This is a genomic window from Streptomyces sp. NPDC047971, from assembly GCF_040653355.1.
Taxonomy (GTDB): Bacteria; Actinomycetota; Actinomycetes; order Streptomycetales; family Streptomycetaceae; genus Streptomyces.
The window spans coordinates 113,442-170,005 of sequence record NZ_JBEZNW010000010.1; the positions used below are offsets into that span (position 1 = coordinate 113,442).

48 protein-coding genes and 1 riboswitch (2 of these 49 cut by a window edge) are annotated in these 56,564 nt (G+C 73.1%); of the genes, 21 read left to right on the forward strand and 27 right to left on the reverse strand.

Going from position 1 to position 56,564, the window contains the following annotated elements; all coding sequences use genetic code 11:
- A protein-coding gene (locus tag AB0D99_RS12965) for an AI-2E family transporter (RefSeq protein ID WP_362359674.1) crosses the window boundary here: on the forward strand, positions 1-908 show its 3' portion. The gene continues 181 nt to the left of window position 1, outside the view; only the last 908 of its 1,089 coding nucleotides appear in the window; the start codon falls outside the window, past its left edge; the stop codon is at positions 906-908.
- 9 nt (positions 909-917) lie between these two features.
- Here AB0D99_RS12965 and AB0D99_RS12970 read toward each other — a convergent pair whose 3' ends face one another.
- Together AB0D99_RS12970 and AB0D99_RS12975 are read right to left on the reverse strand one after the other, a co-directional pair.
- Positions 918-1,736: an MBL fold metallo-hydrolase gene (locus tag AB0D99_RS12970; RefSeq protein WP_362359676.1), complete on the reverse strand. Its 819-nt coding sequence runs from the start codon at positions 1,734-1,736 to the stop codon at positions 918-920.
- 291 nt (positions 1,737-2,027) lie between these two features.
- The gene (locus tag AB0D99_RS12975; RefSeq protein ID WP_362359678.1) at positions 2,028-4,295 is read right to left on the reverse strand and encodes a SpoIIE family protein phosphatase; all 2,268 of its coding nucleotides are present in this window, start codon (positions 4,293-4,295) and stop codon (positions 2,028-2,030) included.
- A gap of 136 nt (positions 4,296-4,431) precedes the next feature.
- Here AB0D99_RS12975 and aspS point away from each other — a divergent pair, with 136 nt between their 5' ends.
- Positions 4,432-6,249 (forward strand): aspartate--tRNA ligase, encoded by a 1,818-nt coding sequence (gene aspS / locus AB0D99_RS12980; protein ID WP_362359680.1) that lies wholly within the window; start codon positions 4,432-4,434, stop codon positions 6,247-6,249.
- Between the two features lie 62 nt (positions 6,250-6,311).
- Here aspS and AB0D99_RS12985 read toward each other — a convergent pair whose 3' ends face one another.
- The 4 genes from AB0D99_RS12985 to metG form a co-directional block, all read right to left on the reverse strand.
- Complete coding sequence (locus AB0D99_RS12985; protein ID WP_362359683.1) at positions 6,312-7,223, reverse strand: Imm50 family immunity protein; 912 nt, start codon at positions 7,221-7,223, stop codon at positions 6,312-6,314.
- Between the two features lie 93 nt (positions 7,224-7,316).
- Positions 7,317-7,757 carry a hypothetical protein gene (locus tag AB0D99_RS12990; RefSeq protein ID WP_362359685.1) on the reverse strand — a complete coding sequence of 147 codons (441 nt, stop codon included), beginning with the start codon at positions 7,755-7,757 and terminating at the stop codon, positions 7,317-7,319.
- A 78-nt stretch (positions 7,758-7,835) separates the two neighbouring features.
- Positions 7,836-8,315 carry a hypothetical protein gene (locus tag AB0D99_RS12995; RefSeq protein ID WP_362359687.1) on the reverse strand — a complete coding sequence of 160 codons (480 nt, stop codon included), beginning with the start codon at positions 8,313-8,315 and terminating at the stop codon, positions 7,836-7,838.
- Between the two features lie 20 nt (positions 8,316-8,335).
- Positions 8,336-9,943 (reverse strand): methionine--tRNA ligase, encoded by a 1,608-nt coding sequence (metG, locus tag AB0D99_RS13000; RefSeq protein WP_362359689.1) that lies wholly within the window; start codon positions 9,941-9,943, stop codon positions 8,336-8,338.
- 139 nt (positions 9,944-10,082) lie between these two features.
- Here metG and AB0D99_RS13005 point away from each other — a divergent pair, with 139 nt between their 5' ends.
- Together AB0D99_RS13005 and AB0D99_RS13010 are read left to right on the forward strand one after the other, a co-directional pair.
- Complete coding sequence (locus AB0D99_RS13005; RefSeq protein WP_362359789.1) at positions 10,083-10,736, forward strand: response regulator transcription factor; 654 nt, start codon at positions 10,083-10,085, stop codon at positions 10,734-10,736.
- Positions 10,733-11,932, forward strand: a complete 1,200-nt coding sequence (locus AB0D99_RS13010; RefSeq protein WP_362359691.1) for an ATP-binding protein — start codon at positions 10,733-10,735, stop codon at positions 11,930-11,932. The genes AB0D99_RS13005 and AB0D99_RS13010 overlap by 4 nt, the downstream gene beginning before the upstream one ends.
- 15 nt (positions 11,933-11,947) lie before the next feature.
- Here the strand turns inward: AB0D99_RS13010 and AB0D99_RS13015 are convergent, their stop codons facing one another.
- Positions 11,948-13,741 (reverse strand): VWA domain-containing protein, encoded by a 1,794-nt coding sequence (locus AB0D99_RS13015; RefSeq protein WP_362359693.1) that lies wholly within the window; start codon positions 13,739-13,741, stop codon positions 11,948-11,950.
- 564 nt (positions 13,742-14,305) lie between these two features.
- Between AB0D99_RS13015 and AB0D99_RS13020 the strand changes: the two genes are divergently transcribed.
- Positions 14,306-16,372, forward strand: a complete 2,067-nt coding sequence (locus tag AB0D99_RS13020; protein ID WP_362359695.1) for a PhoX family protein — start codon at positions 14,306-14,308, stop codon at positions 16,370-16,372.
- Between the two features lie 67 nt (positions 16,373-16,439).
- On the opposite strand, the gene AB0D99_RS13025 is transcribed toward AB0D99_RS13020, so the two are convergent.
- The 8 genes from AB0D99_RS13025 to AB0D99_RS13060 all read right to left on the reverse strand — a co-directional run bounded on the left by AB0D99_RS13025 (position 16,440) and on the right by AB0D99_RS13060 (position 24,537).
- Positions 16,440-17,438: a hypothetical protein gene (locus AB0D99_RS13025; RefSeq protein ID WP_362359697.1), complete on the reverse strand. Its 999-nt coding sequence runs from the start codon at positions 17,436-17,438 to the stop codon at positions 16,440-16,442.
- 368 nt (positions 17,439-17,806) lie between these two features.
- Complete coding sequence (locus tag AB0D99_RS13030; RefSeq protein ID WP_362359699.1) at positions 17,807-19,279, reverse strand: APC family permease; 1,473 nt, start codon at positions 19,277-19,279, stop codon at positions 17,807-17,809.
- Positions 19,280-19,478: 199 nt separating this feature from the next.
- The gene (locus AB0D99_RS13035; RefSeq protein ID WP_362359701.1) at positions 19,479-21,443 is read right to left on the reverse strand and encodes an FUSC family protein; all 1,965 of its coding nucleotides are present in this window, start codon (positions 21,441-21,443) and stop codon (positions 19,479-19,481) included.
- Positions 21,444-21,535: 92 nt separating this feature from the next.
- Positions 21,536-21,784, reverse strand: a complete 249-nt coding sequence (locus tag AB0D99_RS13040; RefSeq protein WP_362359703.1) for a DUF2630 family protein — start codon at positions 21,782-21,784, stop codon at positions 21,536-21,538.
- 18 nt (positions 21,785-21,802) lie between these two features.
- Positions 21,803-22,810, reverse strand: coding sequence for an endonuclease/exonuclease/phosphatase family protein (locus AB0D99_RS13045; RefSeq protein WP_362359706.1), 1,008 nt, complete (start codon positions 22,808-22,810; stop codon positions 21,803-21,805).
- 4 nt (positions 22,811-22,814) lie between these two features.
- Entirely contained in the window at positions 22,815-23,255 is a 441-nt protein-coding gene (locus tag AB0D99_RS13050; protein ID WP_362359708.1) for a hypothetical protein, read from the reverse strand.
- Positions 23,252-23,686 carry a hypothetical protein gene (locus tag AB0D99_RS13055; protein ID WP_362359710.1) on the reverse strand — a complete coding sequence of 145 codons (435 nt, stop codon included), beginning with the start codon at positions 23,684-23,686 and terminating at the stop codon, positions 23,252-23,254. Before AB0D99_RS13055 ends, AB0D99_RS13050 begins: the two co-directional genes overlap by 4 nt.
- A 71-nt stretch (positions 23,687-23,757) precedes the next feature.
- The gene (locus tag AB0D99_RS13060; protein ID WP_362359712.1) at positions 23,758-24,537 is read right to left on the reverse strand and encodes an alpha/beta fold hydrolase; all 780 of its coding nucleotides are present in this window, start codon (positions 24,535-24,537) and stop codon (positions 23,758-23,760) included.
- A 76-nt stretch (positions 24,538-24,613) separates the two neighbouring features.
- On the opposite strand from AB0D99_RS13060, the gene AB0D99_RS13065 reads away from it, so the two are divergent.
- From AB0D99_RS13065 to AB0D99_RS13085, 5 genes are all read left to right on the forward strand, one after another.
- Positions 24,614-26,017: a PLP-dependent aminotransferase family protein gene (locus AB0D99_RS13065; protein ID WP_362359714.1), complete on the forward strand. Its 1,404-nt coding sequence runs from the start codon at positions 24,614-24,616 to the stop codon at positions 26,015-26,017.
- A gap of 16 nt (positions 26,018-26,033) precedes the next feature.
- Complete coding sequence (locus AB0D99_RS13070; RefSeq protein WP_362359791.1) at positions 26,034-26,507, forward strand: Rrf2 family transcriptional regulator; 474 nt, start codon at positions 26,034-26,036, stop codon at positions 26,505-26,507.
- A 79-nt stretch (positions 26,508-26,586) separates the two neighbouring features.
- On the forward strand, positions 26,587-27,774 hold the full coding sequence (locus AB0D99_RS13075) for an MFS transporter (protein ID WP_362359716.1): 1,188 nt from the start codon (positions 26,587-26,589) through the stop codon (positions 27,772-27,774).
- A complete protein-coding gene (locus AB0D99_RS13080) occupies positions 27,771-28,184 on the forward strand; it encodes a RidA family protein (RefSeq protein ID WP_362359719.1) in 414 nt (137 codons plus the stop codon). The genes AB0D99_RS13075 and AB0D99_RS13080 overlap by 4 nt, the downstream gene beginning before the upstream one ends.
- A gap of 72 nt (positions 28,185-28,256) precedes the next feature.
- On the forward strand, positions 28,257-28,688 hold the full coding sequence (locus AB0D99_RS13085) for a hypothetical protein (protein ID WP_362359721.1): 432 nt from the start codon (positions 28,257-28,259) through the stop codon (positions 28,686-28,688).
- Between the two features lie 92 nt (positions 28,689-28,780).
- Here the strand turns inward: AB0D99_RS13085 and AB0D99_RS13090 are convergent, their stop codons facing one another.
- Positions 28,781-31,888: a BTAD domain-containing putative transcriptional regulator gene (locus AB0D99_RS13090; protein ID WP_362359723.1), complete on the reverse strand. Its 3,108-nt coding sequence runs from the start codon at positions 31,886-31,888 to the stop codon at positions 28,781-28,783.
- 121 nt (positions 31,889-32,009) lie between these two features.
- Here AB0D99_RS13090 and AB0D99_RS13095 point away from each other — a divergent pair, with 121 nt between their 5' ends.
- The 3 genes from AB0D99_RS13095 to AB0D99_RS13105 all read left to right on the forward strand — a co-directional run bounded on the left by AB0D99_RS13095 (position 32,010) and on the right by AB0D99_RS13105 (position 34,957).
- Positions 32,010-32,771, forward strand: coding sequence for an SDR family oxidoreductase (locus AB0D99_RS13095; protein ID WP_362359725.1), 762 nt, complete (start codon positions 32,010-32,012; stop codon positions 32,769-32,771).
- A 252-nt stretch (positions 32,772-33,023) separates the two neighbouring features.
- Positions 33,024-34,094, forward strand: a complete 1,071-nt coding sequence (locus AB0D99_RS13100; protein ID WP_362359727.1) for an ATP-binding cassette domain-containing protein — start codon at positions 33,024-33,026, stop codon at positions 34,092-34,094.
- On the forward strand, positions 34,091-34,957 hold the full coding sequence (locus AB0D99_RS13105; protein WP_362359728.1) for an ABC transporter permease: 867 nt from the start codon (positions 34,091-34,093) through the stop codon (positions 34,955-34,957). Before AB0D99_RS13100 ends, AB0D99_RS13105 begins: the two co-directional genes overlap by 4 nt.
- On the opposite strand, the gene AB0D99_RS13110 is transcribed toward AB0D99_RS13105, so the two are convergent.
- From AB0D99_RS13110 to AB0D99_RS13120, 3 genes are all read right to left on the reverse strand, one after another.
- Positions 34,958-35,329: a VOC family protein gene (locus tag AB0D99_RS13110; RefSeq protein ID WP_362359730.1), complete on the reverse strand. Its 372-nt coding sequence runs from the start codon at positions 35,327-35,329 to the stop codon at positions 34,958-34,960. It lies immediately after the preceding gene.
- A gap of 162 nt (positions 35,330-35,491) precedes the next feature.
- Positions 35,492-36,118, reverse strand: a complete 627-nt coding sequence (locus tag AB0D99_RS13115; protein ID WP_362359732.1) for an FMN reductase — start codon at positions 36,116-36,118, stop codon at positions 35,492-35,494.
- A 3-nt stretch (positions 36,119-36,121) separates the two neighbouring features.
- Complete coding sequence (locus tag AB0D99_RS13120) at positions 36,122-37,207, reverse strand: LLM class flavin-dependent oxidoreductase (RefSeq protein ID WP_362359734.1); 1,086 nt, start codon at positions 37,205-37,207, stop codon at positions 36,122-36,124.
- 220 nt (positions 37,208-37,427) lie between these two features.
- Here AB0D99_RS13120 and cbiE point away from each other — a divergent pair, with 220 nt between their 5' ends.
- On the forward strand, positions 37,428-38,669 hold the full coding sequence (gene cbiE, locus AB0D99_RS13125) for a precorrin-6y C5,15-methyltransferase (decarboxylating) subunit CbiE (protein ID WP_362359736.1): 1,242 nt from the start codon (positions 37,428-37,430) through the stop codon (positions 38,667-38,669).
- Positions 38,666-39,415 carry a precorrin-4 C(11)-methyltransferase gene (cobM, locus tag AB0D99_RS13130; protein WP_362359738.1) on the forward strand — a complete coding sequence of 250 codons (750 nt, stop codon included), beginning with the start codon at positions 38,666-38,668 and terminating at the stop codon, positions 39,413-39,415. Before cbiE ends, cobM begins: the two co-directional genes overlap by 4 nt.
- Before the next feature lie 380 nt (positions 39,416-39,795).
- Here the strand turns inward: cobM and AB0D99_RS13135 are convergent, their stop codons facing one another.
- Complete coding sequence (locus tag AB0D99_RS13135) at positions 39,796-40,926, reverse strand: cobalt-precorrin-5B (C(1))-methyltransferase (RefSeq protein ID WP_362359740.1); 1,131 nt, start codon at positions 40,924-40,926, stop codon at positions 39,796-39,798.
- 12 nt (positions 40,927-40,938) lie between these two features.
- Here AB0D99_RS13135 and AB0D99_RS13140 point away from each other — a divergent pair, with 12 nt between their 5' ends.
- Positions 40,939-41,673, forward strand: a complete 735-nt coding sequence (locus AB0D99_RS13140; RefSeq protein ID WP_362359742.1) for a cobalt-precorrin-6A reductase — start codon at positions 40,939-40,941, stop codon at positions 41,671-41,673.
- Positions 41,674-41,830: 157 nt separating this feature from the next.
- Here AB0D99_RS13140 and AB0D99_RS13145 read toward each other — a convergent pair whose 3' ends face one another.
- The 3 genes from AB0D99_RS13145 to AB0D99_RS13155 are packed head-to-tail and all read right to left on the reverse strand — an operon-like array spanning position 41,831 to position 45,260.
- Entirely contained in the window at positions 41,831-43,381 is a 1,551-nt protein-coding gene (locus AB0D99_RS13145; protein WP_362359744.1) for a precorrin-2 C(20)-methyltransferase, read from the reverse strand.
- Positions 43,378-44,013, reverse strand: coding sequence for a precorrin-8X methylmutase (locus AB0D99_RS13150; protein WP_362359793.1), 636 nt, complete (start codon positions 44,011-44,013; stop codon positions 43,378-43,380). Before AB0D99_RS13150 ends, AB0D99_RS13145 begins: the two co-directional genes overlap by 4 nt.
- Before the next feature lie 14 nt (positions 44,014-44,027).
- On the reverse strand, positions 44,028-45,260 hold the full coding sequence (locus AB0D99_RS13155) for a cobalamin biosynthesis protein CobG (protein WP_362359795.1): 1,233 nt from the start codon (positions 45,258-45,260) through the stop codon (positions 44,028-44,030).
- Positions 45,261-45,524: 264 nt separating this feature from the next.
- A riboswitch (cobalamin riboswitch) is annotated at positions 45,525-45,683 on the forward strand.
- A gap of 35 nt (positions 45,684-45,718) precedes the next feature.
- Here AB0D99_RS13155 and cobN point away from each other — a divergent pair.
- Positions 45,719-49,324 (forward strand): cobaltochelatase subunit CobN, encoded by a 3,606-nt coding sequence (gene cobN, locus AB0D99_RS13160; RefSeq protein ID WP_362359746.1) that lies wholly within the window; start codon positions 45,719-45,721, stop codon positions 49,322-49,324.
- Positions 49,325-49,328: 4 nt separating this feature from the next.
- Here cobN and abc-f read toward each other — a convergent pair whose 3' ends face one another.
- From abc-f to AB0D99_RS13175, 3 genes are all read right to left on the reverse strand, one after another.
- Entirely contained in the window at positions 49,329-50,909 is a 1,581-nt protein-coding gene (gene abc-f / locus AB0D99_RS13165) for a ribosomal protection-like ABC-F family protein (RefSeq protein ID WP_362359748.1), read from the reverse strand.
- 100 nt (positions 50,910-51,009) lie between these two features.
- Positions 51,010-51,963, reverse strand: a complete 954-nt coding sequence (locus tag AB0D99_RS13170) for a nucleoside hydrolase (protein ID WP_362359751.1) — start codon at positions 51,961-51,963, stop codon at positions 51,010-51,012.
- A 119-nt stretch (positions 51,964-52,082) separates the two neighbouring features.
- The gene (locus tag AB0D99_RS13175) at positions 52,083-53,042 is read right to left on the reverse strand and encodes a D-2-hydroxyacid dehydrogenase family protein (RefSeq protein WP_362359797.1); all 960 of its coding nucleotides are present in this window, start codon (positions 53,040-53,042) and stop codon (positions 52,083-52,085) included.
- Positions 53,043-53,227: 185 nt separating this feature from the next.
- On the opposite strand from AB0D99_RS13175, the gene AB0D99_RS13180 reads away from it, so the two are divergent.
- Complete coding sequence (locus AB0D99_RS13180) at positions 53,228-54,538, forward strand: hypothetical protein (RefSeq protein WP_362359753.1); 1,311 nt, start codon at positions 53,228-53,230, stop codon at positions 54,536-54,538.
- 3 nt (positions 54,539-54,541) lie between these two features.
- Here AB0D99_RS13180 and AB0D99_RS13185 read toward each other — a convergent pair whose 3' ends face one another.
- On the reverse strand, positions 54,542-55,285 hold the full coding sequence (locus AB0D99_RS13185; RefSeq protein WP_362359755.1) for a PP2C family serine/threonine-protein phosphatase: 744 nt from the start codon (positions 55,283-55,285) through the stop codon (positions 54,542-54,544).
- Positions 55,286-55,446: 161 nt separating this feature from the next.
- On the opposite strand from AB0D99_RS13185, the gene AB0D99_RS13190 reads away from it, so the two are divergent.
- The 3 genes in view from AB0D99_RS13190 to AB0D99_RS13200 are tightly spaced (at most 60 nt apart) and all read left to right on the forward strand, a layout consistent with a single transcriptional unit that may run on beyond the window.
- Complete coding sequence (locus tag AB0D99_RS13190; RefSeq protein ID WP_362359757.1) at positions 55,447-55,746, forward strand: hypothetical protein; 300 nt, start codon at positions 55,447-55,449, stop codon at positions 55,744-55,746.
- 60 nt (positions 55,747-55,806) lie between these two features.
- Positions 55,807-56,397, forward strand: coding sequence for a helix-turn-helix domain-containing protein (locus tag AB0D99_RS13195; protein ID WP_362359759.1), 591 nt, complete (start codon positions 55,807-55,809; stop codon positions 56,395-56,397).
- A 44-nt stretch (positions 56,398-56,441) separates the two neighbouring features.
- Positions 56,442-56,564: the 5' portion of a GNAT family N-acetyltransferase gene (locus tag AB0D99_RS13200; protein ID WP_362359761.1), read on the forward strand. The gene runs 402 nt beyond the window's last position; 123 of the gene's 525 nt are visible here — the first part of the coding sequence; its start codon is at positions 56,442-56,444; its stop codon lies off the right edge, out of view.

Below are 56,564 nucleotides of genomic sequence, written 5' to 3' on the forward strand. Positions count from 1 at the left end.
TCTACCGGCGCCTGCTGCGGATGAAGGTGCGGAAGGCGCTCGCCGCCGGACTCACGGTCCTCGCCGTCCTCGCCTTCGTCGGCGGCGCCACCTACATCGTCGTCGTCGCGCTCATCGAGACCGGCGACCAGATCATCGCCTCCCTGCGGCAGGCCGCCCTCGACATCGCCGACCACCTGGGCGCGGCCGGCACCTCGATCGACGACCTCGCCAAGAACGCGAAGGCGCTGCTGGAGAAGTTCGGCGGGACCGCCGCCTCCGGCGTGATCTCGGGGCTGAGCGTCGTCGGCCAGGTGGCCGCCATGGCCGTCCTCGCGCTGCTGCTGATCTTCTTCTTCCTCAAGGACTCCGACAAGGCCGCCGGCGCCCTGCGCTCCCTCGCCCCCGGGTCGACCGGCGACACCCTGGAGGCCATGGGGCGCCGCGCCTTCGAGGCCGTCGAGGGCTTCATGCGCGGGACGACCATCGTGGCCCTGGTCGACGCCGTCCTCATCACCGCCGGGCTGCTGATCCTGCGCGTGCCGGGCGCCGTCGGGCTCGGCGCGCTGGTCTTCGTCACGGCCTACATCCCGTACCTCGGCGCGTTCCTGTCCGGTGCGGTCGCCGTCCTCGTCGCCCTCGCCGACCGGGGATTCGTCATCGCGCTGTGGGTCCTCGGAGTCGTGCTGGCCGTCCAGGTCATCGAGGGCAACGTCCTCCAGCCCGCGATCCAGAGCCGGACCGTACAGATGCACCCGGCCGTCGTCATGCTCGCCATCACGGCCGGGGCGTCCGTCGCAGGGATCCTGGGCATGCTGCTGGCCGTGCCGGTGACCGCGGCCGCGTTCGGGGTGATCGGCGAGCTGCGGAACCGGTACGGGACGCAGGACCCGCGGGCTCCGGGCTCCGCGACCCCGGCCGGCGAGTGAGGTTCGCCCTCAGGTGGCCGCCGCGACGCCACCCGGCTCGAAGGACGCCAGCATCTGCTCCAGCGCGGTCTGGTCCGGGCCCACGAAGGGGTCGCTGTCCGGGGCCATCGTGATCGTCTCGACCATCAGGTCGGTCATCCGCACCGCGGGCGGCAGATGGGTCGACAGCACGATCTCCGGGTTCGTCTCCAGCAGGGGCCGCATGGTCGCGCGGTACTTCGCCGGGTCCACGACGTGCACCCACGGGCTGTCCACCGCCGCCCACAGCAGCTGCGCCTGCCGCAGCTCCTCGGGCTTGAGGTCGTTCGCATGCCCGCTCTCGGCGAGTTCCGCGGTCGGCATCGGGCCGCCGAAGCAGTCGGAGCTGAAGCAGATCCGGGTCTTCTCGTCGTAGAAGCCCACGGTGGCGGGGTTGTCGAAGAGCGGCGGCTTGAAGGCATGCAGCGTGCGGTCGCCGACGTCGATGGACTGGCCGGGGTTGAGGAAGTAGACGCGGTCCATCGGCAGCGGACGCTCGGTGGTCATGATCCCGGCGCCGATGAAGGTGGTGATGACCTTGGCCTTCGGCGCTGCCACGAGAAGGTCGAAGATGCCGCCGGTGTGATCGCGGTCGGGGTGGGTGAGCCAGATCCAGCGGATGTCGGCCGGGTCCATGACGGAACCGAGGGTGCTGACGAAGTTCCGGTCGGAGAGGGACAGGCCGGTGTCGACGACGACGGGTTCACCGGCGGTGACGACGTAGGCGTTGACGGGGATGTGGCCGATCCCCGGGATTTCGAGACTGTCGGCCAGGACGGTGGTGTCGCTGCCAACCTTGTGGGTGTCCATGACAAGCTCCGTGGTCCCCCCGGCGGCGGCCGTACGTCACCAGTCTCCCGCGCCGGGCCCCGCCCCGCGCGGCGGTGGGGCGGGTACGTGCGCGACCGCCCGGCGCGGTGGTGCGCGGGTACGTGCGCGACCGCCCGGCGCGGCGGTGCGCGGGTACGTGCGCGACCGCCCGGCGCGGTGGTGCGCCGGTACGTGCGCGGGTACGTGCGCGGGGCGGCTCCCCCTGGCCGCGCCCTCGCGGTCCCCTGCACCGGATCCTCGCGATCCCCCTGGACATCGCCCTCGCGGCGCCTACACCGCGCCCTCGCGGTCCCCCTTCGGCGGCTCGGCCAGTTCGAACCAGATCGACTTCCCCTCGCCCTGCGGATCCACGCCCCACGCGTGGGCGAGCATCTCCATCAGGACCAGGCCGCGCCCCGACGACGCCATCTCGCCCGGGTGGCGCTTGTGCGGCAGCTCGTCGCTCCCGTCCGAGACCTCCACCCGCATCCGGCGGCCGGCCTCGTGGCACGTCACCTCCGCGACGATGAGGGCGTCGCCGTCCGTGTGGATGAGGACGTTGGTGACCATCTCCGAGACCATCAGGACCGCCGAGTCGACCTGGTCCTCGTCCACCCAGTCGTGCAGCAGCTGGCGCATGTGCTGGCGGGCCGCCGCGATCCGTTCCGGCTCCGCCTGGGCGACCGTCATCATCGTGCGGCGCGGTGCCTCGCGGACGGCCGGACCCTGGCGGGACAGGAGCAGGACCGCTATGTCGTCCTCGCGCCGGTCGGCGAGCGGCCCGGTGGTGTGGTGCGAGCCGGGGCCGTGGACCGCCTCGACGAGGTTGTCGGCCAGGTCCTCCAGGGACTCCGACTCCCCGTCGTGGCCCTCCAGCAGCGCGCGGATGCGTTCCCAGCCGCTCTCCAGGTCGTGCCCGCCGGTCTCCAGGAGCCCGTCCGTGCACATCATCAGCGTCTCGCCGGGCTCCAGGGTGAACCGCGTGGTGGGGTAGTCCGTGTCCGGGTCGATGCCGAGCGGGAGCCCGCCGGCGGTGGGGCGCAGGAGGACCGTTCCGTCGGTCATCCGGACCGCCGGGTCGGGGTGCCCGGCCCGGGCGATGTCCACGACGCCGGTGACCGGGTCGACCTCCATGTAGAGGCAGGTCGCGAAGCGCGGCCCGCCGTCGTGCGCGGCCGCGTCCGGGGCCTCCCCGCCCATGCCGGTCGGACCGAGCCCCACGCCCCCGTTCCCGACCCCCAGACCCCCGGTGCCGAGTCCCAGGCTCCCGGTCCCCGTCCCGAGGCCCCCGTTCCCGAACCCCACGGTCCCGTCCACGCCCCGGCCCCCGCCCGCGACGCCCCCGTCCCCGTCGCCGTCCGTGATCCCGTAAAGGAAGCGCGAGGCGCGGGAGAGGACGGCGTCCGGACGGTGGCCCTCGGACGCGTACGCCCGCAGCGCGATCCGGAGCTGCCCCATCAGCCCGGCGGCGCGGACGTCGTGGCCCTGGACGTCGCCGATCACGAGCGCGATACGGCCGCCGGGGAGCTGGATCATGTCGTACCAGTCGCCGCCGACCTGGAGCCCGCCGCCGGTGGGGACGTACCGCGCGGCGACGTGCAGCCCCGGCATCCCCGGGCCGAGCACCGGCATCATCGTGCGCTGCAGCCCGAGCGACAGCTCGCGCTCGGACTCGGCGACGCCGGCCCGGGCGAGGGCCTGGGCGAGCATCCGCGCGACCGTGGTGAGCACGGACCGCTCGTCGGGGGTGAAGGCGACCTGGTGCTCGAAGGCGGCCATCCACGCGCCCATGGTGCGCCCGGCCACGACGAGCGGGAGGTACGCCCACGACTGCCGTCCGAAGCGTTGCGCGAGCGGCCAGGTCACCGGGAACCGCCGCAGGTACTCGTCCGGCGACGGCAGATAGATCGCCCGCCCGGTCCGTACGACCTCGGCCGCCGGATAGTCGGTGTCCACCGACATGGAGGTGAAGGGGCCCTCGTCGCCCGCGTTGTGCCCGTGATGGCCGATGATCGTCAGCCGCTCGCCGGCGACGCCGAAGACCGCGAGTCCGTCGGGCGAGAAGCCCGGCATGGAGAGCGAGGCGGCGACCCGCAGGACCTCGGCGGTCGATCTGGCCTCGGCCAGCGCCCGCCCCGCGTCGAGCAGGAACGCCTCGCGCGAGCGGCGCCAATCGCCGGTGACGGGCGTACGGGCGGCGGTGCCGGGCTGGGGTTCGGCGACCTCCTGGAGGGTGCCGACGAGCCGGTAGTCCCCGGCCACGACGAGCGGCTTGGACCTGCTCCGTACGGTACGGACGACCCGTCCGTGTCCGTCCATGATCCGCAGGCGGGCCTCGGCGAGCGTCCCCTCGGCCACGGCGAGGTTCACGACCCCGTCGATCTCGTTCCAGTCGACGGGATGAAACCGGGAGCGTACGGCGGCTTCCGTGAGCTGGACCGGTTCGGCGGGCAGCCCGAGGAGCCGGGCCGCCTCGGCGTCGAGCGTGACCATCCCGGACGCGTTGTCCCAGCACCACATGCCGGTCGCGATCGCGGCCAGGACGTCCTCGGTGCGCATTGCCCCACTTTATGAATATCGGACTGCTCGTCGCCACTGAGAGTATTCGAAGGTCGATCTTGGCTCGCCCGGTACCCTTGACGGGCCTGGATATGTCCAGGCTTCCCATCGATCCCAGAAGACTGGATGAACGACGATGCATCGGTACAGGTCCCACACCTGCGGCGAGCTCCGCGCCTCTGACGTCGGCACCGACGTCCGGCTGAGCGGCTGGCTGCACAATCGGCGCGACCTGGGCGGCATCCTCTTCATCGATCTGCGCGACCACTACGGCATCACGCAGCTCGTCGCCCGGCCCGGCACCGCCGCGGCCGAGGTCCTCGACAAGCTGACGAAGGAGACCGTCGTCCGCGTCGACGGCAAGGTCGTCTCGCGTGGCGCGGAGAACGTCAACCCGGAGCTCGCCACCGGCGAGATCGAGATCGAGGCCGCCACGGTCGAGGTCCTGGGTGCCGCGAAGCAGATCCCGTTCACCATCAACGCCGACGACGGCGTCAACGAGGAGCGGCGCCTGGAGTACCGCTTCCTCGACCTGCGCCGCGAGCGGATGCACCGCAACATCATGCTGCGCTCCGCCGTCATCGCCTCCATCCGCTCCAAGATGGTGGCGCTCGGCTTCAACGAGATGGCGACCCCGATCCTCGCCGCGACCTCCCCCGAGGGCGCCCGCGACTTCGTCGTCCCGTCCCGTCTGAACCCGGGCAAGTTCTACGCGCTGCCGCAGGCGCCGCAGCAGTTCAAGCAGCTGCTGATGATCTCCGGCTTCGACCGCTACTTCCAGATCGCGCCGTGCTTCCGCGACGAGGACGCCCGCGCGGACCGTTCGCCGGGCGAGTTCTACCAGCTCGACGTCGAGATGAGCTTCGTCGAGCAGGAGGACGTCTTCCAGCCGATCGAGAAGCTCATGACCGAGCTCTTCGAGGAGTTCGGCGGCGGACGCCACGTCACCTCCCCGTTCCCGCGGATCCCGTTCCGCGAGTCGATGCTCAAGTACGGCAACGACAAGCCCGACCTGCGCACGGACCTCGAACTCGTCGACATCTCCGACGTCTTCGAGAACTCGGAGTTCAAGGCCTTCGCCGGCAAGCACGTCCGCGCCCTGGCCGTCCCGGACACGGGCGACCAGCCGCGCAAGTTCTTCGACCAGCTCGGCGACTTCGCGGTCTCCCTCGGCGCGAAGGGCCTGGCCTGGGTCCGCGTCGGCGAGGGCAACGCCCTGACCGGCCCGATCGCCAAGTTCCTCACCGAGGAGAACGTCAAGGTCCTCACCGAGCGCCTCGGTCTGGAGCCCGGTCACGCGATCTTCTTCGGCGCGGGCGAGTTCGACGAGGTCTCCAAGATCATGGGCCCGGTCCGGGTCGAGGCCGCCAAGCGCGCGGGCCGGTTCGAGGAGAACGTCTTCCGCTTCGCGTGGATCGTGGACTTCCCGATGTACGAGCGGGACGAGGAGACCGGAAAGATCGACTTCTCGCACAACCCGTTCTCCATGCCGCAGGGCGGCCTGGAGGCCCTGGAGACCCAGGACCCGCTGGACGTCCTCGGCTGGCAGTACGACATCGTCTGCAACGGCATCGAGCTGTCCTCGGGCGCGATCCGGAACCACGAGCCCGAGATCATGTTCAAGGCCTTCGAGATCGCGGGCTACTCGCGCGAGACGGTCGAGCACGAGTTCGCGGGCATGCTCCGCGCCTTCGAGTACGGCGCCCCGCCGCACGGCGGCATCGCCCCGGGCGTGGACCGCATCGTGATGCTCCTGGCCGACGAGCCGAACATCCGCGAGACGATCGCCTTCCCGCTGAACGGCAACGCCCAGGACCTCCTGATGGGCGCCCCGACGGAACTGGACGAGGCCCGCCTGAAGGAGCTGAACATCCAGCTCCGCAAGCCGGTCGAGACGAAGGTCGTGGCGGACCGCCCGATCACGGACGCGGTCCACCCGGACGCGGCGCGGTAGTCGCCGGAACGCGCGGAAGGGCCCGGAATCCGAGGGGATTCCGGGCCCTTCGCCGTACCCGCTCACGGCGCCGCCGAAGCGAGATAGGGGCGGACCCGGGTCACGCCGGACGTGGACGCCGTGAAGCCGAGGAACGACCCCGGGCCCTCCAGGGTGACCACGAGGCCGGTGGCACCCGCGACACGGCGGAGTCCGACCGTCGCGTGGCGGGCGCCGGCATCCCAGCCCGCTATCCGGAGGCCCTCCACTCCCGTGAACTTCAGGTGGAACTCGACGGTGTTGTACGCCTTCTCGGCCCACGCGGCCGGTGGACGCGAGGGCAGGACGTTCGTGTCGAAGCCCAGCGTCACCGACGTCCCCCGCTCGTCGATCTGTACGTAGAACACCTCGCACGCACCGCCGTCGAGGCTCGGCGGCGTCGCGTAGAGGTCGGTGATCGCCTCGGCGGAGTCGACGAGTGCCGTCCAGTCAGAGTCGTCCATGGAAGGTCTTCTCCTCCGTGGCGGGGATGGTCTGGAAGCGCAGGGCGTCGATCCGTCGCGAGAACACATGACGATCGTCGTCGTCGTCGCCGTCTCCCGGGCCCGGAACGCGCTCACGTGCCCCACCAGGACGGAATCACTGCTGGTGAACCCGAGGCCCACCCCGGCCCCTGTCACCCGCACCCGCATTCTCCGCCGCCCGTCCTGGAGATCCACAGCGAGGGCGGCCCGGTGCACGGGCGGGTTCCACTCCGTCAGCGACAGCTCCTCCACCGCGAGGAACTGCAGGTGGCACTGGACCGTGTCCACCCCGTGCTCCTCCCATTCCGGTGGAACCGAGGCCGGGAACGAGGAGAGGTCCACCCGGAGCGTGATCGTCGGCCCCCGCCAGTCCACGTTCAGCGAGCGCAGCCGAAAGGTGTCCAAGGGCGGGTTCGCTCCGTAGAGGTCCTCAAGGACCTGGGCATTCACCGGAACCGGGATGGCGGACATCGGTGCAGACTCCTCCGTGTGGAACGGACCGCGCAACTCGACGGACGTGCCCGGCGCCCTGACGGTTTCAGGCGTTCGCGTCTTCGCGGACGCTCACGCCGACGCGGTCCGGAATCGCTCCAGCGAGGAGGTGAGGTCACGGGCCGCGCCGCTCTCGGCCGGGAGCCGTGAGAGGAGGTTCCGTTCCAGTTCCACGGCCGGCCGCAGGACCGCCTCGGCCAGCTCGCCGGGCCGGCAGCTCCCCACGGGGATCCCGTTCGCCGACACCGTCACCACTGCGTCGCCGTCACGCCGGAAGTCGAGCCGGAACGAGGAACCGGTGCCCACGAACGAGGCCGTCGTCATCTCCCGGGCGACGAGGGGCCGGACCGAGTCGAGGAGCACCGCCACGGACAGGTAGATCATCATTCCCTGATCGGGAACATGCCCCGCCGACCCCACCGCTCCGCGCTCTCCCTCGCACAGGACGTCACCGAGGTCGAACTCGTCGGCCTCACCCTGCTCGGGGCGCACGCTGAACGTCAGTGTGATCATGGGTCGTAGCTCCTTGAACGACGGGCCGGGCCCATTCTCTTCTCCTAGCGGTCAGGCGGCACGCTCGGTCCAGAGTTTCTACCCGCTGCTCTGAATGCGCTGGGCGAAGTCCGCCATGTAATCACGGTGTTCCACGTGGATCGCGGAGTCAGGAATGCTCTTCAGGGGTGAGAGATCGACACCGTCGAGCTTCCCGCAGCCGTCGAGATCGGTCAGTGCGTGCAGGAGTGCCTCCAAGGCCACCCGGGAGTCCGTGCACGGGGCGAGCATGGCGATCAAGTCGCCCACCACTCTGGCCTGGGATTCGGAGAGAAGATGCACGAAGTCCTGAACGCGGTCGCTCGCCTCCGTGCGCACCGATTCTTCAGGATTCAGAAGATCACGGAGGAATTCGATGTAATGGGCTGTTTCCATGCTTTCCGTCCTCCGGCTCATTCCGGGCACGCGATCATTTCCACGAGCAACGAACAAAGGATCGATACCGGCCAGGTCGGGAATCGCCGGGAGCCCGGCCGGAAACGGCCGTGGCCGCCGCTCCCCTGAGGGAGTGGCGGCCACGTGCGACTGTGCGGAGGAGGTCAGTCCTTCTTCGGCTCCTCCAGGCGCGGGAAGAGCACCGCGCCCTTCGTGACCGTCGTGCCCGCGGGGAGCTGTCCCCACGTGCCCGAGGACTGCACCGGCTGCGCGGCCAGGGCGCCCAGGGACGCCTCGGCGCCCAGCGAGTCCCAGAGCTTCTGCGAGGTCTCCGGCATGATCGGGTTGAGCAGGACGGCGACGGCGCGGAGGGACTCCGCGGCCGTGTACAGGATCGTCGCCAGACGGGCGCGGCCCGTCTCCGACTCGTCCTTCGCGACCTTCCACGGCTCCTGCTCCGTGATGTAGCCGTTGACCTGCTTCACGAAGTCGAAGATCGCCAGGATGCCGCCCTGGAAGTCCAGCTCCTCGCCGATCTTCTGGTCGGCGGTCGCGACGGCCTTCGCCAGGCCCTCGTGGACCGCCTTCTCCGCGTCGCCGTCGGCCGTCGCGGCCGGCAGCGCGCCGTCGAAGTACTTCCCGACCATCGCCGCCACGCGCGAGGCGAGGTTGCCGTAGTCGTTCGCCAGCTCGCTCGTGTAGCGGGCGGTGAAGTCCTCCCAGGAGAACGAGCCGTCCTGGCCGAACGCGATCGCGCGCAGGAAGTACCAGCGGTACGCGTCCACGCCGAAGTGCGACGTCAGGTCCTGCGGCTTGATGCCCGTCAGGTTCGACTTCGACATCTTCTCGCCGCCGACCATCAGCCAGCCGTTCGCGGCCACGCGGCCCGGCACCGGCAGGCCCTGGGCCATCAGCATCGCCGGCCAGATGATCGCGTGGAAGCGCAGGATGTCCTTGCCGATGAGGTGGACGTTGGCCGGGAAGGTCTCGTCGAACTTCTCCGGGTTCTCGTTGTAGCCGACCGCCGTCGCGTAGTTCAGCAGCGCGTCGATCCACACGTAGATCACGTGCTTGTCGTCCCACGGGACCGGCACGCCCCAGTCGAACGTCGAGCGCGAGATCGAGAGGTCCTCAAGGCCCTGCTTGACGAAGTTCAGCACCTCGTTGCGGGCCGACTCCGGCTGGACGAAGCCCGGGTTCGACTCGTAGAACTCGATCAGCTTCGGGCCGTACTCGCTCAGCTTGAAGAAGTAGTTCTCCTCCTTGAGGATCTCCACCGGCTTCTTGTGGACGGCGCACAGCTTCGTGCCGTCCTCCGCCTCGATGAGATCGCCCGGGAGCTTGTACTCCTCGCAGCCCACGCAGTACGGGCCTTCGTACCCGCCCTTGTAGATCTCGCCCTTGTCGTACAGGTCCTGCACGAACTCCTGCACACGGTCCGTGTGCCGCTTCTCCGTCGTGCGGATGAAGTCGTCGTTCGCGATGTTCAGGTGCTCCCAGAGGGGCTTCCACGCCTCCTCGACGAGCTTGTCGCACCATGCCTGGGGCGTGACGTTGTTCGCCTCGGCCGTGCGCATGATCTTCTGACCGTGCTCGTCCGTGCCGGTGAGGTACCACACCTTCTCGCCGCGCTGACGGTGCCAGCGCGTGAGCACGTCGCCTGCGACGGTCGTGTAGGCGTGGCCCAGGTGAGGAGCGTCGTTGACGTAGTAGATGGGGGTCGAGACGTAGTACGCCTTCGCCCCCTGCTTCTCGGATCCAGTGGCCGCCATGGTCGAAATCCTAACGGGCAGTTCAAGATCCACTCACATCGATAACCGAGGGGTGGGACGGGCCCGGGAGCGTGGAGACCTTTCCGAAACGTCGGCCCCCGTAGAAAGAGCCGTGACCGCCAGCATTGAGGAAGAGATCATGCGCGTACTCGTCGCCGAGGACGAGGAGGTCCTCGCCGAGCTCGTCGCCACCGGGCTGCGCCGGGCCGGCTTCGCCGTCGACACCGTCTACAGCGGCGACGCCGCCCTCGCCTACCTGGGCCTGCACGACTACGACGTCGTCGTCCTGGACCGTGACCTGCCCCGCGTCCATGGCGACGACGTCGCCCGCGCGCTCGTCGCCCGCTCGGCGCGGACCCGGATCCTGATGCTGACGGCGTCCGCCACGACGGAGGACCGGGTGGAAGGGCTCGACCTCGGCGCCGACGACTATCTCGGCAAGCCCTTCGAGTTCCCCGAGCTCGTCTCCCGCGTGCGCGCGCTGCGGCGGCGCAGCGCGCGTCCCGTACCGCCGCGGCTGGAGCGGGGCGGCGTGACCATGGACACCGTGCGGCGGGACGTGACGCGGGACGGCCGGGCCCTCGACCTCTCCCCCAAGGAGTTCGCCGTGCTCCAGATCCTGCTGGAGGCGGACGGCGCCACGGTCTCCGCCGAGGAGCTCCTGGAACGCGCCTGGGACGCGCACACCGACCCCTTCACGGGAGCGGTACGGGTCTGCATGAGCAAGCTGCGCGCGAAGCTCGGCGAGCCCGCGCTGATCCGGACGGTGCAGGGCGTGGGGTACGCGCTGTGAGCGCCGGTCTCCTCGGTGCGGGGTCGACCATCCGGACCCGGATCGCGCTCGTGTACGGGGGAGTGTTCGTCGTCCTCGGCGGCTGTCTGCTGGGGGTCGTCAACCTGCTGTCCCGGGCCGGTACGGAGGGTGAGGCGGAGGCGATCGCCGCGCGGGTACGGGTGGCGGCGCCGTTCGAGACGGTCACCGCGTACCGGCTGAGCGACGACGTCAGCCGCGCGGCGGGCGAGCAGTGGCTCATGTGGTCCTGCCTCGCCCTGGTCGTCATGGCCTTCGGCGCGGTCGTCGTCGGCTGGTGGACCGCCGGGCGGGTCCTGCGGCCCGTCCACGAGATGACCGCGCGGGCCAGGCAGCTCTCGGAGCGGAACCTGCACGAGAGGATCGCGGCCGGGGGGCCCGACGACGAGCTGAAGGAGCTCGGCGACACGATCGACGCGCTGCTGGGGCGGCTGGAGGCGGCGTTCGACAGCCAGCGGCGGTTCATCGCGAACGCCTCCCACGAGCTGCGGACCCCGCTCGCCACGCAGCGCACCGCGATCCAGATCGGTCTGGACGACTCCTCCGAGGTCAAGCAGATCCTGCTGGACAGCAACCGTCGCAGCGAACGCCTCATCGACGGGCTGCTCGTCCTGGCCCGGAGCGAGCGCGGGCTCGAGGCGCGGGAGGACGTGCCGCTGGCGGAGGTCGTCGCGGAGGAGTGCGAGGCGTACGGGGTGGACGGGGTGGACGGGGTGGACGCGGGGGCGTCCGGGAGGGGCGACGCGGCCGCCGCCGGGTGGGTCGGGGCTGCCGGCGTGGAGGTTTCCGTGGAGTGTGGGGCGGTGGCCTCCGCCGGCGGGGTCGTGCGGGGGAACCGGGTGCTGCTCGGGCAGCTCGTACGGAATCTCGTCGCGAACGCCGTCGCGTACAACGTGCCCGGCGGGTCGGTGGACGTGTCCGTCCGGGGAGGGGTGCTGACTGTCGGCAATACGGGGCCCGTGGTGGCGGCCGACGAGGTCGCGGCGCTCTTCGAGCCCTTCCGGCGGGGGGAGGGGCGCGACCGGATGGGGCCCGGGGCGGGGCTCGGCCTGTCGATCGTGCGGTCGATCGCGGCGGCGCACGGGGGGACGGTGGAGGCCGCGGCCCGGGGTCCGGAAAAGGGCGGGGGCCTGGTGGTGACGGTGACGTTGCCCGTCACGGTCACCACCAGGCCCTGAGGTGTCGCGCCCCGGCTAGATCCGCCAGTCGGCGAGCAGGCCGCCGTAGAACGCGGAGTGCGCGGTCTCGGACGGGGTCGCGCCGGCCAGGAAGTGGCCGGTGCGGGGGGCGGTGAGCTTACGGAGGTAGTCGAACGCCTTGTTGTCCTCCTCGCCCCAGGCCACGAACTGCCAGTGGATCGGGCGGTCGGCGGCCTGGGCGAGCGCCTGGGTGGCGGCGGTCTTCGACTCGGGGGCGCCGTCGGTCTGGAAGACGACGAACGCGGGTCGGGTCGGGTCGGCCTTCTCGTGGTGGGCGAGGACCTCTTCGACGGCGCGGTGGTAGTTCGTCCGGCCGAGGCGGCCGAGGCCCGCGTTGATCTCGTCGATGCGTCCTTCGAGGCCCTGCGGGCGCAGCTCGGCGGTGCCGTCGATGTCCGTCGAGAAGAAGACGGCGGTGACGGCGGCGTCCTCGTCGAGGTGGGCGGCGAGGGCGACGGTCTGCTCGGCGATGCGCTGCACGGAGCCGTCCTTGAAGTACCCGCGCATCGACCCGGACCGGTCGACGACGAGGTACACCGCCGCCCGCGCCCCGACGAGCCCCTGCTTCTTGAGCGCGGCCCCGGCTGCCTTGTACGCGTCGACCAGGTGGGGGGCGTCCGCCTTGACCCGGGCGAGGGTGGTGGCGGGCGCGTTCGCCTCGGGCGCCTCGGGCGCCTCTGCGGCAGGAGCCTCCACCGCCTCGGGAGCCTCCACCGCCTCGGGCCGGGCGTCCACGACGGCCTCCGGCTCGGGGGCGGTCTCGTCCGCGACGAGGACGAGCTCCGGCTCGGCGGTGGCGTCGTCGGCGCGCTCGGCGTCGGCGTCCGGCGCGGTCTCGGCGGCGGGAGCGGCATCCGAGGCGGCCGCGACGAGCGCGTCCTGAGCCTGCGGCTCGGTCGCCTCGGTCGCCTCGGTCGCCTCGGTGGTCGCGGTGGTCGCGGTGGTCGCGGTGGTCGCGGTGGGCTCGGTCGGCTCTGCCGCGTCCGACGCGGTGTCGTTCTGCGGCTCGGGCTCGGCGACGGCGGCTTCGACCTCGGCCTCGACCTCGGTGTGCGTCTCCGGCTCGCCTTCGGCCGCGTCCGTGGCCTCGGCCTTCTCCTCGGCCGCGTCCGTGGCGGGGGCCTCGGCCTCCGGCTCGGCGGCCGTCGCGGTCGCCTCGGGCTCCGCCTCGGTCGCCGCCTGGGGCTCCGGCGCGACAGTCTCCGGCTCCGCCTCGGCCGCGACAGTCTCCGGCTCCGCCTCGGGTTCCGGCGTCACCGCCTCGGCCTCAGGCGCCGGGGCAGCTGCGACGACCGCCTCAGCGTCAGCCTCCGTCTCGTCCTCGACAACCGTCTCGGCCTCGGCCTCCGGCTCGGGCTCCGCCGCAACCGCCGTCGGCTCGGCCTCAGTCGCCTCCGCCTCAGTCGCCTTCGCCTCGGCCGCAACCGCCTCAGCCGCCGTCGGCTCGGCCGCAACCGTCTCGGTCGCCTTCGCCTCGGCCGCAACCGCCTCCGTAGCCTGCGGCTCCGTAGCCTGCGGCTCCGCCGACCTCGCCCCCGGGACCTTCGGGTTGTCGAACGCCGCCGCCACGAGGTCGTCCGCCGCGCGCTGGGCCGCCGACTCCTTCGGGCGGGTCGCCGCCGGCGCCTCCGTCCGCTCACCGTCCGCCGGGGACGGCAGCGTCACCGACACCGCCTCGTCAGATGTCGCGCGGTCCGCCTGGGGCGGCACGGAGGTTGCCGGAGTTTCGTCGTGCCGGTCGGCACGGTCGCGTCCGAACACCTTGCGCAGCAAGCTCCGAATGCCCATGGGCGAGGCCTTTCGCATGAGTTGGGTGCGATGAATGTCCGTACTGGGAGGAATCATCCCTGGCCAGGGCGGACACGTAAGGTTAGCGGCCCCTGGTGTGTCGCCTTCGGCGCCCCATCGGGCACTCGTCGGACCGCCGAACCGGCCCGTGTGCGGGGCCCCGACCGGCCCCCGCACACGCGCCGGTTCGGCGCCCCGAGGGTCCGCCGGGTGCCCCGATCGGTCCGCCGACCAGCTCCCGAGCACCGCCGGGCCGGTCACCGTGTCGCCCCGGTGACCCTCGCGACCCCGAGCGGCTCCCCCGGGCGCCTCCGGCCGCGTCCACCCCCTCCCGCACCCCTTCACGCCCTTCCGTGCCCGCCCTCCCCGGGCCGTCTCCTTCCTCTTCCGTCCCTCCCGTCACCCCCCTCCCACCTCCAACCGCCCCCGGTTCCCCCGCATTCATCCGGCGTTCACTCCCACGCCGCCCCCGTGCAGATGTGCGCACATAACGTCACCGCGGACGCAATCCCGACACCATGTCGGGACCAAGGGGCGGCGCGGTACGCGCCGGAGGAGGACCAAGTGCGCAAACTGCTGCCGCTGCTGAGCACCAACCCGCACGGAGGCGGCCGTTCCGCCCTCACCTGCCGGTTCCGTTGTGGTGACGCCTGCTTCCACGAGGTGCCCAACACCAGCGACAACGAGTACGTCGGCGACGTCATAGCCAGTGCCTACTCCCGCCGTTCGATGCTGCGCACCGCCGCCGTCGTCACCGTCGCGGCCGCCGCCGGTGGCGCCGTCGTCGGTTCGGGAAGCGCCCCCGCCGTCGCCGCGCCGACCGCCGGGCAGGAGTACGGGCACAAGCCCGGCAAGCCCGCCGACGGCGCCCGCGGTCTGCGCTTCGCGCCCGTCGCGCCCAACACCGCCGACAAGGTCACGGTTCCCTCGGGCTACGAGCAGAACATCGTCATCCGCTGGGGCGAGCCGATCCTCCGCGGTGCCCCGGCCTTCGACGCCGACAAGCAGACCGCCAAGGCGCAGGCCGGCCAGTTCGGTTACAACAACGACTTCCTGAGCCTGCTCCCGCTCCGTGGCGAGCGGGGCCGCCAGGTCCTCGTCGCGAACCACGAGTACACCGACGAGATCCTCATGTTCCGGGGGTACGACGCCGCCAACCCGACCCGCGAGCAGGTCGAGATCGCCTGGGCCGCCCACGGTCTCTCCGTCGTCGTGGTCCAGGAGGAGCACCGCTCCGGCAAGCTCACTCCCGTCACCCGGCACCCGCTCAACCGTCGCCTCCACACCACCAGCGCGTTCGAGCTGACCGGCCCGGCCGCCGGTTCCCCGCTGCTGCGGACCTCCGCCGACCCGTCCGGCCGCAAGGTGCTCGGCACCCTCAACAACTGCGCCGGTGGCACCACCCCGTGGGGCACCACCCTCCACGGCGAGGAGAACTTCAACCAGTACTTCGCCAACGGCTCCAGCGCCACCGACAAGCGCTACGGCGTCGGCACCGGCGCCTCCGAGCGCAAGTGGGAGCGGTTCGACAAGCGCTTCGACCTCCAGCAGGAGCCGAACGAGGTCCACCGCCAGGGCTGGGTCGTCGAGCTCGACCCGTACGACCCCGACTCCACCCCGAAGAAGCGCACCGCGCTCGGCCGCTTCAAGCACGAGGCCGCGCAGCCCCGCCTCACCGAGGACGGCCGCCCGGTCGTCTACATGGGCGACGACGAGCGCTTCGACTACTTCTACAAGTTCGTCTCGTCGAAGCGGATGAAGAAGGGCGACTCCCGTGCCGCCCGCGAGCACAACCTCACCCTGCTCGACGAGGGCACCCTTTACGTCGCCAAGCTGACCGGCGACAGCCCGGCCGCCGAGATTGACGGCACCGGCAAGCTGCCCAACGACGGCGAGTTCGACGGCAGCGGCCAGTGGATCCCGCTCGCCACCGGCGACGTCTCCCACGTGCCCGGCATGACCGCCGACGAGGTGTACGTCTTCACCCGCCTCGCCGGTGACAAGGTCGGCGCCACGAAGATGGACCGCCCCGAGGACGTCGAGCCGTCCCCGCGCTCCGGTCGCGTCTACGTCGCCCTCACCAACAACTCCGACCGCGGCAAGACCGGCAAGGCCGGTGCGGACGAGGCCAACCCGCGCAACCTCAACAAGCACGGCCAGATCCTGGAGCTCGCCGAGCACTGGGACGACCCGTCCTCCGACGGCTTCGCCTGGCGGCTCTTCCTCGTGGCCGGCGACCCGAACGACCCGGCCACGTACTTCGCCGGCTTCCCCAAGGAGAAGGTCTCCCCCATCTCCTGCCCGGACAACGTCGCCTTCGACCCGCACGGCAACCTGTGGATCTCCACCGACGGCAACCAGCTCGGCTCGCACGACGGCCTCTTCGGCGTCGCCACGAAGGGCGAGCGCCGCGGTGAGCTCAAGCAGTTCCTGACCGTTCCGAAGGGCGCCGAGACCTGCGGCCCGATCATCCAGGACCGCCGCGTCGTCGTCGCGGTCCAGCACCCGGGCGAGATCGACGGCGCCTCCGTCGAGAACCCGAAGTCGGAGTGGCCCGACGGACCCGGCAGGATCGTCCGCCCGTCCGTCGTCGCCGTCTGGCGCAAGGACGGCCGCGACATCGGTATCTGAGGCGTCCGAGGCGTCTGAGGGCGTCCGTGCCGGTCGAGACGTGGTGTGAGGGGCGTGGCACCGCCCCTCACACCACCCCCAGGCCCTCCCTGAACCGGACGAACTGCTCCTCCGGGTCCCCGGTGTACGACCACGGCACCCATGACGCGCGTGGCCCGAGCATCCCGAGCACCTCTCGCGCCACCTCCACCTGGCCCGCGTAACAGGCCGCGTGCGCGAGGTAGTTGAGGTCCGGCACCTCCTCCGGGGCCACGGGTCGGCCCGGCTCCCGGCCGCCGATCCAGCGGGCGTGGGTGCGCCGCAGCTCCGTCACCGCGAGTTCGTGCTTCCAGTGCTGGTCGAACCCGCGCACGGGGCCCCGGCCGAGGGCCCCGTCCGCGATGTAGCGGTACTCCTCCACGCGTGCCACCTGGACCAGGATCGGCAGGGGCGAGCCCGGCGGCGCCACACCCGCCGCGTCCCGCGCGAAGTCGTACATCGCGCCGTGGGTGCCGTGCCACCGCGCCGACCAGTAGCGCAGCAGCTGCGCGTGTCCCTCCGTGTTGTGCGGGTCCCTCCGCCGCAACTCGTCGAACCACTGGCGCAGTTCGCGCCGCTGCACCCCGCCGTCGTAGAGCCGCGCCACCGACAGCAGCGACACCCACGGCATCGGGTCCGCGGGCGCCGCCTGCGCCGCGCCGAGGCAGGAGTCCACGGCCGCGTCGAGCCGCCCCCGGTCCACGCTGCTGCCGCGGCCGGCCGCGATGGCCGTGTCGAAGACCCGGACCACCTCGGTCGCGGCCCGCAGGACCGCCGCGTCCGGACTGTCCGGCTCGGCAGCCCGCCAAGCCTCGACCGTCGAGCTGCCCGCGGCGGCATGCGCCAGGAGCCGTAGCCGGTGGGTCCGACGGGGCCAGTCCTCGCCCGTCTCCCGCAGCAGGTCCCGTACGCCCTGCCAGCGGCCGATGACCATGTCGTGGCGTGCCTCGGTGAGTGCTCGGTCCCCGAAGTCCGGATCGAGGTCGGGCGTGAAGCGCGTCGAGCGGGACGAGCGCGCCGTGCGGGACGGTCGGCGGAGAGCGGCCATCGGGTCCTCCCTCGGAAGCCAGTGGTTCAGGAGCGGTCGTTCAGTGACCAGAAGGTGCGAAGCCGGTGGTGCGGTGGCCGTCTTTCGGTGGCCGGTGGTGCGGTGGCCGTCGTTCGGGGCCGGTGGTGCCGGGACTGTGGTGCCGGGACTGTGGTGCGGAGGCCGGTGGTTCGGTCGAGGTGTTCGGCGCCGGTGTCCGGGTCGCGGGTGTGGGGTGCCGGTGGTTCGGGTGCCGGTGGTTCTGGGGCCGGTTGTCGAAGGTCCGTCGTTCAGTAGCAGGTGGTTCGGTGGACGGTGGTTCCGTCACCAGTACGTGGGAGACGCGTGGTTCGGTCACCGGTCGTCGGTTCCGGCCGGGCGGTGCCGGGTCAGAAGTCCGTCGCCAGGCTCTCGTCCGCCCGTCGGGTCCGCGGTCTCGTCGGGCCGAACGGGTCCGCCGCCGCCAGCGCGCGCACCGCGTCGAGTCGGGCCGGGCGGTAGTACGCGCTCCCCTTCCGCCAGTACACGAGCATCGGGACGACCCCGGCGAGCAGTCCGCCGAGGCCGATCGAGAGTGCCGTCGTGGACAGTTCGCCCAGCGACTCCACGAACGCCCACAGCATGAACGCCGCGCCGAGGAGCGGCCAGGCGCCGCCGAGGAGGAAGTTGCGTACGGAGGTCAGCAGCATCCCCTTGTACGCGACGACCGCGGCGATTCCCGCGAGGCCGTAGTAGAAGGCGATCTGGAGGCCGATCGCGGAGACCGCGTCGCGGAGGATCGACCCGACGGAGCCGGCGGCGGCCGCCGCGCCGAACATCAGCAGGGCGGCCCCGCCGACGGCGGCGATCGCCACCCACGGGGTGTTCCAGCGGCGGTGCACGGTGCCGAGCGCGGCCGGCATCGTGCGGTCGCGGCCCATCGCGAACAGGGAGCGGGTCACCTGGATCAGGGTGGTCTCCAGGGTGGCGACCGTGGACAGCAGCACCGCGAGGATGAGGAGTTTGCCGCCGACGCCCGGCCAGATCTCCTCGCCGAGGACGGCCAGCACGTTCGCCCCGGCGGACTCGATCCGGCCCGCGCTGAGCAGCACGTTGACCGCGACGGTGAACGCCTCGAAGAGCAGGAAGACGACGCCGACTCCGACGAGTGCGGCGAGTCCGGCGGTGCGGCGGCTGTCGCGGGTCTCCTCGCTGAGGTTGCTGGTGACGTCCCAGCCCCAGTAGTAGAACGCGGCGATGAGGGCGCCCGAGGCGAAGCCGGCCGGGCCGTCGAAGTGCTCGAAGCCGAACCAGGACCAGTCGAAGGCGGTGGCGTGGCCGCGGTGCAGGACGGCGGCCAGGACGAAGACGACGAGGATCAGCATCTCGACGCCCGACATGAGGAGTTGGGCCCGGACGGTGAGCCGGGCGCCGCCCAGGACCACGAGCAGCATCATCACGAACCAGCCGGCGCCGACGGCGGCGGCCAGCGGGGTGTTGTCGGCGAGGTCCGGGTCGATCAGGGAGAGCGTCATGGCGCCGGCGGGCAGTGATCCGGCGACCATGAAGACGGTCGCGGAGACGACGAGGGCCCAGCCGGAGAGGAAGCCGAGGAAGGGGTGGAGGGTGCGTCCCACCCAGGAGTATCCGGCGCCCGCGTTGACGTCGATGCGGCCGAGGCGGGCGTAGGCGAGGACGATGCCCAGCATCGGTATCGCGCAGTAGAGCAGCGCCGCGGGTCCGGCGAGGCCGACCGCCCCGAAGAGCACGGCGGTGGTGGCGGCCAGCGAGTAGGCCGGGGCGCTGCCCGCGACGGCCATGACGATCGTGTCGAACGTCCCGAGGACATTGGGCTGGAGCCCTCTGCCGGTGGTGGTGCGCATGGCGGATGTCCTTGGGGGCACGTGGGGGTGGCGCAGGACGAGGTGACCGTGTCGCCGGGTCGTTCGTTCGCCGGAACGGGCACGGATCAAGGTGAATCGAGCGCATCGTAGTCGCACCCGTGGGTTCCGGTAACGGCGGTACGGAGGGTTCCGTTCAGTGACCGCCGGTAAGGGCATCCGTACGCCCCGCGGCGGGTGTTTAGTCCGTCTCGCGTCGGGGAGTGGCGATGGCCCGGGCCGCGCTCACCTCTTGGCGCAGCGGGGCGAGCACCCCCTCCTCGTCGCCGGTCAGCTCCGTCCTTACCTCCACCAGGACGGCGCTGCTGCGCAGTCCCTCGGCGAGCTCCCGCAGTTGATGTTCCACTTCCGCGACTTCCGCCGGATCGGGGGCGGGCGCGCCGTGGTTGACGCGGACCCGGGCGGCGGTCGTGGCGTCCACGATCCGTTCCACGGCGACGACCAGCGGCCACCAGGCGGAGGCGACGGTGCCGGTGGGCGGCGGTTCGGTGAGGGCGCGCTGGAATTCGGAGCGTACGGCGGACAGGTCGCGGTAGAGCCTGCGCCGGGCCCGGATCCTGGCGGCCTGGTCCGCCTGTTCGGGCGCGCAGAACGCGCGGTTCACATAGGCGGCGGAGTCGGCGACGGCGTCCGCGAGCCGGTCGCCGATCCGGCTGTGCCAGGACTCCGGCCAGAGCAGGTAGCCGGCGACCAGCGCGATCGCGCAGCCGACGAGGGAGTCCCACAGGCGGGGGAGCACGAGGTCGAAGCCCTGGTGGTTGAGGAGGTCGGAGAGCAGCAGGATGACGGGGGTGATCGCCGCGGTCTGGAAGGCGTATCCCTTGGCGGAGAAGGCGGGGATCAGGCCGCCGAGGACCAGCATGATCGGGACGTACCACCAGCCGCGCGGCACCTCGGCGAAGACGAGGGCGGCGGTGACGAGCCCGCCGGCGGTGCCGGCGGCGCGCAGGACGGCGCGGGAGAAGACGGAGCCGAAGTCCGGCTTCATGACGAAGGTGACGGTGAGGGCGACCCAGTAGGAGCGGGGTACGTCGACGAGCGAGACGAGGGACTGGGCGAGGCCGATGCAGAGGGCGAGCCGCAGCCCGTAGCGCCAGGACGCCTCGGAGAAGAGCACGGAGCGGGCCGTGCGGCGGATCCGTACGCGCAGGGCGGCGGGGCGGCCGAGCCGGTCGTCGACGTTGAAGGGGTTCGGTTCCGTTTCGTGGACGACGGTCGCCGCGTGGCGCAGGGCCTGGTCGACGGCCTTCTCGGACGGGCGTAGGGCCTCCGGGAGGTTCAGGGCGGGGGTGTCGCCGGTGCGGGGGCCGTCCTCGATCGCGTCGGCCAGCCCGCGCACGGCGGCCGGGATCTCGGCGGGCAGGGGCCGGTGGAACCGTCGTGCGGCGAAGTGGGCGGCCGGGGCGGCCTCGACCAGCGGGATCACCACGTTCAGCTGGGAGAGCAGCCGGACGAGGGCGGGGGCGCGGCCGTGGAAGCGGGCGCGGCGGGCGAGGACGAGGTCGTAGGACTGGTTGAGGGAGGCGGTGACGGCGTGGCGCTTCTCCTCGTACGTCTCCGAGCCGGCGGCTTCGAGGACGTCGGCGACGGCCCGGTAGGTGCCGGCCACCGCCGACCGCTCGGGGATGCCGCCGCGCAGCGGCCAGCCGAGGAGGGTCAGGAAGAGCACGACGATCCCGCCGAGGGTGAGCAGCAGGGGCGCTTTCCACCAGGGCTCGGGCATGGGCAGGCCGGCGCCGACGACGGCGTTGAGAAGGAGCAGCAGGCCGGACACGGAGGCGACGGCGCCGATGGAGGAGATCATCCCGGAGACGAGGGCGACGACGGTCAGGACGACGACGGCGAGCCAGCCCTGGTCGAAGACGAGGGTGCCGAGGGTGACGCCGAGCGCGCCGAAGAGCTGGGGGACGGCGATGTTGTAGAAGCGCATCCGGTACGCGTCGGCGGTGTCGCCGATGACGCCGGAGAGGGCGCCCATGGAGACGAGGGCGCCGTAGACGGGCTCGTCGATGGCGAACCCGACGGCGAGGGGCGCGGCGAGCGCGACGGACGCGCGGACGACGGCAGCCCAGGGGATGGGCGCGGGGGCCGGTCGAAGCCCGGCGGTGAGCCAGGGTGGTGGGGTGAGCCGGGGGGTGGGCGCCATGCGACCAACTTACGGCGCGGGGTGTTTCCTCCCGCGTTGCCCGGCATGCGTTCCGTCCGGTGGCGTGGCTGCCCGGGACCGGGGTGGTGACGTCAGCTGCGGTAGCTCTCCACCTCCGCCGCTGGGCGGAGTGCCGCCGTGTCCGGGTCCTCGCCGAATTCCGCCTTCGCCCGTCGCTGGCGCAGCAGGTCCCAGCACTGGTCCAGTCGCACCTCCAGCTCGGCGAGCCGGGTCCGCTCCTCGTCGAGCAGCCCGCCGACCCGCTGCCGCAGGGCCCGCTCCTCCTCGACGAGGGCACCGATGTTCGCCAGGATCTGCTCGTCGTCGTACATCTGGTCCATGTATTCCAGCGTGGCCGATCAGCGGCCCGCGTGCAGGTCGAGCTCGGCGAGCACGGCCCGGTGGTCCGACCCCGCGAGGTCGAGGAACCGCACTTCGCGTGCCCGGAAGTCGTCGCTGACCAGCACATGGTCGATCTGGACGTACGGCGGCAGCGGCCCCTGCCCCTCCTGTGGCCAGGTCGGGGTGCGGGCCGCGCCAGCGAGCCGGGCGGCGTCGTGGAGCCCGCCGGCGTCGAGGACGGAGCGGAAGGCGGCGTGGTCCTGTGAGGCGTTGAAGTCGCCCGCCAGGATCACCGGCCCGTCGTCGCGGTGCGCGGCGGCGAAGTCCTCCACCCGCCCCAGCTCCCGCTTCCACGCGTCGACCTGGCGGGGGATGGGCGGCAGCGGGTGCGCGAGCCGCAGCTGCACGGTGCGGCCGCCGATGCGCGCGGTGGCGCCCGGCATCCCCATCGCGGCGGGGATCGGGGGCTGCGCGGTCAGCGGGTACGCGCTGAGGATCACCGATCCCGTCGAGCCCCAGCCGTCCACGACCGCCCGGTGCGGCAGGTCCGGTCCGACGGCGGCGGTGAGGGTGCGCAGACAGAGGCGGTCGCACTCGGAGACGTACACGAGCCGGGGCCGTTCCCGGAGCACCGTCTCGGCCAGTGCCTCCGTTCCCTGGCCGAACTCGACGTTGGCGGTGAGTACGCGGAGTCGTTCGACGACGGGGCCGCGGGCGGTGGTGGTGTCCGGGCCGTACGGCAGGATGAACCAGCAGGTCACCGCGAGCACGAGGGCCGCCCAGCAGGCGAGCGGCCGTCGGCGCGCGAGCAGCGCGAGCACGAGTGCGACTCCGGCCGGGAGGGCCAGCCAGGGCAGGAACGACAGCAGTTGCGGTACGGGGGTGACCGCGTCGACGCCGAGGAGCCGGCATCCGGCCACCAGGCTCGGGACGGCGACCGACAGCCCCGCGGCCCAGGCGGCGAGGCGCCGTCCGGGCCGTACGGGGGGAGGCAGGGGCGGTGCGGCGGTGCGGACGGAGGTCACTCCCTCAGTGTCGCAGTGCCTGCTGGACCTCCGCCGTCGTCTCCCCCGAGAGGGTGCGATTGCTGCGCGCCGTACCGGTCTTGGACGCGCCCGGTCCGACCGCGTCGATGTTCACGACGACGGCGTCGAGCAGATTGCCGCCGTCGTCACGGAAGTTGACGAGGATCGTGTAGTCGGCGTTCTTGTCGGTCGGGTTGGTCGCGGTGAGTTCGACGGTGGTCCGGTCCCCGTCGGCCTTCGTCGGACCGGCCTTCACGTCGCCGGTGGCGTTCACCCCGTCCTTGACCTGGTTCATCTTCTCCTGGGCGGCGGAGGCGGCCGCCGCCGTGGCGGACGACACGACGTCCTGCGCCGCCTGCTGGCTCTCCTCGGTGCAGCCGGTCACGCCGGTCACGGCCAGGGCGAGGAGGGCGGCGGAGGCGGCGAGGCCGCGGGCGCGGATCACGCCGTGCCGCTCTTGTGGAAGGAGGTGTCGTCCGTGGCCAGCGCCCAGATCACGAAGATCGAGATGGCCATGGAGAACAGCGCCCACCAGGGGTGATAGGGCAGGAAGAGGAACTGTGCGATGACGTTCAGGGAGGCCAGGGTGATGCCGCCCATCCGTCCCCACTCGGATCCCTTGAGGATTCCGGCGCCCGCGAGGCCGACGAGGATGCCGAGAATGAGGTGGATCCAGCCCCAGCTGGTCAGGTCGAACTTGAAGACGTAGTCGCCGACGCGGGTGTAGACGTCGTCCTCGGCGATGGCGGCGATGCCCTGCAGGATGTCCAGGATGCCGATGACCACCATGAGGACGCCGGCGAACAAGGTGCCGCTGGAGGCCGCTGTGCCGCCGGGAGCGGCGCTCGGCGGGCGGGGTGCGGTGTTCTGGCTCATGGGCTCATCGTCCGGCGGTTGCCCGGGGAGCGATCGTTCAGTTGCTCCTTACGGGTGAACGGACGCCGGACTCACACGGTGTCGAGGAAGGCGGCGAGCGCCGCGTCGAACTCCTCGGGACGTTCGAGGTTCGGCAGGTGCGCGGCCCGTTCGACGATCACGAGCGTGGAGTGGGGAAGCAGCCGATGCATCGCTTCCGCGTCCGCGACGGGGGTGTACGTGTCGTCGCGTCCGACGACCACCAGAGCGGGTACGGAGACGGCGCGGAGCACGCTCGTGTAGTCGGGGCGCTCGGCGCGGCCGCGCAGGGCCGCCGCCGCGCCCTCGGGGTCGGTGGCGCACATCATCCGGTGGACGTGGGGCGCGGCATGGGTGTTGTACGGCGCGACCATGCGGTCGAGGACCTCGTCGGCGTACCCCCGCATGCCCTCGCGGACCAGCCGGTCGGCGAGGGCGCGGCGGCCGGCCTTTCCCTCGTCGGTCTCCGCCGTGGGGACGGTGTCGGCGAGGATGAGGCCGCGGACGCGGTCGGGGAAGAGGCGCTGGCACTCCATGACGATCTGGCCGCCCATGGAGAGCCCGCCGAGGACGAACTCCTCGATCCCGAGGTGGTCGAGGAGCGCGGCGATGTCCTCGGCGAAGGCGGAGAGCGGGGTGGTGCCGGGGACGACGCCGGTGGCTCCGTATCCGCGCAGGTCGGGGGCGATGACGCGGTGCGTGGCCGAGAGGCGGTCGATCTGGGGCTGCCACATGGTGCGGTCGAAGGGATGGCCGTGGACCAGGACGAGCGCGGGGCCGGTGCCCCGGTCCTCGTAGCCGATCGTGAGTCCGTTGATCTCTGCGGAGGGCATGGTCGGAGGCTAGGCGGCGGCTTCTGCTCGGTGCAATGAGATCGTTTGCTCTCGGTGCAATGAGGAGGGGGCCGGTGTGAGGGACGAGTACCGCAGGATCGCCGACCGGGTGGCGGAGCGGATCGCGGACGGGCGGCTGCGGCCGGGCGACCGCTTGCCGCCGCAGCGGGTCTTCGCGAGGCGGCAGCGGATCGCCGGCTCCACCGCGATCCGCGTGTACGGGGAGCTGGCGCGCCGTGGCCTGGTGGTCGGGGAGGTGGGCCGAGGCACCTTCGTCAGGGCGGCTCCGCCGCCACCCGGCGCGGCGCTCGCGCTGGCCGAGGCGAGCGGGCGGGCGCCGGTCGATCTCCAGCTCAACTATCCGGTGGCGGCGGGTCAGTCGGAGCTGATGGCGCGTGCGCTGACCGCTCTGGCGCGTACCGATGTCCTGGCCGGGGCGACGAGCCGTCCGGCCGCGGCCGCGGGGACGTCGGAGGCGAGGGCCGCGGCGGCGCGGGTCCTGGCGCGGGCGGGCTGGGAGCCGGACCCCGACCGGGTGCTGTTCGCGGGCAACGGCCGCCAGGCCATCGCGGCGGCGGTCTCCGCGCTGGTGCCCCCGGGTGGTGCGCTGGGTGTCGAGGCGTTGACGTATCCGCTGGTCAAGGCGGTGGCGGAGCGACTCGGTGTGCGGCTGGTCCCGATCGGGCTCGACGAGGAGGGGATGCGGCCCGAGGCGCTGGCGGCGGCGCACCGGGCGGGTCCGCTCTCGGCCGTGTACGTGCAGCCGACCCTGCACAATCCGCTGTCCCTGACGGCGGGTGCGGGACGGCGGGCCGAACTGGCGGCTGTTCTGCGGGAGTCGGGGCTCCTCGCGATCGAGGACACCACCTGGGCGTTCCTGGAGCCGGACGCCCCGGCGCCGCTCGCCGCCCACGCCCCGGAGCGGGTGGTGCTCGTGGACAGCCTGTCCAAGCGGCTCGCGCCCGGGCTGACCGTCGGCCATCTCGTGGTACCGGGCGACCGGGTGGAGGAGTTCGCGCGGGCCCTGCGCTCCGGCGCGTGGACGGCGGGCGGTCTCGCGCTCGCGGCGGCGACCCGGTGGACGGCGGACGGGACGGTGGCGGAGGTCGTCGCGGCGAAGCGCGCGGACGCGGCGGCCCGGCAGGCGGTGGTGCGACGCCATCTGGGGGCGTACGCGATCCGCACCGGGCCGCGGGCGTACTTCTGCTGGTGGGAGCTGCCCGCGCCCTGGCGGGCGGAGACGTTCGTGGCCGCGGCGGCGGAGCGGGGGATCGCGCTGACGCCGGGCCCGGACTTCGCGGTGAGCGGGCGCGGGGCGGGGCCGGGGGCGGCGTCCGAAGGGGGCGCCGGTGCGGGTGCCGGGGTGGGCTCGGGGGCGGCGGACGCGGTGCGGGTGGGGCTCGCCTCGCCGACGCTGTCGGTCCTGGACGACGCGATGGGACGGCTCGCCGCGCTTGCCTCAGAGATCCTGGACATCTAATATCCAGAACATGAGGATGAACGAGGGCGTCGAATGGGCGCTGCACAGCTGCCTCAATCTGGCCTGGATCGGGTCGGACCGGGCGGTGACGGCAGCGCGGCTCGCGGCGTACCACGAGCTGCCCGCCGCCTACCTCAACAAGCAGCTCCAGGCGCTCTCCCGGGCCGGGATCGTCAGCTCGGTCTCCGGCCCCAAGGGTGGCTTCCGGCTGGCGCGGCCGCTCGACCGGATCACCCTCATGGACGTCGTCACGGCGATCGAGGGCCCGGAGGAGGCGTTCCGCTGCTCCGAGATTCGGCAGCAGGGGCCCGGAGCCGGACCGGCCGGGAGCTATGCGGCCGAGTGTGCGATCGCCGGTGCCATGGGCGCGGCGGAGCTGGCCTGGAGGCGGGAGCTGGCGGCCCGCACCCTGGACGAGGTACGGGAGCGGGCGGAGCTTCAGGCGCCCACGGCCCCGGACCGCATCCGCCGCTGGTTCGCCAACGCCTGACCGGCTCCGCGACCGGGCGGAAGATCCGGATTCGACGCGCCCTCCCGGCCGGGAGGGCTTTTCAAGGGGGTTATTCTGGATGTCGAATATCCAGGTTGAGAGAGGCGGGGCCCGGGCCGCGGTCGCGGCGGTCACGCTCGGCATCTTCACCGTGATGACGGCGGAGCTGCTGCCGGTCGGCCTGCTCACCCCGGTCGCGGCCGAGCTGGGCGTGTCCGCCGGCACGGCGGGCCTGATGGTGACCGTTCCGGGCCTGGTGGCGGCCTTCTCCGCCCCGCTGATCGCGCTGCGGGCGGCCGGGGCCGACCGGCGCGCGGTCCTGGTCGCCCTGATGGCCCTCGTCGCCGTCGCGAACCTCGCCACCGCGGCGGCCGGACACTTCGCCGTCGTCCTCGGCGCCCGCGTCCTGCTCGGTGTCGCCATCGGCGGCTTCTGGGCCCTCGCCGGCGGCCTGGCACCCCGGATCGTCCCCGCCGCCGACACCGCACGGGCCACCGCCGTGATCTTCGGCGGCGTCTCGGCCGCCTCCGTCCTCGGCGTCCCGGCGGCCACCACGGCGGCGGAATGGACCGGCTGGCGCGGGGCGTTCGCCGGAGTGGGGGTGATGGCGGTGGTGGCGACGGGTGCTCTCCTGACGCTGCTGCCCCGGCTGCCGAGCACACCGCACGAGCCCGCGCCCCGTGGCGGGCTGGTGCCACTGCTGCGGCTGCCGCGCGACAACGCGCGCGTCCGCACCGGTCTGCTCCTCACCCTCCTCCTGGTGACCGGCCACTTCCTCGCCTACTCCTTCGTACGGCCCGTGCTCGCCGACCACGTCCACGTCTCCGAGGGACTCGTCGGGACGCTCCTCCTCGGGTACGGACTCGCGGGCGTGGCGGGCAACTTCCTGGCCGGCCCCGCCGCCGGCCGCTCCCCCCGCCGTACCCTCGCCGTCCTCGCCGCCGGGCTGACCGTCGCGCTCCTCGCGCTCGCCCTCACCGGTGGTACGACCCCGGCCGGTGCCGCGCTGCTGCTCCTGTGGGGGCTCGCCTACGGCGGGGTCTCCGTCGGGCTGCAGTCCTGGTTCATGGCGGCCGCACCCGAGGACGTGGAGACCGCGACCGGCCTCTACGTCAGCGTCTTCTGCCTCTCCCTCGCGCTCGGCGCCCTCCTCGGCGGGCTGCTCCTCGACGCGACCACACTCACCGCGGTGCTCGGCACGGGCGCCGCGCTCACCCTGGCCGCCTGCGCGGCGGCCGTACTCTCCGGAAGGAACCCCACCTCATGACCGGCACCGACCAGCGCACGATCACCAACCCGGCGACGCTCCACGACCCGTCCCCCTTCGGCTACAGCCACGCCGTCTCCGCCCCCGGCGAACTCGTCTTCATCGGCGGCCAGTACGCCTCCGACGCGACCGGCTCCCCCGTCCCCGGCGACTTCGCCGCCCAGGTCGAGCTGTCCTTCACCAACCTCCGGCTCGCGCTGGAGGGCGCCGGGCTCGGCTTCGAGCACGTCGTACGGCTCGGCTCGTACATCGTCGACCACGACCTGGCCAAGCTGGAGGTGCTGGGCAAGGCGCTGCACGGCGCCTTCGGCGACCGGCTGCCCGCCCAGACGCTCAGCGGGGTCGCGTCCCTTGCGCTGCCCGGGATGCTCTTCGAGATCGACGCGGTCGCGGTCCGGCCGGCGGGCTGATCCAGTTGCGGGGGCGGGGGCTTCGGGTGTGCCCTTGAGGATGGAGGGGGCGAGAGTGAAGGAGCTCGTGCCATGGCCGCACACGCAGCGGTGCCGACCCGACAGCCCCTGAGCACCCACGGCTGGGGCGTGCCCGTCACGCTGGGCTTCGCGTACGGCTTCTGGGCCGCCGCCATCCAGCGCTCGGGTGGCATCATCACCTGGAACCAGGTCGGGCTCGGACTGGCCTCCGGCATCCTGCTCGCCGTGGGCGTGTACGCGCTCAACCAGTGGGGCCACGTCCTGCCGGTCGAGCTGCGCGCGGCGGCCTGGGCGGTGCTCATGGGCTGCGCGGTCGGCTTCCTGTACAGCCTGTCCGACAACAGCGTGCTCTCCGCGTCGGGGCTCGGCCTCGTGGCGGCCGCCGTCACCGGAGTCGCCTCGTTCTACCTGTTCTACACACACGAGGACACCGCCGAGGACACACCCGCCCCGTCCCGGCCCCCGGCCCGGACCACCTCGTAGCCACCGACGGCCGCCGGCCGCCCCGGAGCCGTCCTCCGGCTCCGCGGCTGCCGGCCGTCCCGCGGTCGGCGGCCGGCCTCCGGCCCCGCCCGTCAGGGGCGGGCCGCCCTGGCCGCGATGCGCAGGACGTCCGCCCGCTCCGCCGGCGGCAGGGGCGCCCCCGCCCGTTCGCGCAGGGCCGCCGCCGTCTCCAGCAACCGGCCGGCGCGGTCCCCGCGGCCCGCCGCGGCCTCCGCTCCGGCCAGCCCCTCCAGGGCGAGCGCGCGGGCACGCGGGTCCCCGGTCGCGCGGGCCGCGGTCAGTGCCTGGAGGTGCCAGGCACGGGCCGTCTCCGCGTCGCCCCGGAGTTCGGCGACGAAGCCGAGTTCCACCAGGACGAGGTGGTTGCCCGCCTCCGACGACACCTCCCGGTACCAGTCCCGGATCCCGAGCAGCAGCCTCTCCGCCTCGTCGAGACGCCCCGCCCGCCGCGCCCCGAGCGCGAGCCCCATCTCCGCGTACACCTCACCGAACTTGTAGCCGTGCTCGGCCGCTCCCCGCCGGGCCCGCTCGTGCAGGTCCGCCGCCCGCTCCCAGTCGCCCGCGAGCAGCGCGAGCCGGCCGAGCCCCGAGAGCCGCGCGGAACGTTCCGCCCCGAGCCCCAGCTCCTCCGCGAGCCGCAGCCCGTCCTCGTGCAGCCGGGCCGCCTCCGCGTAGTCCCCGTCGATCTGGGCCAGCGCCGCGAGCGGGGACACCGACTGCGACTGCCCCCACGCGTCTCCCAGTGCGCGGAACAGCGCCCGCCCCTCCCGCCCGTGCCCGCGCTGCGCCGCCAGATCGCCCCGCAGCAGCGCGTGCGCCGCCCGCAGGGTGTGGACGGCCGCCCGGGCCCAGGGCCCGGCGTCCTCGCGTCCGTCGACACCGTCCAGGATCCGCTCGCTCTCCGCGAGATCGCCGGTGTTGAAGTGGCCGTACGCCACGAGCCAGCGGGCCCGCGCCCGCGCCTCCGGGTCGGCGATCGCGTCGTACGGCAGCCCCTCCGTGGCCGCCTTCTCTCCGCACAGCAGCGCGAAGCCCGCCTCCAGACACCGCACTTCGGCGCCGTCGCCCGCCCGCGCGAGCCGGCGGCGGCCCTCGCGCAGCCGGCCCGACAGCAGCCAGTACCAGGACAGCGCGGCCGCGAACCGATCCGGCACGCCGGCGGACGGCCACGCGTCGTAGGCCGCCCGCAGGTTCGCGCCCTCCGCGTCCATCCGTCGCAGCCACTCCCGCTGCCCCGCGCCCCGGAGCAGCGGCGCCGCGCGCTCGGCCAGGGCCAGGTAGTGGGCGCGGTGCCGGTCCCTCGTGGCGGCCTCGTCGGCCATCTCCCGCAGCCGCTCCGTCGCGTACGCCGCGATCGACTCCAGCATCCGGTACCGCTCGCCGTCGCGGACCACGAGCGAGCGGTCCACCAGCCGGCCGAGGAGGTCGACGACATCGAGACCGTCGCCGCCGCAGACCGCCTCGGCCGCGTCGAGGGTGCATCCGTCGCGGTGGACGGAGAGCCGCCGCAGCACGATCCTCTCGGGGGCGGAGAGCAGCTCCCAGCTCCAGTCGACGACCGCGCGCAGCGTCTGCTGGCGGGCCGGTACGCCGCGCCGGCCGGTCGTCAGGATCCGGAAGCGGTCGCCGAGCCGCGCCGCCAGCTCCCGCGTCCCCAGGGCCCGTACGCGCGTGGCGGCGAGTTCGAGGGCGAGCGGGATGCCGTCGAGACGGGCGCAGATCTCGGCGACGTCGGCGTGGGTGTCCCCGGTGAGGGCGAAGGCGGGGGAGGCGGCGGAGGCGCGCGCGGCGAAGAGACGCACGGCGTCGTCCGGCGGCAGGGGTTCGAGCGGGTACACGTGCTCACCGGGGATCCCGAGCGCCTCCCGGCTCGTGGCCAGGATCCGCAGTCCGGGAACGGCCCGCAGGAGTCCCCCGGCCACGGTCGCGACGGAGTCCACGACATGCTCGCAGTTGTCCAGGACGAGCAGCCCGGGCCGGTCGCGCAGCGCGGCGGCGAGGCGCTGTGTGCCGTCGCCGGGGCCGCCGAGGCGGGGCAGGGTCGCGGCCGCGTCGTCCCGGATCCCGAGCGCCCCGGCGACGGCCTCGGCGAGCGCGTCGACGTCGTCGTCGCACACTCCGGCGAGTTCGACGAACCACCCGTCCCCCGCCGCTTCCTGCGCGAGCCGCGTCTTCCCGACGCCGCCGGTCCCGGTGATCGTCACCAGCCGCGCGTCGGCGAGGAGCCGGTGGACCTCACGCGTCTCGGCGTGCCGTCCGACGAGGTCACTGAGGGAGGCGGGCGGCCCGCCGGACGGGCCGTGACCCTGTGGCGCGGCGGCGCGTGTCGGGGCGGGCCCGGGCTCGGTCGGGTGGGTGGGCGCGGGGCCACCGGAGCCGTGCGCCGTGTCCGGAGGTCCGTCGCGGCGGGGCTCGGCGGCCGTGGCGGCGGGCGCGCCGGCGGGCAGTTCCTGGCGGAGGATCGCGGTGTGCAGGGCGGCCAGTCCGGGGCCCGGGTCCGTGCCCAGTTCCTCGGCGAGGTGCGCGCGCAGGTTCTCGTACGAGGCGAGGGCCTCGGCCTGGCGGCCGGCGCCGTACAGCGCGCGGAGCCGGGCCGCGCGCAGGCGTTCGCGCAGCGGGTGAGCGGTCACGAGCGGAGCGAGTTCGGCGGCAAGGGCCGCGCACGCGCCGGGGTCCGCCGTCGTCAGCCGTGCCTCGGCGAGATCCTCAAGGGCGGCGAGCCGCTCCTCGGCCAGGCGCGCCGCCTCCTCCCGTACGAGGGGGTGGTCGGCGACGTCCGCGTACGCGTCCTCGCCCCGCCACAGCGCGAGGCCCTCGGCCAGCAGCCCGGCCCGCTCCCGGGCGTCAGGGACGACCCCGGCGCGGGCGACGAGCGCGCGGAACCGGGCCGCGTCCGACTCGTCCTCCGCCACGGCGAGGAGATAGCCGGGCGGCCGCAGCAGGACCCGCTCGCGGCCGAGGGCGCGGCGCAGCGCGGAGACCTTGACCTGCAGGGCGTTGGCGGCGCGCGCCGGCGGACGGTCGCCCCAGAGCGCGTCGACCAGCAGGTCCGTGGCGACGGGTCCTCCCCCGCGCGCCAGCAGGCAGCCGAGCAGGACGCGCACCTTCGCCTCGGGGACGGTCACGGGCCGCCCCGACGCGTCCCGTACGGACAGTGGACCGAGCACCCCGAACCGCATGGGCGAAACGGTAGCTCACCCCTGTCGCGGCGCCGCCCACAGCGTTCCGTCAGCCGATCGTCAGCCGCCTCGCGCAGAGTCGTCCCCGTACCGACCACCACACACGAGGAGTTGCGGGCACATGAGTACGTACGCGGGTCAGAAGGCCGTCGTCATCGGCGGAACCATGGGGATGGGCCTCGCCATCGCCAAGCGGCTCGTCGAGGGCGGCGCCGAGGTGCTGATCACCGGCCGCAACCCGAAGAACCTCGACGAGGCCGCGGCCGAACTCGGGCCGTCCGTCCACGTCGTCTCCTCGGACCTCGCCGACATGGCGGCCGTACGGGCGCTGCCGGCGCTGGTCGAGGATCGGCTGGGCGGGGTGGACCTGCTCTTCGTGAACGCGGCCATCGCGGAGCTCGCGCCGATCGCGCTGGTCACGGAGGACCAGTACGACCGGATGTTCGCGGTGAACATCAAGGGCCCGTACTTCACCGTGCAGGGGCTGCTGCCGCTGCTGCGGGACGGCGGCGCGGTCGTCTTCACGACCTCGGTCGCGGATGTGACGGGCACGCCCGGGATGAGCGTCTACTCGGCGACGAAGGCGGCGCTCTGGTCGTTCGCGCAGGCGCTCGCGGCCGAGCTGGTCGGGCGGGGGATCCGGGTCAACGCCGTCTCGCCGGGCTACATCGACACCCCCGGGGGAGGGGTGCAGGGGCTCACGGAGGAGGAGCACGCGGCGTTCAAGAAGGCCGGCGACGAGGCGACGCCGCTGGGCCGCCACGGCACGGCGGACGAGGTGGCGAAGGCGGCGCTGTTCCTGGCGACGGACGCGACCTTCACGACGGGCGTGAAGCTGGCGGTCGACGGGGGTCTGGTCCAGCGGCTGGTGGTCGTCGGCTGACCCGGGGGCGGCGTGGCGGGGTGGCCCGGCGATCCGGGGGCGGCGTGGCGGGGTGGCCCGGCGATCCGGGGGCGGCGTGGCGGGGTGGCCCGGCGATCCGGGGCACCCCGCCCACTCGGTGCCCGGCCGGCCCGCGCGCACCCCCTTCCCCACTCGTACGAACGACCCCCTGTCCTCCCCCTGGCATCCCGGGCGGAGCCGTCGGAGACTGGTTGAAGCGGAACCGACGCCGGCAGCCCGGGAGGACAGCGCATGACCGACCTCGCCATCGAGACAGAGGGCCTGGTCAAGGTCTTCGGTACGAATCGGGCCGTCGACGGCATCGACCTGCGCGTTCCCGCCGGCACCGTGTACGGCGTCCTCGGACCCAACGGCGCCGGCAAGACGACCGCGGTCAAGATGCTCGCCACCCTGCTCCGCCCCGACGGGGGCCGCGCCCGCGTCTTCGGCAACGACGTCGTCAAGGACGCCGACACCGTGCGGGGCCGGGTCAGCCTCACCGGCCAGTACGCATCCGTCGACGAGGACCTGACCGGCACCGAGAACCTCGTCCTGCTGGGCAGGCTCCTCGGGCACTCCCGGCCCGCCGCCCGCGACAGGTCCGCGCAGCTGCTCGCCGCGTTCGGCCTCGCCGACGCCGCCGACAAGCAGATCAAGAACTACTCGGGCGGGATGCGGCGCCGCATCGACATCGCCGCGTCCATCCTCAACACCCCCGACCTGCTCTTCCTCGACGAACCGACCACCGGCCTCGACCCGCGCAGCCGCAACCAGGTCTGGGACATCGTCCGCGCCGTCGTGGCCCAGGGCACGACCGTGCTGCTCACCACCCAGTACCTGGACGAGGCGGACCAGCTGGCCGCCCGTATCGCCGTCATCGACCACGGGAAGGTCATCGCCGAGGGGACGAAGGGCGAGCTGAAGGCGTCCGTCGGCTCGGGTTCGGTGCACGTACGGCTCCGGGATCCCGAGCAGCGCGCGGAGGCCGAGCGGGTCCTCCGGAGCGCCCTGAAGGCGTCCGTGCAGCTCGAACCCGATCCGGTCGCGCTCACCGCCACCGTCAACGGCCACGGCACCGATCTCGGCGCGGCGGAACAGGCCGCGCGGGCCCTGGCGGAGCTGGCGCGGGCCGGGATCACGGTCGACAACTTCGGGCTCGGCCAGCCCAGCCTCGACGAGGTGTTCCTGGCGCTGACGGACCGCCCGGCGGACGGGACCGCACCCCGCGCTCCCGACACCGGCCGGACCGCCCCGGGCGGGACCGGACCCCGCGCACCCCACGCCGACGGAACCGACACCGACCGGAAGGGACCGACGGCATGACCACCGTCACCACCGGCAAGGACACCCCGACCGCCGACGCCCTCGACTTCGTCGCCCCGAAGGCCGACGAACTCGCGGCGCTGCTCGTGGGACAGTCCCGCCCGCCACGGCCCAGCGCCCTCTCCGCCTCGATGACCTTCGGCTGGCGGTCCATGCTGAAGATCAAGCACGTGCCGGAGCAGCTGTTCGACGTGACGGCGTTCCCGATCATGATGGTGCTGATGTACACGTACCTCTTCGGAGGGGCGCTGGCCGGCTCGGTCTCGGCGTACATCCAGTTCCTGTTGCCGGGCATCCTGGTGATGAGCGTCGTGATGATCACGATGTACACGGGTATCTCGGTCAACACGGACATCGAGAAGGGCGTCTTCGACCGGTTCCGCACCCTGCCGATCTGGCGCCCCGCGCCGATGGTCGGCTATCTGCTGGGCGACGTCGTCCGCTATCTGATCGCCTCCGCGGTCATGCTCACCGTCGGCATCATCATCGGCTACCGGCCGGCCGGCGGGGTGGCGGGCGTCCTGCTCGGGGTCGCGCTGCTGCTGGTGTTCTCGTTCTCGTTCTCGTGGATCTGGACCATGTTCGGTCTGATGCTGCGCAGCGAGAAGTCGGTCATGGGCGTCAGCATGATGGTGATCTTCCCGCTGACCTTCCTGTCCAACGTCTTCGTCGATCCGAGCACGATGCCGGGCTGGCTGCAGGCGTTCGTGAACAACAGCCCGGTGACCCATCTGGCGACGGCCGTGCGCGAGTTGATGGCCGGGAACTGGCCGGCGGCGGACATCGCCTGGTCGCTCGGGTGGTCCGCGCTCTTCGTGGTCGTCTTCGGCGCGGTCACGATGCGGCTCTACAACCGCAAGTAGTCACTGCCCCCGCGGGGTGGTCTGCTGGACGGCCCAGCGGTTGCCGTCCGGGTCGGCGAAGAAGACGAAGGAGCCCCAGGGCTGGTCGTCGATGTCGCTGACCTCGATGCCCCGCCGCTTGAGGTCGGCGTGGGCCGCCTCGATGTCCGTGACGACGACCTGCATGTTGTCGAGGCTGCCGGGCTTCATCTGCGTGATGCCCTTGCCGAAGGCGATCGAGCAGGCGGAGCCGGGCGGGGTCATCTGGACGAAGCGGATGTCGTCGCTGACGGGGAAGTCGTGGTCGAGGTGGAAGCCCACCTTCTCGTAGAAGGTCTTGGCCCGCTCGATGTCGGTGACGGGCACGCCGATCAGTTCCAGCTTGATGTCCATGAGGGCATCATGCGCCCGGTCGGTCCCGAGCGCATGGTCTGGCGTCCCCTTCGTGAACCGCGCACGAGCCGGGCCCGGCCGCCCGGAACCCGAGTCCCGTCGGCCGGTGCCCCGCCCTGATCCGAGCCCGGCGGCCCGGCTCCGCGTGCCGGATCGTGCCGGTCAGTCGAGCCGCAGGTCGGCGAGCTGCCGCTCGAACGGCACGACCTCGTCCTCGTCCGCCTCCCCCGCCGGGCCCCGCGCCGCGACCAGGTCGGCGAGATCGTGGCCCGCCCGGGCGATCCGGGACGGCAGCCCGTCGGTGTACTCGTCGCCGCCCGAACCCCAGTCCTCCGATGCCGCGTACACGGCCGTCGGGACGACCAGCGCCCGCAGGTAGGAGAAGAGCGGTCGCATCGCGTGGTCGAGCACGAGGGAGTGCCGGGCGGTGCCGCCGGTCGCGCCGATCAGCACCGGCTTGCCGGTCAGTGCCTCCGGGTCGATCAGGTCGAAGAAGGACTTGAACAGACCGCTGTACGAGGCGGTGAAGACCGGGGTCACCGCGATGACGCCGTCGGCCCCCGTCACCGCGTCGATCGCCTCCTGGAGCTCCGCCGAGGGGAAGCCCGTCACGAAGTTCTTCGCGATGTCGACGGCGTGGTCGCGCAGTTCGACCACCCGGACCTCGACCACGTACTCCTGCTCGGTGAGCCGCTCCTCGGCCGCCTTGGCGAGCCGGTCGGCGAGCAGCCTGGTCGAGGACGGGGCGCTCAGCCCGGCGGACACGGCGACCAGCTTCAGGGTCTGCATGACTCACGCCTCCTGGGACGGGGTGCGGGTGACGGCGGGGTGGAGCGGGGCGGTCGCCGGGACGTCGGCGGGCCGCAGGTTGGCGAACTCCTTGCGGAGCACCGGGACGACCTCCTCGCCGAGGATGTCGAGCTGCTCCAGGACCGTCTTGAGCGGCAGCCCCGCGTGGTCGACGAGGAACAGCTGACGCTGGTAGTCGCCGACGTACTCCCGGAAGGAGAGGGTGCGGTCGATGACCTCCTGCGGGGAGCCGACGGTCAGCGGGGTCTCGCTGCTGAACTCTTCCAGCGACGGACCGTGGCCGTAGACGGGGGCGTTGTCGAAGTACGGGCGGAACTCCCGTACCGCGTCCTGGGAGTTCTTCCGCATGAAGACCTGGCCGCCGAGGCCCACGATCGCCTGCTCGGGGGTGCCGTGCCCGTAGTGCGCGTACCGCTGCCGGTAGAGGCGGACCATCTTCTCGGTGTGCTGCTTGGGCCAGAAGATGTGGTTGGCGAAGAAGCCGTCGCCGTAGTACGCGGCCTGTTCGGCGATCTCGGGGGAGCGGATGGAGCCGTGCCAGACGAAGGGCGGTACGCCGTCGAGCGGACGGGGCGTGGAGGTGAAGCCCTGGAGCGCGCCGCGGAACCTGCCTTCCCAGTCGACGACGTCCTCCCTCCACAGCTTGTGGAGGAGCGCGTAGTTCTCGATGGCGAGCGGGATGCCCTGGCGGATGTCCTGGCCGAACCACGGGTAGACGGGGCCGGTGTTGCCGCGTCCCATCATCAGGTCGACGCGGCCGTCGGCGAGGTGCTGGAGGGTGGCGTAGTCCTCGGCGATCTTCACCGGGTCGTTGGTGGTGATCAGCGTCGTCGAGGTGGACAGGATCAGGTGCTCGGTCCGTGCGGCGATGTGCCCGAGGAGGGTCGTCGGGGAGGACGGCACGAACGGCGGGTTGTGGTGCTCGCCGGTCGCGAAGACGTCGAGCCCGACCTCCTCCGCCTTGAGCGCGATGGCGACGGTGTTCTTGATCCGCTCGTGCTCGGTCGGCGTACGGCCGGTGGTGGGGTCGGTCGTCACGTCGCCGACGGTGAAGATCCCGAACTGCATCGTGCTCACCTCTCGCTGGACTCTCGGGCTATTGGTTGAATCTTAAACTATCACGCTCAACCGCCGGCCCCGGCCTCGTATTCCATGGGGTCCCTCTCCTTGCCTCGACCGTACCGGATAACTATCCGCTTAGCTAGGAGTGGTCGGCCCCGGCCGCGCTCCGGCCCGTGCGCCGGTCGGCGCCACGAGGGGAAACACGCCTCCCGTAGAGTTCGCCGACGTGAGCACCGTTCCCCTGCCTGCGATATCGGTCGTCGGAATCGGCGCGGACGGCTGGGACGGGCTCCCCGAGGACGCCCGCGGGGCCCTGCGCGCCGCCGAGGTCCTCATCGGCGGCCCCCGCCAGCTCGACCTGCTGCCCGCCGCCGCGTGCCCGGGCGAACGCGTCAGCTGGCCCTCACCGCTGCGCCCCGCCGTCCCCGGACTGCTCGCCGCCCACGAACGACGCCGGATCGCGGTCCTCGCCAGCGGCGACCCGATGTTCTACGGCATCGGCCGCACCCTCGCCGAGACCGTCGGCGCCGACCGGCTCCACGTCCTGCCCCACCCGTCCTCCGTCTCCTACGCCTGCGCCCGCCTCGGCTGGCCCCTGGAGGCCGTCGAGACGGTCACGCTGGTCGGCAGGCCGCTCGCCTCCCTGGCCGCCTCCCTCCACGACGGGGTGCGGCTCCTGGTGCTCAGCGAGAGCCGCCACACCCCGGCGCTGGTCGCCGCCCTGCTGCGCGAGAAGGGGTATGGCGCCAGCCGGATGCGGGTCCTCGAACAGCTCGGCGGCCCCCATGAGCGGCTCGTCGACGGCACCGCGGACACCTGGTCCGACGACGAGCGGCTCGACGCCCTCAACGTCCTCGCCCTCGACTGCGTCCGCGCACCCGACGCGCTCCGCCTCGGCGCCGTGCCCGGCCTGCCGGACGAGGCGTACGAGCACGACGGACAGCTCACCAAGCGGTACGTCCGCGCCGCCACCCTCGCGGCCCTCGCCCCCGCCCCCGGCGAACTGCTGTGGGACATCGGCGGCGGCTCCGGCTCCATCGGCATCGAGTGGATGCGCGCCGACCGTTCCTGCCGGGCGATCGCCGTCGAGAAGGACCCCGGGCGGGCCGCCCGGATCGCACGCAACGCCGCCTCCCTCGGCGTCCCCGCGCTGCGGGTCGTCACCGCGTCCGCCCCCGACGGGCTCGCCGGCCTCCCCACCCCCGACGCCGTGTTCATCGGCGGCGGCCTGACCGCCCCCGGCCTGCTCGACGCCTGCTGGGAGGCGCTGCCCCCGGGCGGCCGGCTGGTCGCCAACACCGTGACCATGGAGTCCGAGGCGCTGCTGGCCGAGCGCTACCGCCGCCACGGCGGGGAGCTCGTCCGGCTGGCCGTCGCCCAGGCCGTCCCGGTGGGCGGCTTCACCGGCTGGCGCCAGGCGATGCCCGTCACGCAGTGGTCCGTCACGAAAGCAGGAGTTGCAGCATGACCGTCTACTTCATCGGCGCGGGCCCGGGCGCGGCCGACCTGATCACCCTGCGGGGCGCCCGCACCCTCGCCGCCTGCGGCGTCTGCCTGTACGCGGGCTCGCTCGTCCCCCGCGAGCTGCTCGCCGAGTGCCCGCCGGACGCGCGGCTGATCGACACGGCGGACCTGGACCTGGACCGGATCGTGGCCGAGATCGTCCGCGCCCACGAGGCCGGCGAGGACGTGGCCCGGCTCCACTCCGGCGACCCGTCCGTCTTCAGCGCCGTGGCGGAGCAGATGCGCCGGCTCGACGCGCTGGACATCCCGTACGAGGTCGTCCCGGGCGTCCCGGCGTTCGCGGCGGCCGCCGCGGCGCTCAAGCGGGAGCTCACCGTGCCGACCGTGGGCCAGACGGTCATCCTGACCCGCGTCGCCCAGCAGGCCACGCCCATGCCCGAGGGCGAGGACCTCGCCACGCTCGGCCGCAGCGGCGCCCTGCTGGTCCTGCACCTGGCCGCCCGGTACGCCGACCGGGTCGTGTCCGAGCTGCTGCCGCACTACGGCGCCGACTGCCCGGCCGCGGTCGTGGCGATGGCGAGCCGCCCGGACGAGATCGTGCTCCGCGGCACGCTGGAGGACATCGCGGGGCAGCTGAAGGAGTCCGGCATCACCAAGACGGCGGTCATCCTGGTCGGCCGCACGCTGGCGGCCTCGCAGTTCCGCGACAGCCACCTCTACGACCCGGCGCGCGACCGCCACGTCTGCTGACCGACCGACCCGCCGACCGACCGACCCACCCGCCGACCGACCCGCCGGGGCCGACCGACCCGCCGGCCGGCCCGGGAGGGCGGGCCTCGACGCGCCCGGGGCCGGACACCCGAGAGGTGTCCGGCCCCGGTTCTCAGGCGTTCGGCCGCTTGCCGTGGTTCGCCTTCTTCTTCTTGCGGGCGCGCTTCTTGTTGCCTCGCTTCGCCATCGGGCACATCCCTCTCTTGTGGGGGCCTTGCCCTCGCCAGCCTAGGTTCGCGGCGGACCCGGCGCATCCGGTGTCCTGCGGCCGCCGAGCCTCCGCGCCGGGCCCCTGACCGCGGCCCGGCTCATCGGCGACAGCCCATGGCACCGAGGCGCTGTTCACCACGGCCCGGCCGTTACGGTCCCGCCGCCTCCGACCGCCCCACCACCGTGCCCGCGCGGTCGATGCAGATGACGTCGACCGCCACCGGTGCGCCACGCAGGACCGTGAGGGACTCGTCCCGGGCGCGGGCCGCCACCAGGTCGCCGAGAGGGACGCCGGCCGCCTCGCAGAGGCGGAGGGCCGCCAGGCCCGTGTTCGCCGTGGCGATCTCCTCGGCGAGGGCCTCCGGCGCGCCGCCCGTGCGGGCCAGGTCCGCCAGGAAGCCCTTGTCGACCTGCGAGCGCGCCGAGTGCAGGTCCAGATGGCCCGCCGCCAGCTTGGACAGCTTCGCGAAGCCGCCGCAGATCGTGAGCCGGTCGACCGGATGGCGGCGGATGTACTTCAGCACCGCCCCCGCGAAGTCCCCCATGTCCAGCAGCGCGATCTCCGGCAGCTCGTAGAGCGTCGACACCGTCTTCTCGGACGTCGAGCCCGTGCACCCCGCCACATGGGTGAGACCCGCGGCCCGGGCCACGTCCACCCCGCGGCGGATCGAGTCGATCCAGGCCGAGCACGAGTACGGCACGACGATGCCCGTCGTCCCCAGGATGGACAGCCCGCCCAGGATGCCGATCCGCGGGTTCCAGGTGGAGCGGGCGATCTCCTCGCCGTGGTCGACCGAGACGGTGATCTCCACATCGCCCGAACCGCCGTGTGCCGCCGCGACCTCCGCCACATGGGCGCGCATCATCTGCCGCGGGACCGGGTTGATCGCCGCTTCGCCCACCTCCAGGGGCAGACCGGGCAGCGTGACCGTGCCGACGCCCGGCCCCGCCCGGAAGACGACACCGGACCCGGCGGGCAAGGCCCGCACCGTCGACCGGACCAGTGCGCCGTGCGTCACGTCCGGGTCGTCGCCCGCGTCCTTCACGATCCCGGCCATCGCCGTGCCCCGGCCCAGCTCCTCCGCCGCCAGCGCGAACGCCGGACGCCCGCCCTTCGGCAGCGTGATCGTCACCGGGTCGGGGAAGTCGCCGGTCAGCAGCGCCGTGTACGCGGCGGTCGTCGCCGCCGTCGCACAGGCGCCGGTCGTCCAGCCCGGCCGCAGACCCGTGTGCTTGAGTTGGGCGTCGCGCCCGCCGCCCGGACTGTCGCCGGCACTCATGAATGGACTCCCGTGCACGTACTCATTCTCGGCGGCACCACCGAGGCGCGCGCCCTCGCCACGGCCCTGCACCCCCGCGTCCGTGTCACCAGTTCCCTCGCCGGACGCGTCGCCGAGCCCCGGCTGCCGCCCGGCGAGGTACGCGTCGGGGGCTTCGGAGGGGTCGACGGACTGGCGGCCTGGGTGCGCGAACACCACGTGGACGCGGTCATCGACGCCACCCATCCCTTCGCGGAGAACATCAGCTTCAACGCGGCCCGGGCGGCCGCCACCGCCCATGTTCCCCTGCTGGCCCTGCGCCGCCCCGGCTGGGTCCGGGTGGAGGGCGACGACTGGCACGAGGTCGCCTCGCTGGAGGAGGCGGCGGGCGTGGTGGGCGGGCTCGGCGAGAGGGTGTTCCTGACGACCGGGCGGATGGGACTCGCCGCGTTCGCCGCGTGCCCGCAGTGGTTCCTCGTGCGGTCGGTCGACGCCCCCGGGCCCCAAATGCCGGCGCGCACCGAAGTCCTCCTGGACCGGGGCCCCTTCACTCTGGAGGGGGAGCGGGAGCTGCTGAGCCGGTACGGCATCGACGTCCTCGTGACGAAGGACAGCGGCGGCGCGGCGACGGCCCCGAAACTCCGCGCGGCGAGGGAGGCGGGCGTCCCGGTGGTCGTCGTCCGCAGGCCGCCGGTGCCGGAGGGGGTGGAAACGGCCGCCTCCCCGGAGGAGGCGGCCGCCTGGGTGCGGGGCCTGGAGGGCTTCTGAGACCGGCCGTGGGCGTTCGCGGCGACGAGGAGGGCGGCGGGAAGGCCGCCGCCCTGGCACGAAGGCCGTGGGAAGGCCGCCGCCCTGGCACGAAGGCCGTGGGAAGGCCGCCGCCCTCGCACGGAGGCCCGCGGCCTCGCCACCGCGGCCTTCCCCGTCAGCCCTCCGGGTACCGCCGGGGGGTCCAGGTGATCGTGCGGCCGTCGCCGCGCTCGACCGCGCGCGTCTGGGACGAGCCGATCAGGAGCAGCGTGCGCATGTCGACCTCGGACGGCTCCAGGGTCTTCAGCGTCACCACCCGCACCGACTGCTCCGGGCCGCCGACGTCCCGCGCCACGACCACCGGGGTCTCGGGGGAGCGGAGTTCGAGCAGCAGGTCGCGGGCGGCCGCCACCTGGTGGGTGCGGGACTTCGACCCCGGGTTGTAGAGCGCCAGGACCAGGTCCGCCTCGGCCGCGGCGCGCAGGCGGGCGGCGATCACGTCCCACGGCTTGAGCCGGTCGGAGAGCGAGAGGGTCGCGTAGTCGTGGCCCAGCGGGGCGCCCGCCGCTGCGGCGGCCGCGTTCGCGGCCGTCACGCCCGGGAGGACCCGTACCGGAACGTCCGCGTACCGCTCCTCCGACGCCACCTCCAGGACCGCCGTCGCCATGGCGAAGACACCGGGGTCGCCGCCGGAGACGACCGCGACCCGGCGCCCGCGCCGGGCCAGGTCGAGCGCGAACTCGGCCCGCTCGGACTCGACCTTGTTGTCCGAGCCGTGCCGGCGCTGGCCGGGGCGCAGCGCGGGGACCCGGTCGAGGTAGGTGGTGTAGCCGACCAGGTCGTCGGCGTTGACCAGGGCGCCGCGCGACTCGGGCGTCAGCCAGGGCGCTCCCGCCGGTCCCGTGCCGACGACGACGACCTCGCCGACGGTCTCCCGGGTCTCGGGGGTGACGGCGTCGATGCGGGAGGGCAGGACGGCGACCGAGAAGTACGGCACCGTCTCCGCGTCGACCTCGGCCAGGGTCTCCGTCCGCTCGCCGGCCATGAACGCCCGCTCCACGTACCGCGCGTCGCCGAGCCGGCCGGCGCGTTCCAGGGCGCGGCGCACGGTCGGGAAGGTGCGGCCGAGCTTCATCACGACCGCCGAGTCGGTGCCGGCGATACGGGCCGTCAGCTCGTCCTCGGGCAGAGTGCCGGGGATGATCGTCAGGACCTCCTCCGCCTCGCACAGCGGCTCACCGAGCCGTGCGGCGGCGGCGCTGACGGAGGTGACGCCGGGGATGACGGTGGTGTCGTAGCGGTCCGCGAGCCGCTTGTGCATGTGCTGGTACGAGCCGTAGAAGAGCGGGTCGCCCTCGGCGAGCACGGCGACGGTGCGGCCGGCGTCCAGGTGGGCGGCGAGGCGGGCCGCGGCCTCCTCGTAGAAGTCGTCGAGCGCGCCGCGGTAGCCGCCGGGGTGGTCGGTGGTCTCCACGGTGAGCGGGTACATCAGCCGCTCCTCGATGTGGTCCTCGCGGAGGTGTCCGGCGGCGATGGAGCGGGCGATGGAGCGGCCGTGGCGGGCGGAGTGGTACGCGACGACGTCGGCGGACGCGATGGCCTTCACGGCGGCGACGGTCATCAGGTCGGGGTCGCCGGGGCCGAGGCCGACTCCGTACAGCTTGCCGGGCGCGGTCACGTCGCCGCCGTCGCCCGTGGTCCCGCTGCCGGTCGTCTGCGCGCTCATGCCTGGATCTCCGCTTCCGTCGCGATGGCGTTGATCGCGGCGGCGGTCATCGCGCTGCCGCCGCGCCGGCCCCGTACGACGAGGTAGTCGAGGCCCAGGGTCTGGGCGGCGAGGGCGTCCTTGGACTCGGCGGCGCCGATGAAGCCGACCGGTATGCCGAGGACGGCGGCCGGGCGGGGCGCGCCCTTCGCGACCATCTCCAGGAGGTGGAAGAGGGCGGTGGGCGCGTTGCCGATGGCGACGACGGAGCCTTCGAGGCGGTCGCGCCAGAGTTCGAGGGCGGCGGCGCTGCGGGTGGTGCCGAGTTCGGCGGCGAGGGCGGGCACGGCGGGGTCGGAGAGGGTGCAGACCACGTCGTTGTCGGCGGGCAGCCGCTTGCGGGTCACTCCGCTGGCCACCATCTGCGCGTCGCAGAGGATGGGGGCGCCGGCGCGCAGGGCCGCGCGGGCGCGGGAGACGACCTGCGGCGAGTAGGCGAGGTCGCGGACGAGGTCGGTCATGCCGCAGGCGTGGATCATGCGGACCGCGACGGTGGCGACGTCTGCGGGCAGGTCCGCGAGGTCCGCCTCGGCGCGGATCGTGGCAAAGGACTGGCGGTAGATCTCCGCGCCGTCCTTCTCGTAGGCGAACATCGTGTCGTTCTCGCTCATCTCGTTGTGCGGGCCGTTGCGACTGCTTCGGGCAGGGAGGTACGGGGGGTGGCGACGCCGTCCACGAGGTAGTCGCCGCCGGTGGTGGCGAGGACGTCGGTCCAGGCGCCGTGAGGGTGTCCGCAGCGGCGCTCGCACCCGGAGAAGTGCACGGGCAGGAGGGTGCGGCCGGTGGGGCGGTGCGCGGGGCCGGGGGCCGCGTCCGCGCGGACGTCGGCGAGCGACTTGGCGCAGCCGGGCCGTCCGGTGCAGGCGGTGACGCCCGCCCAGGGGGAGTCGGGGCGGGTGACGAGTCCGGCCGCGTCGAGGGCGGGCAGCCGGTCGGCGCCGGCCCCGGCCACGACGACCCCGCGCCAGGGCGTGAGCCGCACCTCGTCGGCCGGGAGCAGCGCCCGCAGCTGGGCGGCGGTGAGCCGTCCGAGCGGGGCGAGCACGGAGAGGGCGGCGGGCCCGAGGACGCCGGGAGACGGGGGAGGTCCCTGGGGGAGTTCCGGCGCGGGTACGGGCTCGCCTCGCACCCCCGACTCCGCCAGGTCGACCGGGTACTCCTCCGGGAGTTCCCTGACGCGCCAGGCGCCGGTTCCGGCCTTCCGCGCCGCGGTCAGGAAGCCGCCCGCCGCCGCCAGGGCGGCGCTGGGCGCGTCGGAGCCGGCGAGCCGGACGGCTCGCCCGCCGACGTGCAGCCGCGCCTCGCCCCGGCCCAGTGCGACCAAGGTCACATCGCCGCCGAGCCCGGCGACGTCACCCCGCCCGTCGTCGAGGACGAAGAGGAACCGGCCGGAGAGCGCCGCCGCCCAGGGCGCGGAGCGCAGGTGGGCGTCCAGTTCGCGGGCCCACAACTGCACGTCGGCGGCGCCGAGTCCGTCGAGACCCGAGGCCGGGGAGGCGACGATGTTGCGGACGCGTTCGTGGGTGGGGGAGGGCAGCAGGCCCGCCTCGGCGAGGAGCGCCGCGAGCCGCGCCCCGCAGTCGTCGGCGAGGCCGCGCAGCTCGGCGTTGCCGCGGGAGGTGATGCTGAGTCGCCCGTCGCCCAGGGTCTCCGCCGCGCCGGCCAGGATCTCGACCTGACGAGGGGTCAAACAACCTCCGGGCAGGCGGAGTCGGGCGAGGCGGCCGTCGTCGGCGGAGTGCAGGCGCAGCGCCCCGGGGCACGCGTCGCCACGGTCCCGTATGCGAGGTTCGCCCGGGTCGGGCGTCGGGGGCGGGGTGGGCGGCATGGCGGCGAGCATACCGACGGGCCACCGGGCGGCCACCGGGTGTGATCCGGCCACGAGGAAGCCCTCACCGGCCGCGATCCGGCCATGAGGATCCCCCCACCGGCCGCGATCCGGCCGGGCCGCCGGGCCACCGTCGCCCGGAGCGCCTCGGTCCCGCCGCCCGGGGCGCCTCCCGCGCACCGTCCGGTCCTCGCCCGTCGTCGCGGCGTCGCGACGACGGTCCCGCCCGCGGTGTGATCCGGCCGACTCCGCCACCCGCACCGGCCCGTCGACCGCACGATCTACTATGCAGACGGCATGGGGTCCCAGGACCCCGGGGAGGAAGCCCGGTGAGAATCCGGCGCGGTCCCGCCACTGTGAGCCGGCCCGGACGTGCGCGAGCACGACCCCGGGACCGGTGAGTCAGGAACTCCCGCCGTCCATACGACCACCCGGGGCGCGGACAACCCCGAGGAAGGCCTGCGCTCGCCATGCTCCTGCTGCTGTCGCACTCCGACACCGACCTGCTCAGCGCCCGCGCGGCCGGCGGCCCGGTGGAGTACCGCTTCGCCAACCCCGCCCGTCTCCCCCTCGCCGACCTGACCGGCCTCCTGGCCGAGGCCGAGCTCGTCGTCGTCCGCCTCCTCGGCGGCCTCCGTTCCTGGGAGGACGGCCTCGACGCGGTGCGCGCCGCCGGGAAGCCGATGGTCGTCCTCAGCGGCGAACAGGCCCCCGACGCCCAGCTGATGGAGGCGTCCACCGTCCCCGTCGGTGTCGCCACCGAGGCGCACGCCTACCTGGCGCACGGCGGCCCCGCGAACCTGGAGCAGCTGGCCCGCTTCCTCTCCGACACCGTTCTGCTCACCGGTCACGGCTTCGAGTCCCCGGCGGCCGCCCCGACCTGGGGCCCGCTGGAGCGCACCGCGCGCACGTCCACCGGCCCCACCGTCGCCGTGCTCTATTACCGCGCCCACCACATGAGCGGGAACACCGGCTTCGTGGACGCGCTGTGCGGGGCGATCGAGGACGCCGGCGCCCGGCCCCTCCCGCTGTACGTGGCCTCGCTGCGGGCCCCCGAGCCGGAGCTGCTCGACCGGCTCCGCACCGCCGACGCGGTCGTCACCACCGTCCTCGCGGCGGGCGGCACCAAGCCCGCCGAGGCGCAGGCCGGCGGCGACGAGGAGGCATGGGACGCGGGCGCGCTGGCCGCGCTCGACGTGCCGATCCTCCAGGCGCTCTGCCTGACCGGTTCGCGCGCGGCCTGGGAGGAGAACGACGAGGGTCTCTCCCCGCTGGACGCGGCGAGCCAGGTCGCCGTCCCCGAGTTCGACGGCCGGCTCATCACCGTTCCGTTCTCGTTCAAGGAGATCGACGAGGACGGTTTGCCCGCGTACGTCGCCGACGCCGAACGGGCCGCCCGCGTCGCCGGGATCGCGGTCCGTCACGCCCGGCTCCGCCACATCCCGAACGCCGAGAAGAAGCTCGCCCTGGTCCTGTCCGCGTACCCGACCAAGCACTCCCGGATCGGCAACGCGGTCGGTCTGGACACCCCCGCCTCCGCCGTCGCGCTGCTGCGCCGACTGCGGGAGGAGGGATACGACTTCGGTCCGGTCGAGGACATTCCGGGCCTGGTCTCCGGCGACGGCGACGAGCTGATCTACGCCCTGATCGAGGCCGGCGGGCACGACCAGGACTGGCTGACCGAGGAGCAGCTGGCGAAGAACCCGGTCCGCATCCCGGCGGCCGACTACAAGCGCTGGTACGCGCAGCTCCCGGCCGAGCTGCGCGAGGAGGTCGAGGAGCACTGGGGTCCGGCGCCCGGCGAGATGTTCCTCGACCGGTCCCGCAATCCGGAGGGCGACATCGTCCTCGCCGCGCTGCGGCGCGGGAACCTGCTGATCCTGATCCAGCCGCCGCGCGGCTTCGGCGAGAACCCGATCGCGATCTACCACGACCCTGATCTCCCGCCGTCCCACCACTACCTGGCCGCCTACCGCTGGATCGCGGCGCGCGCCGAGGACGGCGGCTTCGGCGCGGACGCGATGGTCCACCTGGGCAAGCACGGCAACCTGGAGTGGCTGCCCGGCAAGAACGCGGGCCTGTCGGCCGCCTGCGGCCCGGACGCCGCGCTGGGCGACATCCCGCTGGTCTACCCGTTCCTGGTCAACGACCCGGGCGAGGGCACGCAGGCCAAGCGCCGTGTGCACGCCACGCTCGTCGACCACCTGGTGCCGCCGATGGCGCGCGCCGACTCGTACGGCGACATCGCGCGCCTGGAGCAGCTGCTCGACGAGTACGCGCAGATCTCCTCCATGGACCCGTCCAAGCTGCCCGCGATCCGCGCGCAGATCTGGACGCTGATCCAGGCGGCGAAGCTCGACCACGACCTGGGGATGGAGGACCGCCCGGAGGACGACGGCTTCGACGACTTCCTGCTGCATGTCGACGGCTGGCTGTGCGAGGTCAAGGACGCGCAGATCAGGGACGGTCTCCACGTGCTCGGCGGGGCGCCGGTGGGCGAGGCGCGGGTGAACCTCGTGCTGTCGATCCTGCGCGCCCGGCAGATCTGGGGCGGTACGCAGGCCCTGCCGGGTCTGCGCGAGGCCCTGGGCCTGGACGAGTCGGCCGCGACCCGGACCACCGCCGACCAGGCGGAGGCGACCGCGCGGGAGCTGGTCGAGGCGATGGAGGCGGCGGACTGGTCCGTGGACGCGGTCGCCGAGGTCGCCGACGCGTACGGGGACGACGTCCGGGCCGTGCTCCGCTTCGCCTGCGAGCAGGTCGTGCCGCGGCTGTCGGCGACGACCGACGAACTCGCGCACGCCGTACACGCGTTGAACGGCGGCTTCGTGCCGGCCGGCCCGTCCGGTTCGCCGCTGCGCGGTCTGGTGAACGTGCTGCCGACCGGCCGGAACTTCTACTCCGTCGACCCGAAGGCCGTCCCCTCCCGTCTGGCGTGGGAGACCGGCCAGGCGCTCGCCGACTCGCTCCTGGAGCGCTACCGCTCCGACAACGGCGAGTGGCCCACCTCCGTCGGTCTCTCCCTGTGGGGGACGAGCGCGATGCGCACGGCGGGCGACGACGTGGCCGAGGCGCTGGCCCTGCTCGGCATCCGCCCGACGTGGGACGACGCCTCGCGCCGGGTGAACGGTCTGGAGCCGATCCCGCTCGCCGAGCTGGGACGTCCTCGCATCGACGTGACGCTGCGCATCTCGGGCTTCTTCCGGGACGCGTTCCCGCACGTCATCGGGCTCCTCGACGACGCGGTGCGGCTGGCCGCCTCGCTCGACGAGCCGGCCGGGGACAACTTCGTCCGGGCGCACGCGCAGGCCGATCTGGCGGAGCACGGCGACGAGCGGCGGGCGACCACCCGGATCTTCGGCTCCCGGCCGGGGACGTACGGCGCGGGCATCCTGCAGCTGATCGACTCGCGCGACTGGCGCACGGACGCGGACCTCGCCGAGGTGTACACGGTCTGGGGCGGCTACGCGTACGGCCGCGGTCTCGAAGGCCGTCCGGCGCGCTCGGAGATGGAGACGGCGTACAAGCGGATCGCGGTGGCCGCGAAGAACACGGACACCCGCGAGCACGACATCGCCGACTCGGACGACTACTTCCAGTACCACGGCGGCATGGTGGCGACGGTCCGGGCGCTGACCGGCCAGTCGCCCGAGGCGTACATCGGCGACTCCACCCGCCCGGAGACGGTCCGCACGCGGACCCTCGTCGAGGAGACCTCGCGGGTCTTCCGTGCCCGGGTGGTCAACCCGAAGTGGATCGAGGCGATGCGCCGCCACGGCTACAAGGGCGCGTTCGAGCTCGCGGCGACGGTCGACTACCTCTTCGGCTACGACGCGACGACCGGTGTGGTCGCCGACTGGATGTACGACAAGCTCACGGAGACGTACGTCCTCGACCCGGAGAACCAGGCGTTCCTGAAGGAGGCCAACCCCTGGGCCCTGCACGGCATCGCGGAGCGCCTCCTGGAGGCCGAGTCGCGCGGCATGTGGGAGAAGCCGGACCCGGAGACCCTGGCCGCCCTGCGCCAGGTCTTCCTGGACACGGAGGGCGACCTGGAGGACGGCGCCGAGGGCTGACCCTCTACACGGACGTCGCGTGGGCCGGGGCCAGGTCGAGTCGCCGGCCCCGGAATCCGGCCCGGATCCGGCGGTCGTGGGTGACGATCACCAGGGTGCCCGGGTAGGTGGCGAGGGCGGCCTCCAGCTCCTCCACCAGCCCGGGCGCCAGGTGGTTGGTCGGTTCGTCGAGGAGGAGCAGGTCCGACGGGCGGCCGACCAGGCGGGCCAGTTCCAGCTTGCGCCGCTGGCCCGTCGACAACTCCCGTACCGGCGTGGACAGATCGGCCGCCCGGAAGAGCCCGAGCCGCAGCAGTTCCTCCTCCCGGCCCGGTCCGAACGCCGCGGCGAGCGTGCGGGGGTCGTCCGGCAGGCCGGTGTCCTGGCGGAGCATCCCGACCCGGCGAGGGGCGGTCACCGTCCCGCCGTCGGGGCGCAGTTCGCCGGCGAGGACCTTGAGGAGCGTGGTCTTGCCGGCGCCGTTCGGGCCGGTGACCAGGAGCCGTTCGCCGGGGGCCAGGTGCAGGGAGTCGAGCCGCAGCCGGCCCTCCACCCGGATGTCGGTCAGGGCGACCGGGCCCGCCGAGCCCTCGATGCCGGCGGTGAACCGCAGCGGTTCGGGCGGGGCGGCCACCGCGTTCTCGGTGAGCCGCTGGAGCTTCTCGCGGGCGGCCCGGATCCTGCTCATCGCGCCGTGCGCCCGTGACCGGGCACGGAAGGCGCCCGCTCCGCTGAAGGCCGCCGGGGCCTTGCGCGGGATGGCGGAGAAGCGGTCGATGTTCGCGTCGGCGAGCGCCGCGTACCGGGCGGTCTCGGCCCGCCAGTCCTCGTACTCCCGCTCCCGCCGGGCCCGTTCGGCCGCGCGGCCGGTGAGGTAGCCGGCGTAGCCGTTGCCGTATCTGCGGACCGTCCGCAGCTCGTCGTTCACCTCCAGGACCGCGGTGGTGACCCGGTCGAGGAAGGCCCGGTCGTGGGTGACGGCGACGACGGTCCCGCGATGGGTGCGAAGCCGTTCCTCCAGCCAGGCCACGGCCTCGTCGTCGAGGTCGTTGGTCGGCTCGTCGAGCAGCAGCAGTTCGGGGTCCGCGGCCAGCGTCGCGGCGAGCGCGAGCCGGGAGCGCTGCCCGCCGGAGAGCGTGCCGAGAAGGCGGTCGCGGTCGAGCGGCTCCCGCTCGCCGAGCTGCCGCAGGGTCGTCTCGACGCGGCGGTCGGCGTCCTGTCCGCCCCTGGCGTCGTAGGCGGCGACGAGGGCGGCGTATCCGTCGAGGTCCCCGGTGTCGGCGAGTTCCGTCTCGGCGGTCCGGATCGCCCGCTCCAGCTTCCGTACGTCGGCGAGCGCGAGGTCGACCGCGTCGCCGACGCGTGCGGTGCCGGGAAGGTCGAGGGTCTGGGCGAGGTGGCCGAGCCCGCCGGGGGAGTCCACGGCGACGGTGCCGTTGTCGGGCTGTTCCAGGCCGGCGAGGAGCCGGAGGAAGGTGGACTTCCCGGAGCCGTTGTCGCCGACGACGCCGACGCGTTCGCCGGGCCGGACGGTGAGGGAGACCCGGTCGAGGACGAGCCGGTCGTCGAAGCGCTTGGTGACGTCGGTGAGTTGGACACGGAACAAGGGCGGATCCTTTGACTCGGGGATGACGATACGAGACGTCTCGTCTCGTGTTCCTCGACCATAGGGGACCGGCCGTCATTCCGCAAGACGTTCCGTCTCGTCAGTTCGTGGATCGCTCGCCCAGCACCCGCACGGCCTCCACGATCAGGTCCCAGAAGCCCGGCACGTCGACCTCCATGCCCACCTCCGCGTTGGGCGGGCGGCCCGTCACCCCGTCCAGGTCCACGACCGTCGCCCCGCGCGTGTGGGTGCCCGTCAGCTCGATCGTCACCGCCGCCCGCACCAGGCTGATCAGCGAGGGGTCGATCAGATGCGCCACGGTCAGCGGATCGTGCAGCGGCGGGGCGTCGAAGCCGTAGACCTCGCGGTAGGTGGCGGCGAAGAAGGTGAGCAGCTCGATGCAGAGCCTGGCGAGCGGTGTGCCCAGCGCGGCGATGCGGGAGATGACGTCCGGGGTCGCCTGGGCCTGATGGGTGGCGTTGAGCCCGAACATCGTGATCGGCACCCCGCTGGCGAAGACGATGTCCGCCGCCTCCGGGTCGCAGAGGATGTTGAACTCGGCGGCCGGCGTGGTGTTCCCGCGCCCGGTCGATCCGCCCATCAGCACGATCCGCTCGATCCGCCGGGTCAGCTCCGGATGGGCGAGCAGCAGCGTCGCGATGTTGGTCAGCGGCCCGGTCGGGACCAGCGTCACGGGGGCCGGCTGGGTGAGCAGGACGTCCCGGACGAGGGTGAGGGCGTCCCGCGGGTCCTGCGGGACGTCGGGCTCCCCTTCGCCGAACCCGGGCCCGTCGAGCCCGGACCCGCCGTGGATGTTCTCGGCGACCAGCGGCGCGCCGTGCAGGGGGCGGGACCGGCCGGCCGCGATCGGCACCCCCCGGATCCCGGCGACCGCGCACACCCGACGGGCGTTGAGGGTGGTCTTCTCCACCGTCTGATTGCCCGCCACGGTGGTGATGGCCAGCAGATCGACCGCCGGATGCGCCGCGGCCAGCAGGATGTTGAAGGCGTCGTCGTGACCGGGATCGCAGTCGAGGATCACGGGTACCGGCATACGTCCACCGTCCCACACGACCGCCCACGCGTCACCCGCCCGCGCGGCCGCCCGGCGTCCGTCCGGGAGGGCGAGCCCGGTGTCCACCAGGGACCGGCCCCGCGTCCGTACCGTCGCCGCTACCCCAGCGTCCGTACCGGCCTGCCCTGCAGATACGCCTCGATGTCCTCGACCGCCTGCCCGAAGTAGCGGGCGTAGTTGCCCTCCGTCACGTACCCGAGGTGGGGCAGCGCGAGGACGTTCGGCAGCGTGCGCAGCGGGTCCTCGGGGGCGAGCGGTTCGGTGGCGAAGACATCGAGCCCCGCCCCCGCGATCCGGCCCTCGCGCAGCGCCCGCAGCAGCGCCTCGCCGTCGACCAGACCCGCGCGGGAGGTGTTGACCAGGTAGGCGGACGGGCGCATCGCGTCGAGTTCGGCCTCGCCGATCAGGACCTGGGTGCGGTCCGAGAGCACCATGTGCAGCGAGACGATGTCGCTGCGCTCCATCAGCTCCCGCTTGCCCGGCGCGAGGGCCACACCGCATTCCGCGGCCCGCTCCCGCGTCAGGTTCGGGCTCCAGGCGAGGACGTCCATGCCGAAGGCGAGCCCGATGCGGGCGACCCGGCCGCCGATCTTGCCGAGGCCGACCAGCCCGAGCGTCCGGCCCGCCAGGTCCATCCCCACGGTCGACTGCCAGGGCCCGCCTTCGCGCAGCGCCTGCGCCTCGGTCCGCACCTGCCGGGCCAGACCCAGGATCAGGGCCCAGGTGAGCTCGGCGGGCGGCTCGGAGCTGCTGGCCGTACCGCAGACGGTGATGCCCAGCCCGGCCGCTGCGGTCAGGTCGATCGAGGCGTTGCGCATCCCGGACGTGACGATCAGCCGCAGCCGTGGCAGCCGCTTCAGCAACTCGGCGTCCATCGGTGTCCGTTCCCGCATCACGACCACGATCTCGCAGTCCTCGATCGCGGCGACGAGCGCGTCGCGGTCGGTCAGGTGCTCGCGCAGCACGCGGACGTCGACGCGGTCGGCGAGCGGACTCCAGTCGGCGAAGGAGAGGGCGACGCCCTGGTAGTCGTCGAGTACGGCACAGCGCTGCTTCATGACCATGCCCCCATGATCGCGCGGACCGTCGATCGTACGACAGGGGTCCGTGGTCCACCCGCCGGCGCTGCGGCGCCCGGGTGACGGGGCGCGATCGGCCCAGCCCCGGGCGACAAACCTCCCGCCCGCTCGGAGAATTGGCCTGATTCCTCGCGATATCGGCGAATGCTCGGGAAAGCGGAGTGATGAACACACCGGACTCCGACCGCGAACTGGAGGCGCTGCGGGCGCGGGTCGCCGCCCTGGAGGCGGAGACCGGGCGACCGCCCGTGCGCCGCCACCGGCTGCGCTCCTTCTTCGCCGCGTTGTTGATCGTCATCGGCTGCGTCCTCGCCCCGCTGGGGATCGTCGCCGCCTGGACGGCCGACATCGTCGGCGACACCGACCGTTACGTCGCCACGGTCGAGCCGCTCGCCTCCGATCCGGACGTGCAGGCCGCCGTGGCGAACCGGGTCACCGGCGCGGTCATGGAACACATCGACCTGCAGGCCCTCCTGGAGGGCGTCGCCCCGGAGCAACGCCCCCTCCTGGCAAAGGCACTGGGCCGTCTGGGTGACTCCCTGGAGAGCGCGGTCCAGAGCTTCGTCCACGAGAAGGCGCAGGAGGTCGTCTCCTCGGACGCCTTCGAGACGGTCTGGACCGACGCCAACCGGGCGATCCACACCTCCCTCGTCCGCGCCCTCACCGGCAGCGGCGAAGGGGCGGTGGAGATCAAGAACGACACGGTGACGCTCGACCTCGCGCCCGTCATCGAACGGGTCAAGCAGCGCCTGATCGAGTCCGGCCTCACGGTCGCCGAGAAGATCCCCGAGGTGCACACCGACTTCACCATCCTCAAGGCCGACGACATCGGGAAGGTGAAGACCGCCTTCCGGCTGCTCGAACTCATGGGGTTCTGGCTGCCGGTCATCGCCGTCCTGCTCGCCGCGGCCGGAGTGCTGCTCTCCGTCCGCCGGCGCCGCTCCCTGGTCGCCGCGGCCCTCGGCTTCGTCGTCGCGGCCCTCGTGCTCGCCGTCGGTCTGACCGTCTTCCGCACGGTCTATCTCAACGCCCTGCCCGACACCGTCTCGCAGGCGGCCGCCGAGTCCGTCTACGACGCCCTGACCCGGCTCCTGCGGACGACGATCCGCATGGTCGTGGTCCTCGGAGTGGTGCTGGCGCTCGCGGCCTGGCTCTCCGGTCCCGGCCGATGGGCCACGGTGGTGCGTCAGCTGTGGCACTCGGGCATCAGGGCCATGCGGCAGACGGCCGACCGCGTCGGCATGCGGACCGGCCCCGTCGGACCGTTCGTCAGCCGGCACCGGACGTGGATCACCTGGATCCTGGTGGCCGTCGCGGTCGTGGTGTACATCCTCTGGAGCCATCCGACGGGCTGGGTGGTCCTCGGCCTGGCCCTGGCGCTGCTGTTCGCCCTGGCGGTGATGGAGTTCCTCGCGGACGAGGGCGAGGGGGAGGGGATGGAGGGGAAGAAGGAGCCCGAGCGCGAGCCCGTGTGAGGGTCAGTCCCCCACCCGGACCAGTGCCAGCGAGATGTTGTCGGGTCCGCCGGCCTCGATGGCGGCCTTCCACAGCTCGAAGGCCGCCTTGCCGTCGTCGTGCACCCGCAGCAGGCCCTCGATCTCCTCGTCCGGCACCGGATCGGTGAGACCGTCGCTGCACACCAGATAGCGGTCGCCCAGCGAGAGCGGGAAGCTCGCGACATGGGGCGTGACGGCGTTGTACGTGTGGCTGCCGCCGAGGGTCTGGAGGACGGCCGACGTGGTGCGCTGCCCGGGCAGCGGCGGCGGGCTGTCGTCCACGCTGACCTGGCGCAGCCCGGACCGCGCCGCCCTGTACACCTTGCTGTCCCCGACGTTGAAGGAGAGCAGGGACCCCTCCAGCACGAGCGTGCCCGCCACCGTGGTGCCCATGGTGGCCAGTTCGGGGCGGCCGTCGGCTGCCGCGTACACGGCCCGGTTGCACAGCTCCAGTGCCTCGCCCATCGCCTCCGTGCCGACCAGGGCCGGTCCGAGGGCGGCGAGCCGGCGCACGACGAGACCGCTGGCCACCTCGCCGGCCGGTTGCCCGCCAAGCCCGTCGGCGACGGCGACGAGAAGGGGCCGGTCGAGGGGGAAGAGCATCGTCTGGGGGCTGTCGGTCACCGTCCCGCAGAGCGTCCACGGGCCGACGACGAGGCTGTCCTCGTTGTGGTCGCGCAGCAGCCCCGCATGGCTCAGGGCGGTCACGGCTATGTACGGCGTCACGGCGTCCGCCTCCTCGCGCCTCCGCGCGCGCTCCCCGGCTCTTCCTCGTGTCCTCCCCGCGCCCTCCTCGTCCCCATTGTCCCGCGCTGACATGCGGGGCGCGGCCCGCCGTCGCACGCTGGTGCTGAGCTGCCTGGCCGCCGAGGAAAGGACGTCCGTCGATGTACGCGAGGCTGAGCACGTACCAGGGGTCACCCGTCCCGTCGGAAGGCGACCTGGCCGCCAAGTCGGAGGTGATCGTCAAGCTGGTGGAGACCCTGCCGGGCTTCAAGGGCGCGTACTACCTCGTCGACCGCGCCACGGGGAAGGCGACCTCGCTGACCCTGTGGGAGGACGAGGAGGCCATGGTGGCCAGTGAGGACCGGGCGGCCGAGGTGCGGGACGAGTCGTCCCAGCGGGAGGGGCAGCGGGTGGTGTCGGTGGAGCACTTCGAGGTGGCGTTCAGCCGGCTGGCGCCGTAGGGCTCCCGGGAACGGGACGGCCCTGGCAGGGAATCCCAGATCTGAGATAGGTTCTCGGATATGGGATCAGTGGCATCGGGTGACGAGTCCGGACCGGCCCCGCTCGACACCCGTCTTGCGGGCCGTCTCGCCGAGCTGCGCACGGAGCGCGGCTGGTCGCTCGACGACCTGGCCGGCCGTACGGGAGCGAGCCGGTCGACCCTGTCGCGCCTGGAGCGGGTCGAGCTGAGCCCGACGGCGGTCCTGCTGGGCAGGCTGTGCGCGGCATACGGGCTGACGATGTCCCAGCTCCTCGCCGAGGTGGAGTCCGAGCCGCCGCCGGTGGTCCGCGCCGAGCGCCAGGAGGTGTGGCGGGACGAGTCCGTGGGGTTCACCCGCCGCTCGGTCTCGCCGCCGCATCCCGGACTGCGCGGCGAGCTCGTCGAAGGGGTGCTGAGACCCGGGGCGGACATCGCGTACGACGGGCCTCCGGTCGCCGGCCTCGAACAGCACATCTGGGTCCTCGAAGGCGCCCTGGAGGTCACCGAGGGCGGCCGCGCGCACGAGCTGGCGGCGGGGGACTGCCTGCGGTTCCGGCTCTGGGGACGCTCGCGCTTCCGCTGCCGGGGCGCGGAACCGGTGCGGTACGCGCTGCTGATCGTCCTGCCCTGAGCGCGCCGCCCCGACGACCCGGCCGAAGCGAGGAACCGAACGCCATGCCCACCATCACCCTGCTCTCCCCCGAGACGTTCGCCGGTGCCGTCGACGGCCTGGCCGACGTCCTGGCCGACGGCGTCGCGAGCGGCGCGTCGCTGGGCTTCCTGCAGCCCTTCGGCCAC

Coding starts and splice junctions, on each gene's coding strand:
- AB0D99_RS13115 (WP_362359732.1), bottom strand. CDS start 36,118: ATGCAGACCCTGAAGCTGGTCGCCGTGTCCGCCGGGCTGAGCGCCCCG.
- cobN (WP_362359746.1), top strand. CDS start 45,719: ATGCTCCTGCTGCTGTCGCACTCCGACACCGACCTGCTCAGCGCCCGC.
- AB0D99_RS13075 (WP_362359716.1), top strand. CDS start 26,587: ATGTCGAATATCCAGGTTGAGAGAGGCGGGGCCCGGGCCGCGGTCGCG.
- AB0D99_RS13195 (WP_362359759.1), top strand. CDS start 55,807: ATGGGATCAGTGGCATCGGGTGACGAGTCCGGACCGGCCCCGCTCGAC.
- AB0D99_RS12990 (WP_362359685.1), bottom strand. CDS start 7,757: ATGATCACACTGACGTTCAGCGTGCGCCCCGAGCAGGGTGAGGCCGAC.
- AB0D99_RS13175 (WP_362359797.1), bottom strand. CDS start 53,042: ATGAAGCAGCGCTGTGCCGTACTCGACGACTACCAGGGCGTCGCCCTC.
- AB0D99_RS13155 (WP_362359795.1), bottom strand. CDS start 45,260: ATGCTCGCCGCCATGCCGCCCACCCCGCCCCCGACGCCCGACCCGGGC.
- AB0D99_RS13110 (WP_362359730.1), bottom strand. CDS start 35,329: ATGGACATCAAGCTGGAACTGATCGGCGTGCCCGTCACCGACATCGAG.
- AB0D99_RS13120 (WP_362359734.1), bottom strand. CDS start 37,207: ATGCAGTTCGGGATCTTCACCGTCGGCGACGTGACGACCGACCCCACC.
- cobM (WP_362359738.1), top strand. CDS start 38,666: ATGACCGTCTACTTCATCGGCGCGGGCCCGGGCGCGGCCGACCTGATC.
- AB0D99_RS13070 (WP_362359791.1), top strand. CDS start 26,034: ATGAACGAGGGCGTCGAATGGGCGCTGCACAGCTGCCTCAATCTGGCC.
- aspS (WP_362359680.1), top strand. CDS start 4,432: ATGCATCGGTACAGGTCCCACACCTGCGGCGAGCTCCGCGCCTCTGAC.
- AB0D99_RS13170 (WP_362359751.1), bottom strand. CDS start 51,963: ATGCCGGTACCCGTGATCCTCGACTGCGATCCCGGTCACGACGACGCC.
- AB0D99_RS13015 (WP_362359693.1), bottom strand. CDS start 13,741: ATGGGCATTCGGAGCTTGCTGCGCAAGGTGTTCGGACGCGACCGTGCC.
- AB0D99_RS12975 (WP_362359678.1), bottom strand. CDS start 4,295: ATGCGCACCGAGGACGTCCTGGCCGCGATCGCGACCGGCATGTGGTGC.
- AB0D99_RS13025 (WP_362359697.1), bottom strand. CDS start 17,438: ATGGCCGCTCTCCGCCGACCGTCCCGCACGGCGCGCTCGTCCCGCTCG.
- AB0D99_RS13145 (WP_362359744.1), bottom strand. CDS start 43,381: ATGAGCGCGCAGACGACCGGCAGCGGGACCACGGGCGACGGCGGCGAC.
- AB0D99_RS12970 (WP_362359676.1), bottom strand. CDS start 1,736: ATGGACACCCACAAGGTTGGCAGCGACACCACCGTCCTGGCCGACAGT.
- AB0D99_RS13095 (WP_362359725.1), top strand. CDS start 32,010: ATGAGTACGTACGCGGGTCAGAAGGCCGTCGTCATCGGCGGAACCATG.
- AB0D99_RS13135 (WP_362359740.1), bottom strand. CDS start 40,926: ATGAGTGCCGGCGACAGTCCGGGCGGCGGGCGCGACGCCCAACTCAAG.
- AB0D99_RS12985 (WP_362359683.1), bottom strand. CDS start 7,223: ATGTCCGCCATCCCGGTTCCGGTGAATGCCCAGGTCCTTGAGGACCTC.
- AB0D99_RS13085 (WP_362359721.1), top strand. CDS start 28,257: ATGGCCGCACACGCAGCGGTGCCGACCCGACAGCCCCTGAGCACCCAC.
- AB0D99_RS13100 (WP_362359727.1), top strand. CDS start 33,024: ATGACCGACCTCGCCATCGAGACAGAGGGCCTGGTCAAGGTCTTCGGT.
- AB0D99_RS13035 (WP_362359701.1), bottom strand. CDS start 21,443: ATGGCGCCCACCCCCCGGCTCACCCCACCACCCTGGCTCACCGCCGGG.
- AB0D99_RS13030 (WP_362359699.1), bottom strand. CDS start 19,279: ATGCGCACCACCACCGGCAGAGGGCTCCAGCCCAATGTCCTCGGGACG.
- AB0D99_RS13090 (WP_362359723.1), bottom strand. CDS start 31,888: ATGCGGTTCGGGGTGCTCGGTCCACTGTCCGTACGGGACGCGTCGGGG.
- AB0D99_RS13180 (WP_362359753.1), top strand. CDS start 53,228: ATGAACACACCGGACTCCGACCGCGAACTGGAGGCGCTGCGGGCGCGG.
- AB0D99_RS13055 (WP_362359710.1), bottom strand. CDS start 23,686: ATGAGCCAGAACACCGCACCCCGCCCGCCGAGCGCCGCTCCCGGCGGC.
- AB0D99_RS13040 (WP_362359703.1), bottom strand. CDS start 21,784: ATGGACCAGATGTACGACGACGAGCAGATCCTGGCGAACATCGGTGCC.
- AB0D99_RS13080 (WP_362359719.1), top strand. CDS start 27,771: ATGACCGGCACCGACCAGCGCACGATCACCAACCCGGCGACGCTCCAC.
- metG (WP_362359689.1), bottom strand. CDS start 9,943: ATGGCGGCCACTGGATCCGAGAAGCAGGGGGCGAAGGCGTACTACGTC.
- AB0D99_RS13190 (WP_362359757.1), top strand. CDS start 55,447: ATGTACGCGAGGCTGAGCACGTACCAGGGGTCACCCGTCCCGTCGGAA.
- AB0D99_RS13105 (WP_362359728.1), top strand. CDS start 34,091: ATGACCACCGTCACCACCGGCAAGGACACCCCGACCGCCGACGCCCTC.
- AB0D99_RS13060 (WP_362359712.1), bottom strand. CDS start 24,537: ATGCCCTCCGCAGAGATCAACGGACTCACGATCGGCTACGAGGACCGG.
- AB0D99_RS13005 (WP_362359789.1), top strand. CDS start 10,083: ATGCGCGTACTCGTCGCCGAGGACGAGGAGGTCCTCGCCGAGCTCGTC.
- AB0D99_RS13150 (WP_362359793.1), bottom strand. CDS start 44,013: ATGTTCGCCTACGAGAAGGACGGCGCGGAGATCTACCGCCAGTCCTTT.